Origin of the sequence: Thioalkalivibrio sp. ALMg3, assembly GCF_000381225.1 — a bacterium.
In the GTDB taxonomy this organism is placed as follows: Bacteria; Pseudomonadota; Gammaproteobacteria; order Ectothiorhodospirales; family Ectothiorhodospiraceae; genus Thioalkalivibrio; species Thioalkalivibrio versutus.
This window is the reverse complement of record NZ_KB906219.1, coordinates 397,107-445,912: the sequence shown is the minus strand read 5'-3', so window position 1 is coordinate 445,912 and position 48,806 is coordinate 397,107. Positions and strand designations below refer to the sequence as shown.

The 48,806-nt window shown below is 67.4% G+C and carries 42 protein-coding genes and 1 tRNA gene (1 of these 43 only partly in view); 23 read left to right on the top strand and 20 right to left on the bottom strand.

Annotated elements, in window-relative coordinates:
* Positions 1-406: 406 nt before the first annotated feature.
* Both F622_RS0102140 and F622_RS0102135 read right to left on the bottom strand, forming a co-directional pair.
* A tRNA-Ser gene (locus F622_RS0102140) sits at positions 407-497 on the bottom strand.
* A gap of 96 nt (positions 498-593) precedes the next feature.
* On the bottom strand, positions 594-923 hold the full coding sequence (locus tag F622_RS0102135; RefSeq protein ID WP_018144371.1) for a DUF1820 family protein: 330 nt from the start codon (positions 921-923) through the stop codon (positions 594-596).
* 111 nt (positions 924-1,034) lie between these two features.
* Here F622_RS0102135 and F622_RS0102130 point away from each other — a divergent pair, with 111 nt between their 5' ends.
* The 3 genes from F622_RS0102130 to F622_RS0102120 all read left to right on the top strand — a co-directional run bounded on the left by F622_RS0102130 (position 1,035) and on the right by F622_RS0102120 (position 5,062).
* Entirely contained in the window at positions 1,035-1,895 is an 861-nt protein-coding gene (locus F622_RS0102130) for a diiron oxygenase (RefSeq protein WP_019571235.1), read from the top strand.
* A gap of 70 nt (positions 1,896-1,965) precedes the next feature.
* Entirely contained in the window at positions 1,966-3,519 is a 1,554-nt protein-coding gene (gene mltF, locus F622_RS0102125) for a membrane-bound lytic murein transglycosylase MltF (RefSeq protein WP_019571234.1), read from the top strand.
* A 241-nt stretch (positions 3,520-3,760) separates the two neighbouring features.
* Complete coding sequence (locus F622_RS0102120; RefSeq protein WP_018168575.1) at positions 3,761-5,062, top strand: NRAMP family divalent metal transporter; 1,302 nt, start codon at positions 3,761-3,763, stop codon at positions 5,060-5,062.
* A gap of 17 nt (positions 5,063-5,079) precedes the next feature.
* Here F622_RS0102120 and F622_RS0102115 read toward each other — a convergent pair whose 3' ends face one another.
* Positions 5,080-5,988: an NAD(P)-dependent oxidoreductase gene (locus F622_RS0102115; protein ID WP_019571233.1), complete on the bottom strand. Its 909-nt coding sequence runs from the start codon at positions 5,986-5,988 to the stop codon at positions 5,080-5,082.
* 76 nt (positions 5,989-6,064) lie between these two features.
* On the opposite strand from F622_RS0102115, the gene F622_RS0102110 reads away from it, so the two are divergent.
* From F622_RS0102110 to rlmKL, 6 genes are all read left to right on the top strand, one after another.
* Positions 6,065-6,928, top strand: coding sequence for a DMT family transporter (locus tag F622_RS0102110; protein WP_019571232.1), 864 nt, complete (start codon positions 6,065-6,067; stop codon positions 6,926-6,928).
* A gap of 193 nt (positions 6,929-7,121) precedes the next feature.
* The gene (locus F622_RS0102105) at positions 7,122-7,568 is read left to right on the top strand and encodes a DsrE family protein (RefSeq protein WP_019567945.1); all 447 of its coding nucleotides are present in this window, start codon (positions 7,122-7,124) and stop codon (positions 7,566-7,568) included.
* A gap of 299 nt (positions 7,569-7,867) precedes the next feature.
* The gene (locus F622_RS0102100) at positions 7,868-8,314 is read left to right on the top strand and encodes a DsrE family protein (RefSeq protein ID WP_019567946.1); all 447 of its coding nucleotides are present in this window, start codon (positions 7,868-7,870) and stop codon (positions 8,312-8,314) included.
* 135 nt (positions 8,315-8,449) lie between these two features.
* On the top strand, positions 8,450-9,355 hold the full coding sequence (locus tag F622_RS0102095) for an ABC transporter ATP-binding protein (RefSeq protein WP_019571231.1): 906 nt from the start codon (positions 8,450-8,452) through the stop codon (positions 9,353-9,355).
* A 4-nt stretch (positions 9,356-9,359) separates the two neighbouring features.
* Complete coding sequence (locus tag F622_RS0102090) at positions 9,360-10,145, top strand: ABC transporter permease (protein WP_018168568.1); 786 nt, start codon at positions 9,360-9,362, stop codon at positions 10,143-10,145.
* 82 nt (positions 10,146-10,227) lie between these two features.
* On the top strand, positions 10,228-12,450 hold the full coding sequence (gene rlmKL / locus F622_RS0102085; RefSeq protein WP_019571230.1) for a bifunctional 23S rRNA (guanine(2069)-N(7))-methyltransferase RlmK/23S rRNA (guanine(2445)-N(2))-methyltransferase RlmL: 2,223 nt from the start codon (positions 10,228-10,230) through the stop codon (positions 12,448-12,450).
* A 102-nt stretch (positions 12,451-12,552) separates the two neighbouring features.
* On the opposite strand, the gene F622_RS0102080 is transcribed toward rlmKL, so the two are convergent.
* Positions 12,553-12,879, bottom strand: coding sequence for a hypothetical protein (locus F622_RS0102080; protein WP_018168566.1), 327 nt, complete (start codon positions 12,877-12,879; stop codon positions 12,553-12,555).
* Between the two features lie 9 nt (positions 12,880-12,888).
* The gene (locus tag F622_RS0102075; protein WP_019571229.1) at positions 12,889-14,220 is read right to left on the bottom strand and encodes a sulfite oxidase; all 1,332 of its coding nucleotides are present in this window, start codon (positions 14,218-14,220) and stop codon (positions 12,889-12,891) included.
* A 299-nt stretch (positions 14,221-14,519) separates the two neighbouring features.
* Between F622_RS0102075 and F622_RS0102070 the strand changes: the two genes are divergently transcribed.
* Positions 14,520-15,287: an FKBP-type peptidyl-prolyl cis-trans isomerase gene (locus F622_RS0102070; RefSeq protein ID WP_051080585.1), complete on the top strand. Its 768-nt coding sequence runs from the start codon at positions 14,520-14,522 to the stop codon at positions 15,285-15,287.
* Between the two features lie 2 nt (positions 15,288-15,289).
* Here the strand turns inward: F622_RS0102070 and scpB are convergent, their stop codons facing one another.
* Genes scpB through F622_RS0102045 form a run of 5 tightly spaced genes read right to left on the bottom strand, consistent with a single transcriptional unit; the run spans position 15,290 to position 20,207 of the window.
* Positions 15,290-16,015, bottom strand: coding sequence for an SMC-Scp complex subunit ScpB (gene scpB, locus F622_RS0102065; RefSeq protein WP_019571227.1), 726 nt, complete (start codon positions 16,013-16,015; stop codon positions 15,290-15,292).
* Positions 16,012-16,881, bottom strand: coding sequence for a ScpA family protein (locus F622_RS0102060; RefSeq protein ID WP_019571226.1), 870 nt, complete (start codon positions 16,879-16,881; stop codon positions 16,012-16,014). The genes scpB and F622_RS0102060 overlap by 4 nt, the downstream gene beginning before the upstream one ends.
* A 15-nt stretch (positions 16,882-16,896) precedes the next feature.
* Complete coding sequence (locus F622_RS0102055; protein ID WP_019571225.1) at positions 16,897-18,117, bottom strand: tryptophan--tRNA ligase; 1,221 nt, start codon at positions 18,115-18,117, stop codon at positions 16,897-16,899.
* A 57-nt stretch (positions 18,118-18,174) separates the two neighbouring features.
* Positions 18,175-19,542, bottom strand: a complete 1,368-nt coding sequence (locus F622_RS0102050) for a DUF945 family protein (RefSeq protein ID WP_019571224.1) — start codon at positions 19,540-19,542, stop codon at positions 18,175-18,177.
* 50 nt (positions 19,543-19,592) lie between these two features.
* On the bottom strand, positions 19,593-20,207 hold the full coding sequence (locus F622_RS0102045; protein ID WP_018144389.1) for an L-threonylcarbamoyladenylate synthase: 615 nt from the start codon (positions 20,205-20,207) through the stop codon (positions 19,593-19,595).
* Positions 20,208-20,619: 412 nt separating this feature from the next.
* On the opposite strand from F622_RS0102045, the gene F622_RS0102040 reads away from it, so the two are divergent.
* Together F622_RS0102040 and F622_RS0102035 are read left to right on the top strand one after the other, a co-directional pair.
* Positions 20,620-20,916: a YciI family protein gene (locus F622_RS0102040; protein WP_018144390.1), complete on the top strand. Its 297-nt coding sequence runs from the start codon at positions 20,620-20,622 to the stop codon at positions 20,914-20,916.
* A complete protein-coding gene (locus F622_RS0102035; protein WP_019571223.1) occupies positions 20,916-21,773 on the top strand; it encodes a peptidylprolyl isomerase in 858 nt (285 codons plus the stop codon). Before F622_RS0102040 ends, F622_RS0102035 begins: the two co-directional genes overlap by 1 nt.
* A gap of 41 nt (positions 21,774-21,814) precedes the next feature.
* Here F622_RS0102035 and F622_RS0102030 read toward each other — a convergent pair whose 3' ends face one another.
* Positions 21,815-22,369 carry a copper chaperone PCu(A)C gene (locus tag F622_RS0102030; protein WP_018649821.1) on the bottom strand — a complete coding sequence of 185 codons (555 nt, stop codon included), beginning with the start codon at positions 22,367-22,369 and terminating at the stop codon, positions 21,815-21,817.
* Between the two features lie 184 nt (positions 22,370-22,553).
* Between F622_RS0102030 and F622_RS0102025 the strand changes: the two genes are divergently transcribed.
* From F622_RS0102025 to F622_RS0102010, 4 genes are all read left to right on the top strand, one after another.
* Positions 22,554-23,810, top strand: coding sequence for an efflux RND transporter periplasmic adaptor subunit (locus tag F622_RS0102025; RefSeq protein ID WP_018649820.1), 1,257 nt, complete (start codon positions 22,554-22,556; stop codon positions 23,808-23,810).
* Positions 23,807-26,995 carry an efflux RND transporter permease subunit gene (locus F622_RS0102020; protein ID WP_019571222.1) on the top strand — a complete coding sequence of 1,063 codons (3,189 nt, stop codon included), beginning with the start codon at positions 23,807-23,809 and terminating at the stop codon, positions 26,993-26,995. Before F622_RS0102025 ends, F622_RS0102020 begins: the two co-directional genes overlap by 4 nt.
* A gap of 418 nt (positions 26,996-27,413) precedes the next feature.
* Positions 27,414-27,599, top strand: a complete 186-nt coding sequence (locus tag F622_RS0102015; RefSeq protein ID WP_018168555.1) for an addiction module protein — start codon at positions 27,414-27,416, stop codon at positions 27,597-27,599.
* 9 nt (positions 27,600-27,608) lie between these two features.
* On the top strand, positions 27,609-27,914 hold the full coding sequence (locus F622_RS0102010) for a type II toxin-antitoxin system RelE/ParE family toxin (RefSeq protein WP_019562881.1): 306 nt from the start codon (positions 27,609-27,611) through the stop codon (positions 27,912-27,914).
* Positions 27,915-27,978: 64 nt separating this feature from the next.
* Here F622_RS0102010 and F622_RS0102005 read toward each other — a convergent pair whose 3' ends face one another.
* Both F622_RS0102005 and F622_RS0102000 read right to left on the bottom strand, forming a co-directional pair.
* On the bottom strand, positions 27,979-29,310 hold the full coding sequence (locus F622_RS0102005) for an MFS transporter (RefSeq protein WP_018175995.1): 1,332 nt from the start codon (positions 29,308-29,310) through the stop codon (positions 27,979-27,981).
* A 46-nt stretch (positions 29,311-29,356) separates the two neighbouring features.
* Positions 29,357-29,971, bottom strand: a complete 615-nt coding sequence (locus F622_RS0102000) for a TIGR02281 family clan AA aspartic protease (protein ID WP_019571221.1) — start codon at positions 29,969-29,971, stop codon at positions 29,357-29,359.
* Positions 29,972-30,133: 162 nt separating this feature from the next.
* Here F622_RS0102000 and F622_RS0101995 point away from each other — a divergent pair, with 162 nt between their 5' ends.
* The 3 genes from F622_RS0101995 (at position 30,134) to ispG (ending at position 33,635) form a co-directional block, all read left to right on the top strand.
* On the top strand, positions 30,134-30,988 hold the full coding sequence (locus tag F622_RS0101995; protein ID WP_026331522.1) for a hypothetical protein: 855 nt from the start codon (positions 30,134-30,136) through the stop codon (positions 30,986-30,988).
* A 54-nt stretch (positions 30,989-31,042) separates the two neighbouring features.
* On the top strand, positions 31,043-32,179 hold the full coding sequence (locus F622_RS0101990) for a hypothetical protein (protein WP_019571219.1): 1,137 nt from the start codon (positions 31,043-31,045) through the stop codon (positions 32,177-32,179).
* 229 nt (positions 32,180-32,408) lie between these two features.
* Positions 32,409-33,635: a flavodoxin-dependent (E)-4-hydroxy-3-methylbut-2-enyl-diphosphate synthase gene (ispG, locus tag F622_RS0101985; RefSeq protein WP_019571218.1), complete on the top strand. Its 1,227-nt coding sequence runs from the start codon at positions 32,409-32,411 to the stop codon at positions 33,633-33,635.
* A gap of 192 nt (positions 33,636-33,827) precedes the next feature.
* Here the strand turns inward: ispG and F622_RS0101980 are convergent, their stop codons facing one another.
* Positions 33,828-35,393 (bottom strand): PAS domain-containing methyl-accepting chemotaxis protein, encoded by a 1,566-nt coding sequence (locus F622_RS0101980; RefSeq protein ID WP_019571217.1) that lies wholly within the window; start codon positions 35,391-35,393, stop codon positions 33,828-33,830.
* Between the two features lie 170 nt (positions 35,394-35,563).
* Positions 35,564-36,946: an HDOD domain-containing protein gene (locus tag F622_RS0101975; protein WP_019571216.1), complete on the bottom strand. Its 1,383-nt coding sequence runs from the start codon at positions 36,944-36,946 to the stop codon at positions 35,564-35,566.
* A 113-nt stretch (positions 36,947-37,059) separates the two neighbouring features.
* Between F622_RS0101975 and motA the strand changes: the two genes are divergently transcribed.
* Genes motA through F622_RS0101960 form a run of 3 tightly spaced genes read left to right on the top strand, consistent with a single transcriptional unit; the run spans position 37,060 to position 39,920 of the window.
* Entirely contained in the window at positions 37,060-37,914 is an 855-nt protein-coding gene (motA, locus tag F622_RS0101970) for a flagellar motor stator protein MotA (protein WP_018144402.1), read from the top strand.
* A 19-nt stretch (positions 37,915-37,933) separates the two neighbouring features.
* On the top strand, positions 37,934-38,884 hold the full coding sequence (motB, locus tag F622_RS0101965) for a flagellar motor protein MotB (RefSeq protein ID WP_018168546.1): 951 nt from the start codon (positions 37,934-37,936) through the stop codon (positions 38,882-38,884).
* A 1-nt stretch (position 38,885) separates the two neighbouring features.
* Complete coding sequence (locus tag F622_RS0101960; protein WP_019571215.1) at positions 38,886-39,920, top strand: GTP-binding protein; 1,035 nt, start codon at positions 38,886-38,888, stop codon at positions 39,918-39,920.
* A gap of 126 nt (positions 39,921-40,046) precedes the next feature.
* On the opposite strand, the gene F622_RS0101955 is transcribed toward F622_RS0101960, so the two are convergent.
* The 5 genes from F622_RS0101955 to F622_RS0101935 form a co-directional block, all read right to left on the bottom strand.
* A complete protein-coding gene (locus tag F622_RS0101955; protein WP_018168544.1) occupies positions 40,047-40,835 on the bottom strand; it encodes a sulfite exporter TauE/SafE family protein in 789 nt (262 codons plus the stop codon).
* An 18-nt stretch (positions 40,836-40,853) separates the two neighbouring features.
* Entirely contained in the window at positions 40,854-41,834 is a 981-nt protein-coding gene (locus F622_RS0101950) for a M14 family metallopeptidase (protein ID WP_018144406.1), read from the bottom strand.
* Between the two features lie 97 nt (positions 41,835-41,931).
* A complete protein-coding gene (locus F622_RS0101945) occupies positions 41,932-45,837 on the bottom strand; it encodes an EAL domain-containing protein (RefSeq protein ID WP_018168543.1) in 3,906 nt (1,301 codons plus the stop codon).
* A 30-nt stretch (positions 45,838-45,867) separates the two neighbouring features.
* Positions 45,868-46,302 (bottom strand): response regulator, encoded by a 435-nt coding sequence (locus F622_RS0101940; RefSeq protein ID WP_018168542.1) that lies wholly within the window; start codon positions 46,300-46,302, stop codon positions 45,868-45,870.
* Positions 46,299-48,386 (bottom strand): PAS domain S-box protein, encoded by a 2,088-nt coding sequence (locus F622_RS0101935; protein WP_018649810.1) that lies wholly within the window; start codon positions 48,384-48,386, stop codon positions 46,299-46,301. The genes F622_RS0101940 and F622_RS0101935 overlap by 4 nt, the downstream gene beginning before the upstream one ends.
* Before the next feature lie 241 nt (positions 48,387-48,627).
* Between F622_RS0101935 and hisI the strand changes: the two genes are divergently transcribed.
* On the top strand, positions 48,628-48,806 hold the 5' portion of the coding sequence (gene hisI, locus F622_RS0101930; RefSeq protein ID WP_018649809.1) for a phosphoribosyl-AMP cyclohydrolase. Its footprint extends 262 nt past the window's final position; only the first 179 of its 441 coding nucleotides appear in the window; the start codon lies at positions 48,628-48,630; its stop codon lies off the right edge, out of view.

Below are 48,806 nucleotides of genomic sequence, written 5' to 3'. Positions count from 1 at the left end.
CGCGGGCCGGGGTCGCGGCAGTCGGGCGTGTTTCTTGGGTACTTCTTTGCACGAGCAAAGAAGTACCTCGCGGTGCGCTCGCGAGAGAGCGCCTGGCAGGCGGCGGACCGAAGCCACCGTAAACACCGGATGCCGAACCAGGACCAGCCACTAGCCGGCAAGCAGGATCCCCGAGGCCAAAAATGCAAAAGGGGCCACTCGGGCCCCTTTGCTTGAATCTGGCGGAGAGGGAGGGATTACGGCGACGTGGTCGCCGCCCTCCGGGCCGCCTCCGCGCTGCTTCGGCGTTCCGGTGTCGCTTCGCGCCACCGGTCGAACCATCATCTCGATCGATCGAGGGTTCGAATCCCGATACGCCAGGGGCTGGAAATGCAAAAGGGGCCAACCTGGCCCCTTTGCTTGAATCTGGCGGAGAGGGAGGGATTCGAACCCTCGATACGGGGTTACCGTATACACACTTTCCAGGCGTGCGCCTTCGACCGCTCGGCCACCTCTCCGTTTTCCGCAACCGCTGGACGGTCACGAAGCGCGGAATCCTAAACCAGGCGCGGCAGCGGCGCAATGGAGGGGACGAAAAACAGCAGCTTGCGGGATCAGGAACCGCCCTTGCCCGGCAGACCGGGAAAGGCGTGCACATTGCCCCCGGCAGTTCCCGCATCGTGAATGCGCGGGGTACCCACTGCCGTGACCTCGTCGATCCGGATCAACGCATGCATCGGCACATGGAAGCGCTCCACACCCTCGAACTCGGTGCGCAAGCGCTCCTCCGAGGGGTCCACCACCACCTGTGTGCGTTCGCCGAACAGCAGGCCCTCGATGGTGACGAAACCGTAAAGCTCGTCCTGGTAAACGTCACGGGCGTACAGCTCGTACGTTTTTCCGTTGTTCAGGAAATTGATTCGGTACCGCAGATTCTTGTCCATGGGCTCCATCATGGGGGAGCAACCGCAGATTGCAACGGGTTGGCGTTGGTCCGGAGCGCCAGAGTCGGTATGATTCCGGGCGTTATCCGCATGGGTCCCGGCACGCCAACGATGAATTCCTCCCAGGAGCTGCTCGATCATTTGAGCCGCAACAGCTCGCCGTACCAGGATCCGCTCACGCGGATTCGCTGGGATGCGCTGTCTTCGGAGGACTACTGGATCCCGGAAGAGGCCATCTCGCTGTTCGGCACGCCGGAATATTCCGCGCTGTCGGGCGAGCAGAAGCGGCGCCTATCGCAGTACGAATTTCTCTATTTCATCAGTGGCGCGCTGTGGCTGGAAGGCCTGTTCATGGAGCGCATCTCGCGCATCTCCATGCACTCGACCGGCCGCCTGGACCGGCTGAACTACCGCCTGCATGAGCTGCGTGAAGAGGCCGGTCACAGCCTGATGTTCATCGAGTTCATGCGCCGCAGCGGGCTGGAGCTGCCGGAACGGCGCTTCCCGAAACCCAAGCTCGCCACCCTGGTCGGCCGCTTTGCCCCCTTCGAGTCCTCGATCTTCTGGATCGCGGTGATGATCGGCGAGGAGGTCCCGGACCGGATGAACCGCCTGATCCACCAGCGCCGCGACCAGATCAGCCCCACGGTGCATGACGTCGTCTCCACCCACATGATCGACGAAGCGCGCCACATGGCACATGCCCGCGACACGCTGGAAAGCTACCTGGATACCCTTCCGGCCTGGCAGAAGGCGGCCTATCGCCCGCTGATGCGGCGGGTGTTCCGCCAGTTCGTGCACGCCTTCTACTACCCCACGGCGGATATCTACCAGCTCGCGGGCCTGCCCGCGGGCCCTCACTACCGCCGTCTGGCGCGCGACAACCCACGCCGGGCCGCCTTCATCGATACCTGTGTCGACCCCGCACTGCAGATCCTCCGCGCCCAGGGCCTGGTCCTGAACTGGCGATAGGGTCACCATCTCGCCCTGCGCCGGTCGTCGGCTAGCACTGCCTGCACGGCCGATTGGGTATCATCGGGTCATGTTCCCGCACCTCCACCTTCGCCCCCCGAGTTCGACCTGGCGCCAGATCGAGCTCGGCGTGTTCATCGTATTGCTGGTGATGATCGGCCTGCGGGTCTGGTTCCAGCCGCCCTCGGCCCTGCAGCAATTGACCTTCCGCGAGGAACTGCAGGTAGTGCTGGTCGAAGCGCCTTTGGGGCGCTCGGAGCTGGCGGCCACTAATGGCCACGACCAACTGGAACTGGCCCTGCTGCATGGCTTCGCGAAGGAACTGGGCACGCGCATTCGCGTAACCCGCGTGGAGACCGCCGCCGAGGCCCACCGCCGCCTGCGCGAACACCGGGCGGACCTGGCCGCCGGGCTGCTGGTCGACCCCGATGAACCGACGATCGAACGCGGTCCGGAGATCCTCGCCATCCAGCAGGTTCTCGCCTTCTGGCGCGGCAACGAATCCACCGCTGCACTGCCCGCGCTCGCCAGCCTGCCCGCCGGAACCCGACTCGGACTCACCGCACAGTCGCCGCTGCCGGAACGCCTGCGGGCCCATCTGGCCCACGCCGACGCGGCGAGGCAACAGGTATCGGTCCGAGCAGGGGATCCGGAGTCCGAGACCCCGAATCCGGGCCTGTTCGAGACCCTCGGGTACGAGCCGCGAGACCCGCCGGTCGAGCTGGTACCCATCGGGACCGCCGAAGCGCAACGCCAGGCATTGGCCGCGGGCCAAATCGACTATGCCCTGATGAGCTCCCTGGAGTTCGGCCGGCTGCAACGCTTGCATCCCGATCTGCGTACCGCCTATGAATTCGAGCGCGGGGTGGCCGTCACCTGGCTGTTCCCGGCCGGCTTCGACCGCAGCCTGATCGACGCGGCGGAGGCCTACATTGACCGCCTGCGAGGGAACCGTGACCTGGAACTGATGATCGACCGCTACCTGGGCCATCTGGAGACCCACGACCTGGTGGACGCCCTGACCTTCGCCCGGCGCGTGGATAGCCAGCTGGATCGCTTTCGCGGCCTGTTCGAACGCGCCGGCGCCGAATACGGCCTGGACTGGCGCTTCATCGCCGCCGTGGCCTACCAGGAGTCTCACTGGAACGCGGAGGCCATCTCCCCCACCGGGGTGCGCGGGCTGATGATGCTGACCCAGAACACCGCGTCCGGCCTCGGCGTCGAGGACCGCACCGACCCTGCATCCAGCGTCGACGGCGGCACCCGCTATCTGCTGGACCTGCGTGAGCGTCTACCGGAACGCATCCCGGAACCGGATCGCACCTGGATGACGCTGGCGGCCTACAACGTCGGTCTGGGACACCTGCATGACGCCCGGCGTCTGGCCGACGCCAACGGCGACGATCCGGATCGCTGGCTGGACGTAATGCAGTGGCTGCCACGCCTGGCGGAACGCGAATGGCATGAGCAAACCCGCTATGGCTACGCCCGCGGCTGGGAGCCGGTGCTCTACGTGCAGAACATTCGCAGCTATTACGACAAGTTGATCCAGCGCTTCCCCGCAAGCAGCGACCATATCCCCAACGCACCGCAAGTCTACCGTCGCGTCCCGCTATCGCTCTGAAGCGTGGCGGGCGCGGTCAGGGCACGCCCTCGTCTTCCCTGGGCGACGCTGATGAGTCGCGTTGATCCCCAAGTTTCTCGAGACAAGGCGCGCTGTGCGGGCCTTGGCGTCCTGCGATCCGCTGTCCATCCATCAGAACCGAGGCAGGATCGGGAACATGGGACACCCAAACGCACGTGTACATTGATCAGTGTTTCCCTAGAATCCGTACCCCCACACCCTTACCCCCGGACCCAGGCCCATGACCGCTACCACCCGCGCCTCCCTGCGCGCCGCCATCGGACCGGGCCTGCTGATGGCCGGAGCGGCGGTGGGCGTCTCGCATCTGGTCCAGGCCACCCGGGGCGGGGCCGAATACGGTCTGCTGCTGATCCCGATCGTGCTGCTGGCCTGCCTGTTCAAGTACCCCTTCCTGGAATTCGGCCCGCGCTACGCCGCGGCCACCGGACACAACCTGCTCACCGGCTACCACCGCCTTGGCAACTGGGCCCTGGGACTCTATATCGCCGTCACCCTGGGGACGCTGTTCATCATTCAGGCCGTAGTGACGCTGACCACCGCAGGCCTGTTCGCGCTGGTGTTCGGGCTGGACCTGTCGATGGTCGCACTGTCCGCGCTGATCCTGGCCGCCTGTATCGGGTTCCTGATGATCGAGGCCTACAAGGGCCTGGACCTGGGCATGAAGGTCATCATGGCTGCCCTGAGCATCTCCACCGTCGTCGCCGTCGCGCTCGCCTTTCAGGAAGCGCCGGACTGGCAGGCCCTATCCGGCGCACCGGAATGGTCGAACCTGTGGACCCTGGCCGGATTGGCCTTCGTTCTGGCCTTGCTCGGCTGGATGCCGATCCCGCTGGATGTCGCCGCCTGGCACTCGGTCTGGACCCAGGAACGCGCCCGCATGACCGGGCACCATCCCAGCGTGCGCGAGGCGGTCTTCGACTTCCGCCTGGGCTACCTCGGGGCGACCCTGCTGGCGCTTGCATTCATGCTGCTGGGGGCATTGCTGATGTACGGCACCGGCGTCGGTTTCGCCCCGGGGGCCGCCGCCTTTTCGGCGCAGCTGGTGGATCTCTACGCCCACAGCCTGGGCGAGTGGAGCCGATCCCTGATCGCCATCGCGGCACTGACCACCATGTTCTCCACCACCCTGGCGGTCACCGACGCCTATCCGCGGGTCATCATGGCGATCATCCGCACCCTGCGAGAGAACGGCCACCAGGCGCAGGACATGGAACCCGCCCCCCGGGGCGAGCGCGGGCTGGACTGGTGGGGCTATCGCATCGCCCTGCTGATCGTCGCGGCCGGAGCGCTGGCCCTGATCTGGCTGGCCGGCGAGCAGTTCACGCGCTTCGTCGACATCGCCACCACCCTGTCGTTCCTGTCCGCTCCGATCCTCGCCTGGCTCACCTTCCGCGCGGTGATGTCACCGGACGTGCCGGCCGCCGCGAAACCGGGTCCCGGCCTGCGTGGCCTGGCCTGGGCCGGCCTCGTCTTCCTCGGCGGGTTCTCGCTGGCCTGGCTGGTCTGGCGCTTCGGGCTCTGAAGCGCCGGGGCAGCTCGTCAGGCAGCCGGTTCGCTGGCACGCACACAGAATCGCGCCAGGATGGCCACGTCGTGCCGCGCCTGTCCGGCCTCGAGCGCCGCATCCACGGCCTCGCGCACAGGCGTGAGCCCCTCCGTCGCCAGCCCGAGGTCGCGGCTCAGATCGGCGATGATCCCCAGATCCTTGTGGTACAGGCCGACCTGGAACCCGGGCTCGAAGTCGCCGTCCAGCAGGCGCTGCCCGTGCACTTCCAGGATGCGCGAGGAGGCAAACCCGCCCATCAGCGCCTCGCGCACCCGCGCCGGGTCGACACCGGACTGCTCCGCCAGGGCAAAGGCCTCGCCCACCGCGACCAGGGTCTCGCCCACCACCAGCTGGTTGCAGGCCTTGGCGATCTGCCCCGCGCCGCTGTCGCCCACGTGGGTCAGGGTAGAGCCCACCACCTCGAAGATCGGTCGCAGCCTCTCGACAACATCGACCGGCCCGCCCACCATCAGGCTCAGGGTCCCGGCCCGCGCGCCCGGCTCCCCGCCCGAAACCGGGGCATCCACGAAGGTCACCTCGCGTTCGGCAGCCGCGCGGGCGATGGCGCGGGTACGCATCGGGTCGATGGTGCTGTGATCGATCACGATCAGTCCGGGACGGGCGTGCTCCAGGACCCCGTCCGGCCCCAGCATCAGCGCCTCGACATCCGGCGTATCGGAGACATTCAGCACCAGCACCCGCACGCCGCGAACCAGCTCCGGGAGGCTCGTGCATGGCTGCGCCCCATCCTGCGCGAGTGCTTCCGCCGTCTTCGGCCGGCGCGCCCAAACCTGGACGTCGGCCCCGGCGGCGAGGAGGTTGCGATTCATGGGTGCCCCCATGATGCCGAGGCCAATGGCCCCGATCGGCTGCAGTTCGGGCGGGATCTGGGATGCGGACATACGGCACTCCGAAAACGGTACCCACGCACTGTAACAACCCCGCTGGAAAAGCGGCACATGGAGGGTGAACCGGATCATGCAACGCGAACACCTGCACGGCTCCCTGCTCGCCTTCACCGGCGTGATGGCGCTCAGCTTCGACGGACTGCTGGTGCGCCTGGCCAACACCCAGGGCATGGATATCGTCTTCTGGCGCGGGTTGCTGATGGCCCTCGCCCTGACCCTGCTGCTGCGGATCCTCGACGGGCGCTGGGCCTGGACCCACCTGCGACTGGGCGGGCGCGATGCCGGCTGGGTGGCGGCCGGATTCGCGGCGACCACCATCCTGTTCGTGCTCGCCATCCTGCACACCACGGTCGCCAACGTGGTGGTCATCCTGGCGGCCTCGCCGCTGTTCGCGGCCGTGTTCTCCGGACTGCTGCTGCGCGAATGGGTGCCGCTGCGGACCTGGATCGCCATGCTGATCGCTATCGGCGGGATCGGCGGGGTGTTGGCCGGCTCGCTGGAGGCCGGGGGCTGGCTGGGCGACGCCCTGGCGCTGCTGGCGGCCCTGGTGGTCGGCATCAACCTGACCCTGCTGCGCCGCTCGCCCCGGGTGGACCGTCTGGCCGTGATCGCGGCGGGCGGGATGCTGGCCGCGCTGATCGCATGGCCGCTGGCGACGCCACTCGCGATCGGGCTCGACAGCCTCGCGGTCCTGGCGATCATGGGCCTCCTCCAACTCCCGCTGGCGCTGACCCTGATCGCCCTGTCGACCCGCTTTCTGCCGGCCGGCGAGGTGGCCCTGTTCCTGGTGCTGGAGGCGGTGTTCGGCACCCTCTGGGTCTGGCTGTTCCTGGCCGAGGCCCCCGGCACCCTCACGCTACTGGCCGGCGGCTTGGTCCTGCTCACCCTGGCCGTGCATGCAACCTGGGGCATGCACCAAAAAAGCTCACTCTAATATTCTAATTTTCGACTTTATATCAAATGCTTATCTTGTATTTGATCGGAATAATCGCCAACGGTTCCCGTCTTACCCAATAACCGGACACCAGAGGCATGGACGCCGCCTGGATCCGGTCTCTGATTGCAACGCGACATACGCCCCCGGCGTATCGAAAACAAAACACGGGAACAAACGCAGGAGCCCGATCATGAAAAAACGCTTCATCCTTCCGCTGGCCATGGCCGCCGCCGTATTCGCCCTGCCGGGTGCCGCCCTCGCCGACAACGGCTACTCCGAACAGAAAGTCGTCTATCACGTGAACCACGACAACGAACAGCGGCAGATCGGCGCGATGCGCAACATCCAGAACCACATCAACGCCGTGGGCGCCGACCGCATGAGCATCAAGGTCGTGATGCACGGCAACGGGCTCAGCCTGCTGCAGCACGCCAAGTCGAACGAGGACCTGAAGGCCTTCGTCGATCAGCTGAAGATGCAGGACGTGAACTTCCAGGTGTGCAACAACACCGTCGTTGGCCGGAACATCGATGTTGCCAACGATCTCTACGACGCCTCCGAGGACGACATCATCCCGAGCGGCGTGGCCCACCTGTCGCACCTGCAGCAGCAGGGCTACACCTACGTGCGTCCGTAATACCCCTGCGGCAAGCACCGCGGCGACCGCCATCTCCCGGTCGTCGCTTCGGGCCCGGGTCTCCTGGGCCCTTTTCTTTGTGCAACTAGACTCCACTCGTAAACCCGCCCCACACGGCACATGACCCTTTTTGTGGCGCTGCAGACGGGAATAGGCGCATGGCTGATGCGTCTTATTCATACCTATCGATCACCTTCACCGCGAAGTCCCCGATCGCAGCGCGCCAACCCCGGCGCAAGGCCCCGTGGCGCACCGCAAACCCGCCCGGGTTCGTTGTTGTTTCAGGAGGAACCTGTGCAATGAACGCAATGAAAGTGCTCCTTCCCGCCCTGCTCGCCATGGTGCTCGGCATCCCCGGCCTGGCGGCCGCGAGCGACTTCGACTATGGCACGCACAAAGTGATCTACCACGTGAACTACGACGACGAGCGGCGCTACATGGCCGCGATGGGCAACATCCAGAACCATATCAACGCCGTGGGCGCCGACAACATGGAGATCAAGGTGGTGATGCACGGGGACGGCCTCGGGCTGCTGCAAACTGCCAACACCAACGAGAACCTGCGCGGCCGCATCGAGAACCTGAAGATGCAGAACGTGGAGTTCCAGGTCTGTGCGAACACCCTGCGCGGACGCAATATCGCCCTCGAAGAACTCTTCGACGCCTCCGAGGACGACGTAATCCCGAGCGGCGTGGCGCACATCTCCTGGCTGCAACACCAGGGCTATACCTACAGCAAGCCATAGCCCCGGCTCGCAATCCATCCACGGGAAGGCCCGGATCGAGAGCTCCGGGCCTTTTTCATGGTGCCGCACCGGGGCATTGGGGGCACTGCCGCGAACCGGTATGGTAGGCACTCTCCATTCGTCCCGAGTTTCGCCGTGTCCGCCATTCGCATCCAGCAGCTGTACAAGGCGTACGACGGCGTTGCCGTCGTGGACGGCGTGGATCTGGAGATTGCCCCCGGCGAGTTCTTCGGCCTGCTGGGCCCCAATGGCGCCGGCAAGACCACCACCCTCCGCATGCTGCTGGGCATGACGCCGATCGACGGCGGGCAGGTCGAGGTCCTGGGCCTGCCCATGCCGGAGGGCGAACGCGCCGTGCGCGAACGCCTCGGCATCGTGCCCCAGTTCGACACCCTCGATCCCGACTTCACGGTGATCGAGAACATGCGCACCTACGCCGCCTATTTCGGGATGGCCGGGCCGGAGGTGGAGTCGCGCATCGACCGGCTACTGGGGCAGGTCAACCTGAACGACAAGCGCGGCGCGCGCATCAATGCCCTGTCCGGCGGCATGAAGCGGCGCCTGACCCTGGCCCGTGCGCTGATCAACGAACCCGAGGTGGTGGTGCTGGACGAGCCCACCACCGGTCTCGACCCGCAGGCCCGGCATCATCTGTGGCGCCAGCTTCGGGCGCTGCGCGCCTCGGGCGTCACCCTCGTGCTGACCACCCACTACATGGAAGAGGCCGAGGAGCTGTGCGACCGCATCGCGATCATCGACCACGGCCGCATCATCGCCTGTGATGCCCCGAGCCGGCTGATCGCCGAACACATCGAGCCCTGGGTGCTGACCGTCGGCGGCACGGACGCCGGGGAGGTCCTGCAGCGCGAACTGGGCCCGAAGGACCGGGCCCACCAGGTAGCGGACACCTGGCTGGTCTACACCGCCGAGCCGGACCGCCTGCGCGAGCGCCTGCGCACGCTCGGCCACGAGCCCACCCTGCGCGAGGCGGACCTGGAAGACGTCTTCCTGAAACTCACCGGCCACGAGCTGAGGGACTAAGCCCATGTCCGGCGACCACCCCATCCTGCCCCGCCCCAGCCTGCGCTTCGTCGCCGTCTGGCGGCGCAACCTTCTGGTCTGGCGCAAGCTGATCGTGCCGTCGATGCTGGGCAATTTCGGCGAGCCGATCCTGTATCTGCTGGCCTTTGGCTACGGCTTCGGCAGCCTGGTGGGCGATCTCGACGGCATGCGCTACATGGTCTTCATTGCCTCCGGCATCATCTGCTCGTCCGCGATGTTCACCGCGAGCTTCGAGGGCATGTATTCCGCCTACACCCGCATGGCGGAACAGAACACCTGGCTGGGCATGCTGGCCACCCCGCTCACGCTGGACGACATCGTCTTCGCCGAGGCCGTCTGGGCCGCGACCAAGGGCCTGATCAGCGCCATTACCATCCTGATCGTCGCCAGCGTGCTGGGGCTGGTCGCCGATGCCCGGGCCCTGCTCGCGCTGCCGGTGATCTTCCTCGCCGCGTTCACCTTCGGCGCGCTGGCCCTGGTCATCACGGCCCTGGCGCGCAGCTACGACTTCTTCCTCTACTACTTCACCCTGGCCGTCACGCCGATGTTGCTGCTGTCCGGGGTGTTCTTTCCGCTGACCGAACTGCCCGGCTGGGTGCAGGGCCTGGCCCTGGCCCTGCCACTGGCGCATGTACTGGAGATCGTGCGCCCGCTGATGACCGGCACCTGGCCCGCGGCCTGGCTACCGCACCTGGCCGTGATCACCGCCTACGGCGGGAGCGCCATCATCCTGGCCACCTACCTGATCCGCCGGCGCCTGCTGCGCTGAACGCCGCGAGTCCCCAGTCCCGCTCCGGCACGGCACCCGGTTGTGCCAGAATGTCGGGCTTCCCAGCCAGCCCGAGCCCACGATGACCGAGTCTCCCTCCGGCGAACCGATTGCCCCCTTCGACCCGACGGCCGACCACCGCGAATACCTGGCCACGGCCGCCGGCGGACTCGCCCCGCTGGTCGCGCGCGAGTTGGAGGGTTTCGGTGCCCTGGACCTGCGCGAAGACCGCGCCGGCATCCACTTTCACGCGGATCTCGCCACGCTGTACCGCTGCCTGCTCGGCAGCCGCGTGGCCAGCCGCATCCTGCTGCCGCTGGTACGCTTCGACGAACCCGACGGCGATGCCTGCTACGTCGCCAGCCGGGCCCTGGACTGGCCCGCCCTGTTCGGGCTCGACGCCACCTTTGCGGTGGATGTGACCGGCAAGAGTTCGCACATCGGGCATACCCATTTCGCCGGGGTGCGCGTGAAGGATGGCATCGCCGACGCCTTCCGCGACGCAACCGGCGAACGCCCCGACGTGGACGCCGCCGATCCGGACGTGCGCGTGCTGCTGCAACTGCAGGGCCGACAGGCCCAGATCAGCCTGGACCTCGGCAACGGTGGCCTGCACCGTCGCGGCTATCGCGGCAGCGGCGGCGACGCCCCCCTGCGCGAGAACCTCGCCGCCGCGCTGCTGATGCGTGCCGGCTGGCCGGAACACCTGGAGACCCATCCCGACGCGCAGTTCCTCGACCCCTTCTGCGGCAGCGGCACCCTCGTGATCGAGGCTGCCCTGATGGCCACCCATACCGCCCCCGGCCTGCTGCGCGAGGGTTTCCGCCCCCACGGCTGGTCCGGCCACGACGCCGGGCTCTGGGACCGCTGCGTGGCCGAGGCGCGTGACACGGTGCGCCCCTGGCAGGGCCCGCCGCTGCTGGGCAGCGACCGCGACCGGGGGGCGGTGGCCGCCGCCCGCAAGGCGGCCCAGGCCGCCGGCGTGCGCGACTGCACGCGCTTCGAGCAGGCCGATGCCCTGACCCTGGAGCCCCCGGCCGACCACGGCATGCTGGTCAGCAACCCGCCCTACGGCGAGCGCATCGGCAACACCCCGGAACTGATCAAGCTCTACAGCCTGCTGGGCGAGCGCCTGCGCAGCGCCTTCGGCGGCTGGCATGTCGCCCTGCTGGTGGCGGACACCACCGACTCGCAACGCCTGGGCCTGCGCGCCAGCCACAAGCACCGCTTCTACAACGGCACCCTTGCCTGCCACCTGCTGCAGTTCGAGATCCATCGGCGCGACGAGCCGGCCGCGGCCCCGGCGCCGGATTTCGCCAACCGCCTGCAGAAGAACCTGCGTCACCTGGCTCGCTGGGCGCGGCGCCAGGAGATCACCTGCTATCGCATCTACGACACGGATCTGGCCGAATACCCCCTGCAGATCGACCGCTACGAGGCCGAGGACGGCACGGTTCACCTGCATGTGCAGGAGTTTGCCGCGCCCGCCAGCGTCGATCCCGCACGCGCCGAGGCGCGTCTGCGCGGCGCACTGGCCGCGATGCTGGAGGTTACCGGCATCGAGCCCGCCCACCTGCATTACAAGCAGCGCCGGGCACAGAAGGGACGCTCGCAGTACCAGCGCGCGGAGACCGCCCAGCCCGCGCCGTTTCCGGTGCACGAGCACGGGTGCCGCCTGTGGGTCGACCTGGATGCCTACCTCGACAGCGGGCTGTTCCTGGACCACCGGCCGATGCGACTGCGCCTGCAACAGGAATGCCGTGGCCTGCGCCTGCTGAATCTGTTCTGCTACACCGCCGCGGTCAGCGTGCATGCCGCGGTGGGCGGCGCACGCCAGACCGTATCAGTCGATCTGTCCAACACCTACCTGGAGTGGGCCGAGGACAACTTCCGCGCCAACGGTCTGGAGGCCGAAATCCGCGATGGCCGCAGCCGGCGCCAGCCCGGCACCCACGCCCTGCTGCGCGAGGACGTGATCCACTGGCTGGAAGGGGCCACGGACACCCCCGGCATGGTGTTCGAGCGGATCTTCCTGGACCCGCCCACCTTCTCCAACTCCAAGCGCACCGAGGACGACTTCGAGGTGCAGCGCGACCATGCCCACCTGATCCTCCTGGCCGCGCGCCTGCTCACCCCGGATGGCGTGCTCTACTTCTCCACCAACCGCCGCCGCTTCGAGCTGGACCACGAGGCCCTGACCGGACTCGAGGCCCGCGACATCACGCGCGAGACGCTGGACGAGGACTACCGACGCCCGCCCCCGCCCCATCGTTGCTGGGCCATCACGCACGCAGGCCGCGGCTAGAGGGGCTGGCCGCCGAGGGCAACGGCGCCCAGCCCTGCACAGGGCACACACACAAAAACGCCCCGGGAAACCCCGGGGCGTTTTGTCTTCACCGTGTCACGATCAACGCGGTGGGTAGAAGGTTTCCAGGTAATCCAGGATCTCCTCCTCCACTTCGGGGGAGAACTCCCAGAGCCCCTGGGTGTCCTGCATCCAGCGGATCTGTTCCAGCCAGATCTTGCGCGTGTACCCACGGCTGGTGAACAACCGGGCCGAGTGACATACCGTGCAATTGTTCTTGACCGTATCGAATCCCGGGGCCTTGATCAGCCCGGTTTCCGAGTCGGTCTTGTACTCCTCGGCAGCCTCGACGTGGTCGCCCGACAATGCAGGCGCCCCCCAGAGGAGGCCGAGGATGGCCGGCAACAACAGGACCATCTTCGGCTTCATTGGTGCTCCTTACGCTTTGACGCGGACATCGATGTGGTGGGCCTTGTTGTTGCCGTAGCCCCGCGGGTTCCAGCCCGGCAGCACCATCGGCTGACGATCGCCCTTGCTGTTGGTGGCCACGGCCCACACCTGATGGAAACCGGGTTCGGAGAACTCGATATCCGCTTCCCAGGTCTGCCAGGCGAACTTGTTCACTGGACGCTTCAGGTCGGCCTTCTGCCAGGTCACCCCGAAGTCGGTCGAGACATGAAGCTCCTCGACATCGCCGTGACCATCCCAGGCCTTGCCCGCAACCTTCAGCGTGCTGCCAACGGAGGTCTCGGCACCGGTCTGCGGATAGGTGATCAGGGACTTCACCGGCATTTCCTCGAGGACTACCATGTCCTCGTTCGGCACGTCGGCACCCGGCTCCACCGGATGACGCGGTACGCGATAGCTGTGGCCGGTCATGCCCTGACCGTCATGCTCGCGATCACGGACGAGGATCTCGGTCAGCCACTTGCCGCTGGCGGAACCCGGGAAGCCCGGGGTGATCAGGCGCAGCGGATAGCCGTGCTGTTCCGGGATGTCTTCACCATTCATCGCCCAGACAATGAGGGTCTCGTCTTCCACGGCCTTGCGCATGGGGCAGCCACGCGACAGCGCATCCAGATCATCACGGCCGCTCAGGTGCGCGTCACCGGCCTTGAAGCCAATGTACTCGGCCTTGTCGGCGTCGTAACCGACGTCTTCCAGCACGTCGCGCAGACGCACACCCGTCCAGGTCGGGCAGCCAACCGCACCCAGATCCCACTGGTTACCGCGCGGGGACGGCTCGAACGCGGCACGCCCGTTGCCACCACACTCGATCCAGATTTGCAGGGTGTGGTGCTCGAACTTCTCCTTGAGGTCCGCGATGGTGTAGGACTTCTCCTCGTTCGCCGCTTCGCCGTGGACCGTCAGGGTCCATGCGGATGCGTCGATCCCGGCCTTCTCCGGAGGAACGCCGTTGTTGCGGATGAACATATTGGGGAACGGGGTCACTTCGTCGTGCAGCAGGTGCGGCGGCAGTTCACCGTTGATCGGGCGGTCATTCAGCCAGATGAAGCCGTCCACCTTGCCATCCACGTGGAAGCCCTCGATGCCGGCGGCCACGGCACTGGACAGGGTGCTGCGCTGGAACATGGTCTGCATGGCGGTTTCCGCGCCCAGACCCATCACGGCCAGGGCGGCACCGCCCTTGCCCAGGCGACCCAGGAAACCGCGACGGGCGGCGCCCGTCTCGGTCAGCTGTTCGGTCTCCTTGATTTCTGCTTCGGACTTGCGGTCCATCTCGGAACCATCGTTCTTGTGGTCAGTCATTTGCCTGCCTCCGGCTTGTTCTCGGAACAAAATCTCATGTACTGCCCCTCTCTCCCTGGGACAGCCACTTGGAGTTGTAGCAAACGCCTTCAAAGCCTGCAATAAAAAATGGGGATTTTTTACAAGATCCAGAAACTTCTACATAACGCCTGTATTCGATCATCGATATACGGTGTAGAATAGGACCCCATTGGATCTCGCAACTTGCTGATCACAGGCTTTTATTAACCCTTTTTAATATAAACGGAAGCTACACAATGAAGATCACTTTTTGTCATTCCGCATATTCCGGTTTTATTATGTTTACAGTGGCGCTGATCGGCTCGTTGCTCGCAGGCGGCATTGCCAGCGCGGAGCCCGCAGCATCCATCGAGATCCACGAAATCGAAGCCGGCGAAGGACCCGGGATCGTGCGGCATGACACGGCCATCCTGCATTACACCGGGTCGCTGGAAGAGGACGGGAGCGTGTTCGATTCCAGCCGCGAGTCCGGCGCGCCATTTGCGCTCACGCTGGGCGCGGGCCAGGTGATCCCGGGCTTCGAACAGGGCGTGATGGGCATGCGCGAAGGCGGCAAGCGCGAGATCGTCATCCCGCCGGAACTCGGCTATGGCGAACGCGGGGCCGGCAACATCATCCCGTCCAACGCGACCCTGCGCTTCGAGGTCGAGATCCTCGACGTCGAACGCGCGCCCTTTAGCGGCCTGGACAACGAAGGCCTGGCCGAGAAGATCCGCGAGGGCGCAACCATCGTCGACATCCGCCGTCCGGACGAATGGGCGGAGACCGGCGTGATCGAGGGCAGCTACCGCATTACCGCCTTCGACGAGAATGGCGAGCTCAACCCGACCTTTGGCGAGCAGTTCACCAACCTGGTCAAGCCGGACGAGGAAGTCGTGCTGATCTGCCGCGTAGGCAACCGCACCGGCGCCCTCGCCCGCGCTTTGGCCGACGGCCTTGGCTACGAGAACGTCTACAACGTGACCGACGGCATCATGGAATGGCTGGACGACGACCGCCTGGTGCAGCAGGACTGCCCGGAAACCACCGAAACGGCCCAGTGCTGATCTCAGAGTGAGTGCGTCGGGGGTGCCGGCTCCGGATCCGGATCGGCATCCCCGTCATCGAAATCGAGATGCGGGCTCGTGCCCGGACCGGCGTCTTCTTTCGCGTCTGGTGGCGACAGGCTAAGGCCCGCGTCGGAGGCCACATCCGCGAGGTCGCGGATCTGATCCAGCGGCGGCAGTTCTTCGAGGCGCTGCAGGCCCAGGTCGTCGAGGAAGCTGCGGGTGGTCGCGTACAGCGCGGGGCGGCCCGGCACCTCCTTGTGCCCCACCACCCGTACCCACTCGCGTTCCTGCAGCGTGCGCATGATCCCGGTACTGACTGCCACCCCGCGCACGGCCTCGATCTCGGCGCGGGTGACCGGCTGGCGATAGGCGATGATCGCCAGCGTCTCCAGCAGGGCCCGTGACAGCCGCGCCGGGCGCTCGGGCTGGGCGGCCTGCACGGTCGCGGAGAAGCGCGAACGCACGCGGAACCTATACCCGCCAGCGGAGCGCACCAGCTCGATCGCGCGATCGTTATAGCGTTCCTGCAGACGACCAAGCGCCCGTTCCAGCAAGGCCTGATCGATCTCGCCAAGGTCCTCGCAGGCAGCCTTCAGATCGCGCGGCCCCACCGGTTCCGCGGCCGCGAACAGCACGGCCTCCACCGCCAGCTCGACGGCCCGCAACTGCGCGTCAGCAACAGCGGCGGCAGACACCTGCGCATCCGATACAGTGGTTTCGTTCACGCCGGCTCTCCCCCTTCGTCTCCCACGGGCGCCCCACGCCGGCGCAACCGGATAGGGCTGTAGGGTTCGCTCTGGCCCCACTCGATCAGGCCCGCCTTGGTCAGCTCCAGCACCGCCAGGAACGACACCACGACTCCCTGGCGCCCCTCGGTAGCCAGAAGCAGGGTCGCGAAATCGGTGAAGCGTTCGGGATGCAGGCTGTCGAGGATGTTCGACATGCGTTCGCGCACCGACAGCTGCTCGGTGGAGACATGATGGTGCGCCATCAGACTGGCGCGGTGCATCACCGCCGCCAGCGCCTCCATGAGCTCGTCCAGCGTCGGCCCGGGCGGCGGCGGGCCCTCGAGCGCCTCGACGCTGGCGCCAGCGGCGAACACATCGCGATCCATGCGCGGGAGGGCATCCACTCGTTCGGCGGCGATCTTGAATTGTTCGTATTCCTGCAGCTGCCGGATCAGCGCCATGCGCGGGTCGGCATCCTCGTCTGCCTCGGCCTCCTTCGGCCGCGGCAGGAGCATGCGTGACTTGATCTCGGCCAGCAGGGCGGCCATCACCAGATATTCCCCCGCCAACTCCAGGCGCAGGGCCTGCATTACCTCGATATAGCCCATGTACTGCCGAGTGATCTCGGCGATGGGGATCGACAGGATGTCGAGGTTCTGGCGACGGATCAGGTACAGCAACAGATCCAGCGGCCCCTCGAAGGAGTCGAGAAAGACCTCCAGGGCGTCGGGCGGGATATAGAGATCGGCCGGCAGCTCCGCCACCGGCTCGCCATGCACACGATAAAGCACCTCCCCGTGCGCGCCGGTCTCGACGGTCGCGGGGCGCTCGAGGTCGTCGCTCGAGTCAGCGTACGGGTCCATACCTAAGGCTCTGGCTCATCGCAGGTAGTCCAGGCCCATGGCCCGGCGCACCTCTTCCAGGGTCTCGCGGGCCTCTTCGCGGGCGGCCTCGGAGCCCTCGACGATGATGGAGCGCACCAGCGCCGGATCCTCGGCGTATTCCCTCGCGCGTTGCTGGATGGGTTCCAGCTCGGCCTGCACCGCCTCGATCAGCGGGCGCTTGCAGTCGAGGCAGCCGATGCCCGCCGTGGTGCAGCCGGCGTACAGCTCCTCGCGCTGGCTCGCATCGGTGTAGACCTTGTGCAGGTCCCATACCGGGCACTTTTCCGGATCCCCCGGATCGGTGCGCCGCACCCGCGCGGGGTCCGTCGGCATGGTACGGATCAGGCTCTCCACCTCGGCCGGCTCGGTGCGCAGGCTGATGGTGTTGCCGTAGCTCTTGGACATCTTGCGTCCGTCCAGGCCCGGCATCTTCGAGGCCGGGGTCAGGCGCGGCTGCGGCTCCGGCAGGATGATCTTGCCGCCACCCTCGAGGTAGCCGAACAGGCGCTCGCGATCCCCCAGCGAGATGTTCTGCTGCGAATCGAGCATGGCCCGGGCAACCTCCAGCGACTCTTCCTCGCCCTGCTCCTGGAACCGCTTGCGCAGGTCGCGGTAGCGCTTGGCGGCCTTCTTGCCCATCTTGTCGGCGGCCGCCTCGGCCTTCTCGGCAAAGCCGGGCTCGCGGCCGTAGAGGTGATTGAAGCGCCGCGCGATCTCGCGCGTGACCTCCAGGTGCGATACCTGGTCCTCGCCCACCGGGACCATGCCGGCGCGGTAGGCCAGCACGTCGGCGCTCTGCAGCACCGGATAGCCAAGGAATCCGTAGGTCGCCAGATCCTTCTCGCGCAGCTGCTCCTGCTGATCCTTGTAGGTCGGTACCCGCTCCAGCCAGCCGAGCGGGGTAATCATCGACAACAGCAGATGCAGCTCGGCGTGCTCCGGCACGCGCGACTGCACGAACAGCGTAGCGGAACCCGGGCTCACTCCGGCCGCCAGCCAGTCGATGACCATCTCGGTCACGTGCTGCTGCAGGTCACCCGGATCCTCGTAATGGGTGGTCAGCGCATGCCAGTCGGCGACGAAGAAGAAGCACTCGTAGTTGTGCTGCAACTCGATCCAGTTCTTCAGCACACCGTGGTAGTGGCCCAGATGCAGGCGCCCGGTGGGGCGCATGCCGGAGATCACGCGCTGGTTGGTACCCTGGTTACTGCTCACGGAATCTATCCCTTCCTCTCAGAATAAGACGGGCGCGTCCACGCCCGGTCAGTCGTCTCAGAACATGCCGCCGGAGAAGGCGAACAGCAAGGCCAGAAGCATTGCCGTGCGATCCACGTCGTTGATGCGCACGCGGCCGTCCGCCATCGCCAGCGTGCCGTGCCAGTAGCCGGCCTCGGCATCGCGACGGACCCAGCCATCCGCAGCCAGGGCATGCAACTGCGCGTCCAGGTCGATATCGGGATACGCGGCGTCGAATTCGGCCACCCATTCCAGCCCGAGTCGCAGATCGCTGTCCAGCCGCAGGGTCTCCAGCGGGCGGGTCGTCAGACTTTGCTGCGTGCCATGCAGGCCGAGCTCGGCGTCCAGCGCGACCTGCCGGGGCGGCTCGTCGTTCAGCGACGCCCGCAACTGGATCGCCGGCTGGTGTTCAATCATGCCGCCCAGGGCATCGATCATCGCCGAACCGATCAGGGCATTGCGCTGCTCGCCCTCGATGCCGCGCGCGTCGACCGCTTCCAGCTCGGCCAGAAACTGCAGCATGCTGGGACGGTCCCAGCGCAGGATCGCCGCCTGCAGGTCCAGGGCCGTGAGCGTCAGGGCATCCCCCGCGCCATCATCCACCCGGGCGTGATCGACCTGCAGCCGCAGGCGCGAGTCCATGCGGTCGTTGTTCGTATGCTGGAAGGCGTCGAGGCGGGGGCGCTCCAGGTGAAGGCGGGTCGCCTCGCCCTCACGCAGTTCGATCACGGCCGCCGCCAGGCCGCCTTCGTAGTCCGGCAGCCGCCCGAAGACCCCGTCGGCATCGGCCTCGAAAACCGTGGCATAACGTGCCTCGCGCGCCTCCCACGAGAAGCTGTCATCGGACAATCTCGTTTCCGGCAGGTCCAGGCTCACCAGGATCTGCTCGGACGACCAGGCGAAGCGCCCCTGGCCCGCCGCAAGATCCAGCCACAGCGGACCGCCCACCGTAGCGGCGTGTTCGGCCACCTCGGGCACGCTCATCAGGTCCATGCGCAGATCGTCGAACGCAATGCGGGTGGTCACGCCACCGCCGATCCCCGAGCGCGAATGCACCTGCAGATCCAGCGAGCGCAACAGGTGGGCGAGCAGCGAGTCTTCCGGGGCGGCCAGGGTATCCAGATCCACGAAGGAATCACCGCGCGCCCCCAGCAGGCCATGGCGCACAGCGTGTACCAGGGGGATCTCGAAGCGCCCGTCGGCATCCTCCAGGATCAGCCGACTGCGACCGCTGGCGGCCAGGTAGCCGCGCTCGTATTCGAGCATCTCGTGACGCAGATACACCTCGCCAAGCTGAGCCTCGTGTGTCTCGGCGACGGTACCCTCGACCTGTGTGCCGACCACCACCGGCCAGATGGCCGCCACTGCCAGCACCACCACCGCAAGAACCACCCACTTACGCATTGCGCCTCCCTGCGGCCGTGCCGCGCCGTGATCCCCGCCGTCGGCCGGGGCTATTCATCCAGAAATCCCACGTCGCCCAGGCCATGCCGCATCACCTCGGGCGCGTCGCCGGTCAGATCCACCACGCTGGTGGCCTCCAGGGTCCCGGCGCCGCCGTCAATCACCAGATCCACCACCTTGCCCAGGCGCTCCTCGATCTCCCAGGGCTCGCTCAACGGGACTTCATCCCCGGGGAGTTGCAGGGTCGCGGACATCAGCGGCGACCCCAGCTCTTCCAGCAGCGCCGAGACAATCGGGCTCGCCGGCACGCGCATGCCGATCGTACGGCGCTTCGGGTGCTGCAGCCGCCGCGGGACCTCGCGGGTGGCGGGCAGAATGAACGTGTAGGCCCCCGGGGTCAGGGCCTTCATCAGGCGAAAGGCGGTGTTGTCCACCTTCGCGTACACGCCCAGTTCCGAGAGATCGCGGCACAACAGCGTCAGGTGATGGGTCTCGTCCACCTGACGGATGCGGCGAATGCGATCCGCCCCGGTCTTGTCGCCCGGCAGGCAGGCCAGCGCATAGCAGGCATCCGTCGGCAGGGCGATGACGGCCCCCTCCTGCAGCTGGTCCAGGACCTGCCGTATCAGCCGGGGCTGGGGATTATCGGGGTGGATCGAGATCATGGGACAAGTCGGTGCGGTGATCGGCCGCGCAGTGTAGCGCATCCATCGGCGCGCCCATAAGAACGAGCCCTTAAGGAGACGCTGATTGAATCGCGCGCTCGCGCTCGAGTCGCTTTTGCGTGCGAACAAGGCGCGGTGACTGCCGTGCAGTCACTCTGCACAAGGGAGCCGCAACGCCGTGCGCGCGCAAAAGCGGCCGAGCCCCTGCTTTGAATGGTTTGTGGGGTTGGTGCCCCCTGTTCCCCGATCCTGCGTTGCGCCGCTTGCGGGTAGAACCACTACCCGCTGCTCGACGCGCCTTGTCTCGGAAAACAGGGGGCACCAACGCGAGCGCGCGATTCAATCAGCGTCTCCTTAACGGCATCCGGCCGCCGACATCGTTAGACTGGTGCCCTTACCGAGGAGAATGCCGATGCTGTACATGATCCAGGGCGAGGATGCCCCCGATTCGCTGGATGCGCGCCTGGCCGCGCGCCCGGAACACGTCGCCCGGCTGCAGGCCCTGCGCGACGACGGCCGGCTGATCCTGGCCGGCCCCTGCCCCGCCATCGACAGTAACGACCCGGGCCCGGCCGGCTTCACCGGCAGCCTGATCGTCGCGGAGTTCCCCTCGCTGGAGGCCGCACGCGAATGGGCCGACGCCGACCCCTACGTGGCGGCCGGCGTGTACACCACGGTCGACGTGCGCCCGTTCAAGCAGGTGTTTTGATGAAGCGGCGCATCCTGACCACAGCCCTGAGCGCCCTGGCCCTCGCCGGCCTGCTCGCCGCCTGCGACACGCAGGACCAAGCCACGCCGGAGTTCACCGGTGACGACGTCACCACGGATACCGGGGACGCCGATATCGTCGCTATCGTCAACGGTGAAGCGATCACCCGCGCCGACCTGTTCGCCTACGCCGGCATGGACGAGGATCCCGGCCCGGCCGCGAGCGACGGCACGCTGGAGGAAGTCATCAGCCTTGAGCTACTGCGTCAGGAGGCGGTCGCCCGCGGGCTGGATACCGATGCCGAGACCCGACGCATCCTGCGCATGGTCGAGACCAACCTGCTGGCTTCGCTGCTGATGGAGCGCATCACCGCGGAGCTCGACATCACGCAGGCGGACCTCGAGGCGGAGTACGACCGCCAGATCGAGCAGATCCGCGGTACCGAATATCGCGCTCGGCACATCCTGGTGGAAGAGGCGGAACGCGCCCGCGAACTGCTCGAAGAGCTGGAGGCCGACGCGGACTTTGCCGAACTGGCCGAAGCCCATTCCACCGATCCGGGCTCGGCGGCCCGTGGTGGCGAACTCGGCTGGTTCGCCCCGGAACAGATGGTCCCCGCGTTCAGCGAGGCGGCCATGGCGCTGGAACCGGGCGAGACCACCGCGGAACCGGTCGAGAGCCGCTTCGGCTGGCACATCATCCGCCTGGAGGAAACCCGCGATACCCCGGTCCCGGAACTGGAAGACGTGCGCGCCGAGCTGATCGAGATCCTCGAAAGCCGCGCCATCCAGGAGTATCTGGAGGCGCTGCGCGAAGACGCCGACGTCGAGATCCCGACCCGGCCCGCCAACCAGTAAGGCCGGAACGCTGTGTACCCAACGGGTACGCCGCGTCCGTTTCAGTGCCCGTCGTGCCCGGCCTCGTGGTCCATGCCGCGAGCATCTCCGTCCATCATGTGCCCGCGGGAGTGGCCCTCACCGGCACCCTCGCCCCGCTGCACCCGGGCATGAATCGCCATGGTTTCGCCGTCGGCAAACTCCAGGATCACCGGGATCCAGTCCCCCGCCGTCAGCGGCTCGTGCAGGCCGATGAACATCAGATGCAGTCCGCCCGGCTCCAGCACCAGGGTCTCGCCAGCCGGGAGTTCCAGGCCGTCGACCTGGCGCATGCGCATCACGCCATCCACATGGGCATGCTCGTGTAGCTCCACCACCTTCGCGATGGGCGCCTCCGCCGCAACGATCCGATAATCCTGATCGCCGCTATTGCGGAGCACGAAGTACCCCCCCGTCATGTCGCCCGGCATCAGGCGAATCCACGGCGTCCCCTCCATCTCCAGACCATCGCGACACTCGCAGATCTGCGGCGCCTCGGCCAGGACCGGAGCCGCAACGCCGCCCGCCAGCAAACCCGCCGCCAAAAGCCCGCCAAGAAACTGCTTGGATCCCTTCATCGCCTTTATCCTCATTTAAGCAAAACGTAATATTGGCACAATAGGGACTGACCGCAACCGCGGGGGTTCCCCCACAAACCGCGATGGTATGATGTGACCCGCTGCGGGAACCTCCGGCCCGCGCGCGTCTCCAAGCGACGAGCCATACCCGGCTTGCCAGTACCGCGAACAAATCGAGATACCCATGCCGCGCGCCCTCCGCCGAGCCATCCTCCCTGTCCTGATCCTCGCCGTCGCGGTGGTGGGCTTCATGATTCTGCGCGCGACCGGGCCCTCGGCCCCGCCGCCGGAGGCCAGCGAACGCACCTGGCCGGTGCAGGGTCTGACCGCCGAGCCCGGCACCCACCGCCCGGGCATCATGCTGAACGGACGCAGCCAGTCCGCCCGCGATGCGCTGCTGCGTGCCGCGGTCGAGGGCGAGATCGAAGACGTGCCGGCGCGCGCAGGGCAGCGGGTGGCGTCGGGCGATGCCCTCGTCCGCATCGACCCGCGCGAGGCCCAGCTCCTGCTGGACCAGCGCGAGGCCGAACGCCAGGAACTGGAAGGCGCGGTCGAGAGCGAGGAACTGCGCGCCCGCTTCGACCGCGAGGCCCTGCGCCGCGAACGCGAGCTGCTGGCAATTGCCGAACGCGGCCTGGAACGGGCCCGCGACCTGCGCGGACGCAATCTCGGTTCCGAATCCGACGTCGATGCCGCGCGCGAACGCCTGCAACAGGCCAGCATCACCGTGGACAGCCGCGAGCAGGCCGTGGCCGATGCCCCGATGCGCCGGGCCCAGGCCGAGGCCCGCCTGGCGCGCGCCCGCGCTGCCGAGGCGCAGGCCGCGATCGACCTGGAACGCACCACCATCCGCGCGCCCTTCGATGCCCGCGTCGTCGAGGTCGAGGTCGCCACTGGCGAACGCGCCCGGCCCGGGGACCCGTTGTTGCGGCTGTACGCCGTGGATGACCTGGAGATTCGCGCCAGCCTTCCGGAACACCTGGTCGCCCGGGTCGCGGCCCTGCTGCAGGAGGGCACATCCCTCCCCGCGCACGCGACGGTCGGCGGCCACGAGATCGAGACCGAGCTCGCGCGCCTGGAGGGCGAGACCCGCAGCGGCGACTCCGGGCTGCGCGGGGTGTTCGAGGTTCGCTCGGGCGGCCAGCGCCTACCGCTGAATCGATTCGTCGAGCTGCGCCTGCAGCTGCCCGAGGAGCCCGACAGCCTGGCCGTTCCGTTCGAGTCCCTGTTCGGGCGCGACCGCGTGTTCCGCGTGGTCGACGGCCGCCTGGAGTCGCTGCAGGTGGACCGTCTGGGTGACTTCATCGACGCGGACGGCAACACCCTCGCCCTGATCCGCAGCGACGCGATCGCCGCTGGCGACACCCTGATCGCCACCCGCCTGCCGAATGCCGTGGATGGCCTGCGGGTCGAGGTTGAAGAACAGGATTCCGGCCGATGAGCGAATCGGAGACCGGCAGCGCGCCGGAATCCGGGCAGCCCATGCCTGGTGGCGGCGCGCAGGAACACGACGGGCCTCCACGCGGCCCGATCCAGCTGTTTCTGGAGCATCGCCTCGCCGCCAACCTGCTGATTGCACTGATGCTGCTGGCCGGGGCCTTTGCCCTGACCAAGCTGAATACCCAGTTCTTCCCCAACTTCGAACTCGACTTCGTGACCGTCGAAGTGCCCTGGACGGGGGCCAGCGCGGAGGATGTCGAACGCGCCATCGTCGACCCGCTGGAGCAGGACCTGCGCACCGTCGACGGCCTGCGCAACATGACCTCCACCTCGGCACTGGGCATCGGCGTGGTCACCATGGAGTTCGAGGCCGGGACCGACATGACCCTGGCGCTGGAGCAGGTCAACGACCGTGTGAACCAGCAGCGCAACCTGCCAGAGGCCGCCGAGACCCCGGTGGTCACCCGCATCATCCGCTACGAGCCGGTGGCGCGGTTGCTGCTGACCGGCCCCGAGGACCCGCAGCAACTGCGCATCCTCGCGCGTCAGTTCGAACGCGAACTGCTGGATGCCGGCATCGCGCGCATCGAGTTCACCGGCCTGACCGAGGACGAGATGGCCATCCAGGTGCCATCCGCAACGCTCTACCGCCTGGACATGACGCTCGCGGATATCGGCGAGCAGATCCGCGCCATGGCGCAGGACCTGCCGGCCGGCTCGGTGGGTCGCGACGACACCGCACGCCAGATCCGCAGCCTGGAGCAAGCGCGCGACATCGTCAGCTTCGAGCGCCTGGTACTGCGCGGCGATGGCGAGCTGGGGCGCCTGACCCTGGGCGATATCGCGACCCTGGACCTGCGCCATCGCGACGGGCAGGTACGCGTCCGCGCCAACGGCCAGCGGGCGATCGAGATGCAATTGCTGCGCTCGGAGACCGGCGACTCCCTCGCCGCCGCGCAGGTGCTGGAGGACTGGCTGGCCGAAACCCGCCCCGCCCTGCCGCCCGGGGTTGATCTACAGGTCACCGATGCCTTCTGGGAGCTCCTGTCCGAGCGCATCACGCTGCTGCTGAAAAACGGTCTGGGCGGCCTGTTGCTCGTCCTGGCAATCCTGTTCCTGTTCCTCAACCGCCACATCGCCCTGCGCGTGGCACTGGGCATCCCGATCGCGTTCACCGCCGCCTTCGTTGTGCTGTGGGTGGTCGGCGGCTCGATCAACATGATCTCGCTGTTCGGCTTCATCATGTCGCTGGGGATCATCGTCGACAACGCCATCGTGGTCTCGGAGCACGCCTACAGCCTGCACCAGCGCGGAATGTCGGCCAGCCGTGCCGCGCGCGACGGGGCCCGGCGCATGGTCGGCCCGGTGATCGCCGCCTCGCTGACCACGGTCGCCGCCTTCCTGCCGCTGATGCTGATCGGGGGGATCATCGGCAACATCCTGTTCGACATCCCGCTGGTGGTGATCTGCGTCATTGTCGCCACCTTGCTGATCGCCTTCCTGATCCTGCCTGCACACCTGAAGGGCGTGATGCACCGGCTCAAGCCGCCGCGCCCGGGCAGCCTGCGCGAGCGGTTCGACAACGGCTTCGAGGGCTTCCGCAACGGCGCCTTCCGCCGCGCGGTCACGGTCTCGGTCAATCATTCCGGCACCACTCTTGCCTTGGCCGTCGGCGCTCTGATCCTGGCCATCGGCCTGGCCGCCAGCGGGCGCATCGGCTTCACCTTCTTCCCGTCGCCGGAGGGCACCATCGTCAATGCCGGCGTCAACTTCGTCGCCGGCACCCCGCCGGAGCGGGTGGAGGCCTTCCTGATCCACGTCGAGCAGGCCCTGGCGGAGACCGAACAGGAGCTCGGCGGCGACCTGGTGCGCGCCTCGGTGACTCGGCTTGGGCGCGGGATCGACCCCGGCGACGGCAACGCCCCACGCGGCGACCAGTTCGGCAACATCCAGGTCGAACTGGCATCGCCGGAACAGCGCGAGGTGCGCAACCGCCAATTCATCCAGGCCTGGGAGGAGCGCGTGCGCCAGGCCCCGGGCATCGAGAATTTCAGCATCGACGAGCGCCAGACCGGCCCGCCCGGGCGCGATCTGGAAGTGCGCCTGACCGGCGATGATCCGCATGTGCTGAAGAACGCGGCCCTGGAGCTGGCGGACATCTTCAACGACTTCGCCGGCACCTTCGCGACCAACGACGACACCCCGTTCGGCCGCGAACAGCTGGTGTTCCAGGTCAAGCCGGAGGGCCGCGCCCTGGGCCTGACCACCGAATCGGTCGGTGCCCAGCTGCGCGACGCCTTCGACGGCCACCTCGCCCAGCTCTACCAGGACGGACTGGAGGAGGTCGAGGTGCGCGTGCGCCTGCCGGATCACGAGCGCCATTCCAGCGAGAGCCTGGAGCGGCTGAACCTGCGCCTGCCGAGCGGCGAATTCGCCCCGCTGGGCAGCGTGGTCGATCTGCGCTCGCGCCAGGGCTTCGAGACCCTGCGCCATGCCGACACCCGCCTGGCCATCCAGGTCTCCACCGAGGTCGACCGCAGCGTGAACAACGCCGCGCGCATCCGCGCCGCGCTGGAGGACGGCCCGCTGGACGACCTCGCGGCACGCTACGGCATCGAGTATTCCTTCGAGGGGCGTGCAGCCGACCAGGCCGAGACCTTCGCCGACATGCGCACGGGCCTGATCCTGGCGCTGGGGCTGATGTACATCACCCTGGCCTGGGTCTTCGCCTCCTGGGGCTGGCCACTGATCGTGATGGCGATCATCCCGTTCGGCATCCTCGGCGCCCTGCTCGGACACTGGATCCTGAATGTGGAGCTGACCATCCTGTCGCTGTTCGGCCTGTTCGGCCTGACCGGGATCGTGGTCAACAACTCGATCATCCTGGTGAGCTTCTACCAGGGCCTGCGCGAGGCCGGGCTGGCCCTGCAGGAGGCGATCGTCGAGGCCGCCTGCCAGCGCCTACGCGCGGTGATCCTGACCTCGGTCACCACCATCGCCGGCCTCACCCCGCTGCTGTTCGAACGCTCGGTCCAGGCCCAGTTCCTGATCCCGATGGCGATCTCCATCGTCTTCGGCCTGGCCATCGCCACCGTGCTGGTGCTGTTCGTGATCCCCGCCCTGCTGCGCCTCTACGAAGGCCGCTTCGACCGCGGCGCCACCACCACCCACCACGCCACCGAATAGTCCTCCGGGGCCACCCGTGGCTTTGTAATACCACCACGAAGCGCACGAAGAAGGGCCAGGTCAAGGTCAAGGGCGGGTTGCACCACAGAGGGCACGGAAGGCACGGAGAAATGCGATGGCGGGCCAGGGGGCCGAAAAGCTGGGGCGAGAAGAACGGTGAGTGGTCCAGTCAGACCAGTGGCGGGCATTGATGCGCTTCCTTTGCGCTCCACGGCATCCTGCCCGGTTCGAAACTGTCTTCGATTTTCTCTGTGTACGCCGTGTCCTCTGTGGTGCAATCGCCCTTCGTCGTGCCTTCGTGCGCTTCGTGGTTGATCAAACGAGACCGGCCCGACGGCGTGTACTCAGCCGACGGGCTATACTGGATTCGTATGTTTGAAGGGAGTTACACGTGACTGCATCCCTCGCTCTCGACCAAATGACCACGACCGAAAAGCTCCGCGCCATGGAGGAGCTGTGGGAAGACTTGGCGCGTAATCCGGCGGATGTCCCGGTCCCCAATTGGCATCGCGACGTGCTGGAACAGCGCCAGGCGACCGCTGCCAGCAGTGAGGCCCGATTTCGCCCCTGGGACGACGCCAAGCGACGCCTGCGCAACGGGTAACGGCCTGCCTTGCGCTTGATCGAACTCCTCGACGCGGCGGAAGAGGACCTGGCCCGAGGTGCTGCGTTCTACACCTCCCGGTCACCTGGGCTGGGCGAGTATTTCCTCGATGCCCTCTTTTCCGACATCGACTCCCTGCTCCTGTACGCCGGCGTGCACGAGCAGCATCATGGTTTCCATCGTCTGCTGTCCCGCCGCCTCCCCTTCGCGATCTACTATCGGGTCGATGACGAAATCATCCGCGTCTACGCCATCCTCGATTGCCGCCAGGCCCCGGGTCATCTCGCCACACGCCTGAGCGATCCAGACGAGTAGCTCGAATTTCCACCACGAAGCGCACGAAGATACGAAGAAGGGCCTTCGTGTGCTTCGTGGTGAATCAAACCGCCGCGGCCTGGCGGCGGTCGGCGAGGCGGATGGGAATGGATGCCAGCAGCCCGGCGAGGAACAGGAACAGGCAGAACAGGATGGCGTTCTCGAGGCCCAGCCAGACCTGGAGCAGCCCGATGCCGAGCAGGCCGAAGATCGCCGCGGCCTTGGACGCCAGCCCCCAGAACCCGAACCAGCGCCCGGCCTCGCGCGCCGGGACCATCAGCGCCACCAGGGCACGCCCGGCGGACTGCGCCGAGCCGAGGCAAAGCCCGGCCAGGATGCCGACGCCGAGGAACACCATCTGCGCCTCCACCGGCCGTCCCAGCAGCACGCTCAGCCACTGGGCGATGGTCGGCGTGGCAAAGATCGCCAGCACCGCCAATGCCCAAAGCACCAGCGTGATGCGATAGATGCGCACCGGCCCCGCACGATCCTGCAGGAACCCGAAGCCCACGGCACCGATCACCGCGGTGATCTGGGTCACCACGAACATCATCACGCGCGTCGGCTCGTCCCACTGGATCACCTGCGCGCCATAGATGAAGGTGAAGGCGATGATGATGTAGATCCCGGCCATCACGAAAAAGATGGACACGAACAGGGCGCGCAGGTCGCGGCGCTCGCCCAGCGTGACCAGCGAGGCCTTCACCCGCTTCCAGCCGAGCCCCAGCTGGACGTTGCGGGCCATGCGCCGCCGGGTGCCGCGCTCCTTCAGGAACAGGAAGGTCGGCAGCGCCGAGACCAGGAAGAACGCGGCCGCGAATGGCCCGACCCAGCGGATGCGCTCGAAGTTCTCCGCGCTCACCTCGCCCAGCAGCCCCAGGGCAAAGGCGGTCGCCACCAGCCCGCCGATATACCCGAGCCCCCAGCCCAGCCCCGAGATCCAGCCGAGCTTCTCCGGTGGCCCCAGGTCGGGCAGGAAGCTGGCGATGAAGGACTCGCCGATGGCATAGCCGAAGTTCGAGGCAATGATCAGCGCCATGCCGAAGAACACCAGCCCCGGTTCGACGAAGTACAACAACGCGGTGGTGATGATCGTCAGCACCCACGAGGCGGCGAGGAAACGCTTGCGCGAGGCGGTGGCATCCATGATCGCCCCGGCAAACGGGGCGGCCACGATCACCATCGCGTAGCTAACCGCCAGGGCCACGCTCCACAACAGGTTACCGAGGCGATAGTCCGGGGCGTCGCCGACGATCACGCGCGTAAACAGGTCGCCGAAGATCACCGTGATGATCAACAAGGTGTAGGCCTGATTGGCGAAGTCGAACATCGCCCAGCCGAAAATCTCGCGCCGGGGGGCGGGCGCGTTCTCGGGATGGCGCCGAATCAGCGGCATGCAGGAATCTCGGGGGTCATGACGGGCCACATGCTAACCCACCTCCTCAGCGCTCGCGGATCACGACGGCATCGCCGTCCGTTTCGACCGCGAAGTGCTCGAGGAAACTGCGGCCCAGACGCGAGCGCGGCAGTGCATCGTCGGGCAACACGATCGCACTGACCCCCGAACGGCGTAGCGCGCCCACCTGCAACTGCTCGATCCGGACGCGCTGCCCATGCTGCGTGCCCCGGACGTCGCGGATGCGCACCGAGCGCCCCTGATCGGCGTCAATCCCGGCCTGCTCGGCATCGGTCTCACGCAGCAACACCGAGTCAGCCTGCGCATCGACGACGACGGTAACGGCCGTACCGTTCACCCCGGCGGTCAGCGCATGCTCGCCGCGCGAATCCCGATGCACCCGCACCTCGACACCGCCCTCCGCCGGCCCAATCGGCCGCGCCGGGGCCGCCCGTTGCTGCACCCGCAGCTCATGCTGTCGGCCGCCGTACTCCACCAGGGCCGCGCCCGGGCGCGTGCGCAGGACCCGCACACCGCCCGGGCCGGACTCGCCGGTGGAGACCACGGCGCGCTCGTCCCCCACGGACAGCACCGCGCGATCCCCGAACACCGCATGCAGACGCAGTTCCTCCGCGGCCACAGAGGCCGGCCACCACAGCATTAGCCACACCGCCAGACCGAGCACGGCCGGCGAACAGTATCGAGCGAGACGAGTCCAAGTCATTCCGCTGTTATAGCGCCTCCGGCTGAACGAAACCGGAACACCAGGCGACATCCCCGGCGCCTGCTACCATCAGGGCGTGCATATCCTTCTGGAGCCCCCGTGTCCCGTTCATCCTCGTCCGCCGTGTCCAGCCCACTCCCGACCCGGCATATCGCCCTGCGCCATGCCTTTACCGTGACGTTGCTGGTAATCGGGCTGTGGCTGATGCACATGAACCTGCGGGTCCTGCCCGAGGCCGGGGTGATGGCGCTGTGGATCGGCGTCACCCTGCTGATCGCCCATGGCGGCTTCCGGCGCCACCGGGTACGGCGCGCGGCCTTCCTGCGCGGCTACCTGGAGCCGACCAGCCAATGGCCTCGCCGCCTGCGGGGCGGGCCGCTGATGGCCCTGCGTCACCTGATCATCGGCGCGCTGCTGGGCGGACTGCTGCTGATCACCCTCGCGCGCATCCCGACCCAGGAGGTCTGGGCCGCCCTGCTGGTCGCCGGCTTCGTGCTGGTGATCAGCGAGGCCCTGTTCGCCCGCCTGTTGCGCGGCCATGCCCATCCGCAGTTCGCACCGGAACTGGTCCGCCGCGGGGCCCTGAGGCTCACGGGCCTGCTGCTGATCGTCACCCTGCTGGCGCTGGCCCTGCAGGCCCGGTACCCCGACCTGACCGGCGCCACGCTGGAACAGGCGGTCTGGTTCCTGGTCCATCAGGAGGCCGCGCGCAGCCATCTGCTGGAGGCCGGGTTGCAACTCGCGGCCGCCCAGGATGCCCTGCGCCTGTGGCTGGGCCAGCAGTGGTTCCCGCAGGGTGTGGAATCCCTACCGGCCCTGCTCGGCTGGCTGCTGGTGCTCGCGGAACAGGCCTTCCTGGCGCTCGGCTTCCTGCTGCTGGCCAACGGCCTGCTGCCGCTGCGCCCGACGAACGACACCCTGGGCGACCCGCGCAACGCCCCCGTCATCGAGTAGCCCGGACCCCGCCATGCCGTCGTGCATCCCGCAAGCCCCAACCGGCACCCGGCCATGGCGATGACGGCGGGGTGGCATACGGCCTGGACCTGGCTGGTCCTGACCCTGCTGGCCAGCGCCAGCCTGTTATGGCTGGCCAGCCAGCACGAACCCCGTAACTGGGAAGAGACCGCTCCGCTGACCCTGCAACTCGGCGAGCAGCGCTACCAGGTCGAGCAAGAACGCCTCACCCGTCTCGAACGCTTCACGCTCGAATGGCTGGAAGCCGGCGACGCCGAGGCCCGGGACCACTGGCAAGGCCGCGTGGATGCCGAACTCGATGCCCGCTTCGCGGAACTGCACGACCGCGTCCCCGAGGTCGCGGACTGGTACTACTCGCTGGGCGCCGAATACATGCGCCTGTGGCTGCGCGGGACCCAGTGGCTGGGTGACGCCGAACCGGATGCCCCCGCGCGGATGCTGCGCGAACGCCTGCTGCCCGAGGCGCTGTGGGAGCGCGCCCTGCAGGACCTGGCCACCCGCGTCGAATGGGGTCTGGACGAGCAACAACGCCAGGTCCGCGACGCCTGGCGTCTGGAGCTGGCCGACCGCCTCGCGGACGCGCGCATCCCGAGCCCACCGCCGCGCGCCGGCGGGGGCTCAGCGGCCGAGATCGAACGCGGCCACGCCCTGCACGCGGCGCTGGATATCGACCTGGAGCGCTTCGACCAGCGCACCGGCCTGGCGGCCACGGCCGCCGCCGGCACCGGGCTCGCGACCCCGTTGATCGCGCGCGCCGTGCAGGCCCGGCTGGCCGCCCGCGCCACGCAGGCGGGGCTGGCGCGCAGCCTCGGTCGCGCCGGCCGCGCGGGCGCCCTTGGTGCCGGGGTCTGCGCCTGGAGCGGTCCGTTCTCGCTGGGTTGTGGCATCACCGCTGCCGGGGCCACGATCATCGGCGTGGATTGGCTGCTTCTGCGGATGGACGAGACCCGCCACCGCGAAGACCTGGAGCAGGCCCTGCACGAGGCCCTGGACGCCCTGCACGCCGAGACCCGCCTGGCCTGGCAGCAGGCCATCGCCGAGCGCGTCGAGGCCCGGCACACGGCCAGTCGCGCCGCGGTCGAGAACACCTTCCAGCCCTGGCGCCGACCAGGACCAACGTCGGGGGCTGCGTCCGGAGATGGCCACGGCCCCTCGGGGGCCTCACCATGACGGGAAAACGAGCACCGTCATCGCGAGGAGCGCAGCGACGTGGCGATCTCCGGGGGTGACCCCGGCGTCGGGCCGAGGCGAAGCGTCGGGGCTGCGTCAGGAGATGGCCACGGTCCCTGCGGGGCCTCGCCATGACGGGGACATTACGACTTGGGGCCTGCAGTTTCTCGGCAGTCGAGCAGTGCTGCGTTACACTCCGCACACCGTTACCTCGCGCCCGCGCCTACTGATGAATACGATTCCCAAGCGCCACAAGACCGTCCCCGTCCGCGTCGGCAACGTCACCGTCGGCGGCGACCACCCAGTGATGGTGCAATCGATGACCAATACCGACACTGCGGACGCCCTGCGCACCGCCGTGCAGGTGGCGGAACTCGCGCGCGCCGGCTCCGAGGTCGTGCGCATCACGGTGAACTCCGAGGCCGCGGCGAAGGCCGTACCGGAGATCCGCGAACGCCTGGACGCGATGGGACTGGACGTGCCGCTGGTCGGGGACTTCCACTTCAACGGCCACAAGCTGCTGACTCAATACCCGGAGTGCGCACAGGCGCTGGCCAAGCTGCGCATCAACCCGGGCAACGTCGGGCGCGGCTCGAAGCGCGACAGCCAGTACGCGGCCATGATCGAGACCGCCTGCGAGTACGACAAGCCGGTGCGCATCGGCGTGAACTGGGGCAGCCTCGACCAGGCCCTGCTCGCGCGGATGATGGACGCGAACAACGAGCGCGCCGAACCCCTGTCACCGGAAGCGGTGATGCAGGAGGCCCTGATCACCTCGGCGCTGGAGAGCGCGGCCGAGGCCGAACGTATCGGCCTGCCGCATGACCGCATCATCCTGTCGGCCAAGGTCAGCGGCGTGCAGCCGCTGATCTCGGTCTACCAGGACCTGGCCGCACGCTGCGACTACCCGCTGCATCTGGGGCTTACCGAGGCCGGCATGGGGGCCAAGGGCATCGTCGCCTCGACCGCCGCGCTGTCGGTGTTGCTGCAACAGGGCATCGGCGACACCATCCGTATCTCGCTGACACCGGAGCCCGGCGGCGACCGCACCCGCGAGGTCCTGGTCGCCCAGGAGATCCTGCAGAGTATGGGGCTGCGTAGCTTCCTGCCGTCGGTGGTTGCCTGCCCCGGCTGCGGACGCACGTCCAGCGAATACTTCCAGCACCTGGCGCAGGACATCCAGACCTACATCCGCCACCAGATGCCCACCTGGAAGGAACGCTATCCGGGCGTGGAGGAGATGACCGTCGCGGTGATGGGCTGCGTGGTCAACGGCCCCGGCGAGAGCAAGCACGCCAACATCGGCATCTCCCTGCCTGGCACCGGCGAACAACCGGTCGCCCCGGTCTACGAGGACGGCGAGAAGACCGTTACCCTCAAGGGCGACCACATCGCCGAGGAATTCCAGGCCCGCGTCGAGGCCTACATCGAACGCCGCTACCGCCAGACCGCCTGACGTTCCCGTTCACCACGAGGCACAGAGAACATCAGGGCCTCTGCCGACACATGAACTTGCAGGATGCGTTTCGCTGCGCTCAACGCATCCTTCCACTGCGTGCCAACGCGGTTCCGCGCGCCATCGCCACGCAGGCTCGACACCACCGCTCCAACCCCTACCGAGTCGATAACGGCCCAATCGAGGCGCGGCTTATTTCTGTTCGAAGCGGTGGATCAGCGCCTTCAGTTCGGCCGCCTCGGCCTGCATCCGCGCACTGGCATCGCGGGCATGGGCAGAGACGGAGCCGGTCTCGGTGGCCACATCGCGAATGGACGTCACGTTGCGGTTGATCTCCTCGGAGACTGCACTTTGCTCTTCGACCGCGGTGGCGATCTGGGTGTTCATCTCGGTGATCTGGCCAACGGCCTCGCGGATGCTGGTCAGTGAATCGCCCGCCGCCTGGGCCTTCTCCACCCCGTCGGCGGCCCGCTCCTGACTGGCACGCATCGCGGACATGGCCTCGCGCGCCCCGGACTGCAGGCTCTCGATCATATTGCGAATGGTCACCGTGGATTCATCGGTGCGCTGCGACAGGCTGCGCACCTCGTCGGCCACCACGGCGAACCCGCGGCCGTGCTCCCCGGCGCGGGCGGCCTCGATCGCGGCATTCAGCGCCAGCAGGTTGGTCTGCTCGGCGATCTCGCGAATGACACTCAGAATCTTGTCGATCTCCACGGTGCTCGCCTCCAGCTTGCCGAGCTTCTCGGCCGTGGACTCGACCTCCGCTGCCATGCGGTTGATCACGGAAACGGTGTCGTTCACGACATCCTGACCGGCCCCGGTTTCCTTCTCGGCGTTGTTGGCGGCCTCGGCGGCGCGCGCGGAGTTGCTCGCCATCTCCTGAATGGTCGAGGTCATCTCGTTCATCGCCGTGGCGACCTGGTCGATCTCGTTTTGCTGGCGCTCCACACCGGCGGCGGTCTGGTCCACGCTGCTGGCCATCGAGTGGGCACCGTCACTCACCGCCTCGGCCTTGTCCTCGATGCGTCCCAGCACGGTGCGCAGCCTGGCCTCGCCGAAGCGCTGCACCAGCTCCAGCGAGGCGCTGTCATCGCGGCGCCCCGTGTAGATGGCCTCCATGACCGGGTTGTCGAACTGGGCCTGGGCGCGCTTGACCGCCTGGCGCACCCCGGAGGTAAACACCAGCGACGCCACGCCGCCGACAGCGAAGATCAGCACCAGCAGGGCCGCCTGCACCACAGGCGACGACGCCAAGAACACGACGGCGAGCGCCAGCAGGACACCCACGATCCAGGTACCCGCCAGGCGACAGGTCAGGCCGTGATACCAGCGCCGCGCGAAACTCCGGCCCCGATTGATCGCGGCATACACCTTCTCGGCCCGCACGACATGTTCACGCTCCGGGATCGCCCGCACCGACTCGTAGCCGGTCTTGCGCCCGTTCTCGTAGGCGGGGGTAACAAAGGCGTCCACCCAGTAATGATCGCCGCTCTTGCGCCGATTCTTGACGATGCCCATCCAGGCCCCATCGGCCTTCAGGGTCGACCACATGTTCGCGTAGGCCGCCTCCGGCATGTCCGGGTGGCGAACGATGTTATGCGCAGACCCAGACAGTTCCTCCCAGTCGAAGCCGCTGACGTCGATAAAATCGCGATTGGCGTCACCTATGCGGCCCTTCTCGTCGGTAGACGAGATCAGATCCCCATGCCGATCCAGCGAATACTCCGCCTGGGTGACGGGAAGATTCTTGCGCATGCCGTACTTCCTTATTCTTGTGTGCCGAACAGGACGTGTCCGGCAATCAAAATTCGCGCGGGCTGTTCGCTGCGACCCACGCCCTCGAGGATGATCCCCGGCGAATATATTCGGTCTTACGGATGTATCGACCCGGATGCCCCGAACTTGAATCGCAGCCCGGCGGCGGCCTACCGGGGCTCGACGGGCCGCGCTGCCGCGGCCAGCACACGCCGAAAGCCCTCGAAGGCAAACGGGGTCAGCTCCAGGTCACGCGAACGCCGGTCGGCGTAGACCAGGCCCAGCACGCGCTCGCCATCGCACAGGCGCGCAACGAGGCAGTCGACCCCGCCGGTCAGCTTGCGCACCGCCGAGGGCATCTGCTCATGGATGCGCTTGCGGTCCCACCACTGCGGCGTGTCCATATCCAGGACCTGCGCCAACGGTCCGAGCGCCGCACGGTTGATCACAAAGTGACTGAACTCCGGTTCGTGCAGCGTGCCGACCAGGTGCTCGGCGCGCAGCGTCTCGCCATCCCGGGACAGACGGGCAAAAACCACCCGGTTCAGGCCCACTCCGAACTGCATCACCCGCAGCATCCGCCGCACGCGCAGCTCGCGGTTTTCCTCTTTCTCGAGCGCGCCAATTCCCTCTGCCAGCAGGTCGGCCCGCGGCATCAGGGCCAGGCGCGGCCGATGGGGCTCGCGCAGCCAGACCCGCCCGGGTATCTGCGGATCCAGCGGTTCACGATGGTAGACCGCGACGTCCGCGTTGAAACGCTCGATCACCGCACTGATCCGGTCCGCGGCCTCCTTGTCGGTCAAACCCATCAACCCGGCCAGCAGCGCGAGGTCGCGGTCACCGCGCGCGGTATCCATGCCGCGAAAGACCTGCCAGGCCACGGCACTCGCAACCATCACCTCAAAGGCCCGGTGATGTGCCGCATTTACGGCCCGCAGCGTCCCCTGCACCAGTTCCGGCAGCTCCATTTGTTCCGCCATCGCACGCGAGAGATCGTCCGTTGCGTACCCCAGTGCGGTGTAACTGGCCTCGTCCGGAAGCGCATTCAGCTCGAGGATCTCCATCAACCGGGCCAGGCGCGGCTCGCCCTCCACCAGCAGGGCGAGCAGGCCGAGCTGATTCAGCAGGGCGGCCAGGGCCAGTTCGCCCGGCTCGGTATCGTGGCGCTCGCCTGCGATTTCGGTCGCAATCATTGCCGCCAGCCGCGATTGCGCCGCCATCTCGCGATAAGCCTGCGGCTGGGTAACGACATCCTCGACGCGCGGCGCCGCACCCGCCTCCTGATGGACGTTCTGCAACCCCAGCATGGCGATGGCGTCCCCCACCGCGTGCACTTCCTGGCGCAGGCCGCGGCGCGAACGGTTTGCACGCAGGACCAGACGCAGGCTCAGACCGGGGTCGCGTTCGGCGTAACGCGCCAGTTCGCGCAGCGAGCGCTCAACCAGGGCGTCGGGGTCGGCAAACACCGCATCGCTCGCCTCGAGGATCGGCCATTCCACGGCCGTCAGGCGGGCGGCTTCGTCCATGTAGGGCGCGTCCTTGTCCAGGGACATGCTGTACCTCGCGCAGGGGAGTCGTTATGGTTATGCCCGTCACTATAGCAACTGCGGCACTGTGAACTGGCCCGCAGAACCCCTACTCGAGCCCACATCCCGGAACCCCATCAGTGAAGTACATTCTCGGCTTTATCATCGTGCTCGGCGGCGTGTTCGGCGGCTTCATGCTGCACGGTGGCAATATCATGGTCATCTGGCAGCCGTACGAATACATGATCATCGGCGGCGCGGCCCTGGGCGCCTTCCTGATCGCCAACCCGTTGCGGGTTGTGATCACCGTCATGAAGTCCCTCCCCCAACTCCTGAAGGGGGGTGCCAAGTACTCGCGCGACGACTATCTCGACCTGCTCGCGCTGATGTACAAGCTGTTCACCAAGGCCCGCAAGGAAGGCCTGATGGGCATCGAAGGCGACGTCGAGGAGCCCGAGGAGAGTGCCCTGTTCCAGGCGCATCCCCGGGTACTCAAGGACCATCACGCGGTCGAGTTCATCACCGACTACATGCGCCTGATCATCTCCGGCTCGATGAACCCGCACGAGCTGGACGCCCTGATGGACGTGGACCTGGAGACCCACCACGAGGAATCCGAGCGCCCCAGCCATGCGGTCAACCGCGTGGCGGATGCCCTGCCCGGCTTCGGTATCGTGGCCGCTGTTCTGGGGATCGTGAACACCATGGGCGCAATCGGCGGTTCGATCGAGGAAATCGGGATGAGCGTGGCAGCGGCCCTGGTCGGCTCCTTCCTCGGCATCCTCCTGGCCTATGGCTTTGTCGGTCCAACCGCGGCCGCCCTGGAGTCGCGGTCCCAAGAAGAAGCCAAGTTCCTCCAGTGCATCAAGGCCTGCATCCTCGCCAACGTTCAGGGGTACAGCCCGCAGGTGGCAGTGGAATTCGGGCGCAAGACCATGGAAAGCGAGATGCGTCCCGGCTTCGCCGAACTCGAGGAGCACGTGAAGGCGGCCTGAGGCCGTCCGGACCGAATCCATGGGCGTCGAAGACAAGACCCAGCCGATCATCGTCAAGAAGAAGGTGGTCAAGGCGGCCCACCACGGGGGCTCGTGGAAGGTCGCCTTCGCCGACTTCGCCACCGCGATGATGGCCTTCTTCCTGCTCCTGTGGCTGCTCGCGGCGATGGAGGTAGAAGAACGCGCCGGGCTGTCGGAATACTTCAAGAATCCGTCGGCCTTCGACGGCGAGGCGGCCCTGCCCGGGCAGGCCCCGGGCGACGGCACCGGCGTGGACCCGTCGATCATCGACTTCGAGGGCCTGCCCGAGATCCTCGATGACCCCGAGCGCATGGACGCCCCCGTGGGCATCGACGAGCAGACCTTCGACGACCTGGCCGAGGCGCGCGACCGTGAGGCCCTCGAGACACTGCAAAGGGCCCTGGAGGAAGCGGTCGAACAAAGCCAGGCGCTGGAGCCCTTCAAGGACCAGTTGCTCCTGGACATCACGCCCGAGGGCCTGCGCATCCAGATCATCGATCGCGAGAACCGCCCGATGTTCGACAGCGCCAGCGCGCGGCCCCTCGAGCACGCCGACGCGATCCTGCGTGAACTGGCCAGCCTGATCAACAAGGTCCCCAACCGCGTCTCGATCACCGGACACACCGACGCGCGCCCGCTGCTGCGCCCGGACTACACCAACTGGGAACTCTCGGCCGACCGTGCCAACGCGGCCCGCCGCGCGCTGATCGCCGGCGGCACCCAATCCGACCAGATTGCCCAGGTGGTGGGTCTGGCGGCCAGCGTGCCCTTCAACCGCGAAAATCCGGAAGCGGCCATCAATCGCCGCATCTCCATCATCGTCATGTCCCAGCAGGCCGACGATGCCATGCGCCAGAGCCTGGAGAGCGAGGGCGTGCGCCCCGACACCCTGGGGCCGGCAGACAACGGCACCGCCCCACCGCCCGCGCAACTGGACGACCCCAGCTAAAATGGCCCAACATCGCGACATCCCGCTGAACCTGATCACCGGCTTTCTTGGCGTCGGCAAGACCACCGCCATCCGTCACCTGCTCGCACAGCGCCCGGAAGGCGAGCACTGGGCTGTGCTGGTCAACGAGTTCGGCGAGATCGGCGTGGATGGCGGGCTGCTGGCGGATACCGGCGTGGCCCTAGAAGAGGTTCCCGGCGGGTGCCTGTGCTGCGTCTCGGCGCAGATGTTTACCGTCGGCCTGAACCGGCTGATCCGCAGCCAGAAACCCGACCGCATCCTGATCGAACCGACCGGTCTCGGGCACCCGGCGCAGATCATCCGCACCCTGACCGAACCGCCCTACGCCGGCGTCCTCGATCTGCGCGCCACCGTGACCCTGATGGATGCACGCCACCTGGCCTCGCCCCGCCATCGCGAGCACCCGACCTGGCAGGACCAGATCGCCCTGGCCGACGTGCTCCTGGCCAACAAGGCCGATCTCTACAGCGAGGATGACCGCGAGACGCTGCATGCCTACGTCGCCGCGATGCCCTCGCCGCGCCCCCTGGTGGTCGAGACGACTCAGGCCCGCATCGAGCGCGAATGGCTGGACCGGCCCCGGCTGGAGCGCGGCGGTGCCCTGTTCCCCGAGGCCCGCGCCTTCCTCGACGCCGCGACCGAATCCACGGACCATGACCATGACCATGACCATGACCACGCTGCTCCGGCGGCAGATGAATGGGTCACCATTGACACCCGTGGCGATGGCTACATCGGTCGCAGCTGGCTGATGCCCGAGGGGCAGGTCGTCGACCACGCAACGCTCGCAGGCCTGGTCGACGGCTTTACCGGCGACCGCTTGAAAGGACTGGTGGCAACCGACCAAGGCTGGCACCGCATCAACCGCGTGGACGGCCACGGTGGGCTGGAGCCAATGGCCGCCCCCAACACGCCGCTGCGCCCCCGCATCGAGGCCATCCTGCCGGAATCCGATACCGCCGCCCTGGACGCCCTCGCCCGGACACTCGACGCCGCACGCACCCCGAACCCCTGACCGGGCCCTCAACGCCAATGGCAGACGCTTCGCAGGCTACGTTGAGCCCCGCGAAACGCATCAGGACGCACGGGTACACGGAAAGACGTCACGCCGACCGATGCGTTTCGCTGCGCTCGACGCAGCCTACACGTCAGGCGATGCGAGCCAGGCCGGATCGAGGAAAAACAAGAGGGTAATCACCGCCCCGATCAGGGTGACGGCATGCCGATAGCCGGCCTCCGGCACGCGGCGCACCAGGGCGATACCGAGCCGCGCGCCCAGGATCGCACCGGCCCCGACAGCCAGCAGCCCGGTCGCGACCACCTGCCCGCCCGCGATGTAGACCCCCACCGCCATCAGGGTCAGCACCGAGGAGAGCAGGTTCTTCACCGCATTCGCCCGCGCGAGATCCGTGATCCCCTGGCCACGCAGGATGGCCAGCAGCAGGATGCCGACGCCACCGTTGAAATAGCCGCCGTAAGCGCAGCCCAGCCCAGCCCCCAATACCCGTAGCGGCCCCGAATGCGTCCGCGCGGCCTGATGCTGTAGCCAAGGGCCGAGGGCAAACAGCACCGTGGCCAGCAGCAACAGCCAGGGGATCAGCGCGCGGAACCGGGCATCCCCGGTCAGCAGCAGCACGGAGGCCCCCAGGGCCCCGCCCAGCACCCCCGCCAGCAGCAGGCCCCAGGCCAACCCCCGGCCCAGCTCCTGCCCCGCCCCGCGTAACTGCCGCCGATCCGCCAGCACGCTGGCCAGATAACCGGGCAGCAGGGCCGCGGTCCCCGTGGCATTCGCGGCCACCGGCGGCACGCCAACGCTCATCAGGGCCGGCAGGGTCAGGAAACTGCCGCCACCGGCCACCGCATTCAGCAGGCCGGCGAAGAACCCGGCGGCGAGGAGCAGCAACGCAACGCCGGAGGGCGCAAAGTCCATGCCGCGCGGTATCCCGGCTCAGACGACCTTGCGGTCACTGAACTCGGCGCGATAGAACCACTCGTTGCCCGGCAAGGAATTGGGGTTGGGAAACACGATGAAGCCCGGCTCCGGGGCACGCACCTCGGTGCCGTCGGCACGCGTACCGATCAGCTCGCCGGCCGCCAGCGGATCGAAGCTCTTCCACTCCCGCGCAAAGCGGTCATCCGGGTGGTCGCGGTCGATCACCTCGACCAGACGCAGCACCTCCGGACTGGCCTGGCCCGCGGTGGCCGGGGCCTCCAGCATGTCCAGATGTGCGAGGGTGTTGCGGATCGCGTTGTACGCCACCTCCGGCGCCTGCGGGTCGTCATGCTGGCCGCATTCCAGGGTCACGCCGTAGCCGCCCTGCGAGCGCATGTACTCGGTGGTGCCGATGCCGTAGCTCGGGTCGGTACTGAGCATCTGCGCGCGCTGGCTGGCGTTCGGGTTCTTCATCCGGCGCGCGACCCCGCGGGCGTAGGTATCCAGCCAGCCCTCGACCATGCGCTGCGGCCCCAGGCAGGCCGCCAGCGCCTGTTCCTCGGCCGCGTGCGTGAAGCCTTCCAGCTCGCCGTCATTATCGCGCGGGCCGAGCATGATGAACGGCTGCCCACCGGTGTGGAACGAGTGCAGATCCAGCAGCACATCATGCGCCGCCAGCAGCGGGCACAGCACGTTGGCGATGCGGTCCTCGAAGTCCTGTGGGTCGTCGGTCACGCGCAGATTGCGGTTCAGGTTGCGCTCGCCCATGCGGCTTTCCAGCTGATAGGCCAGCGGGTTGGTGCGCGGCACCAGCGTCAGTTGTCCGCGCAGCAAACGCCGCTGCCCCGACTCCAGCTCCGCGTGCAGGCGTTCGGTGGCCTGGGTGCCACAGGTCTCGTTGCCGTGCACCGCCCCCAGCACGATCAGACGCGGCCCCGGCTCCAGGCCGTGAAAGGTGATCGAACGCAAGGCAGTGGGACGGGACGGATCGGACATCGGGGCAGCTCCGGGCAAGAGACGGGCCTAAAGGCTACCGGAGCGGCCCAGGGGATGCCATGCGGGCATGCCTGACGACACTGACCAGCGGGCCCCCTCAGGGTGTCGGCAGGCCGGCATGCTTCGTCATCCAGGCATCCAGCGCCTCGATCTCCAGCGGCCGACTGTAGAGATACCCCTGACCCAGGGCACAGCCGCGCTCCTGCAGGAAGGCCGCCTGCTCCGCCGTCTCCACGCCTTCGGCGATCACCTGCATGTTCAGGTTGCGGCCCATCGCGATGATGGTGGCGGCGATCTCGCGGTCGGCGCTCTCGCTGGCAACACCATCCACGAAACTGCGGTCGATCTTCAGGACATCCAGCGGATAGGTCCTCAAGGCCGCCAGCGAGGAATACCCGGTCCCGAAGTCGTCGATGGCCAGCTTCACCCCCAGCGCCTTCAGCGCCACCAACCGTGCAATCGCCTGATCGCCCTGCTGCATGATCGCGGTCTCGGTGATCTCCAGCTCCAGCTGGGCGGCCGGGAAGCCGGTCAGCGCCAGGATCTCCGCCACGCGATTGACGAAGTCGCTGCGCTGCAGCTGCACCGGGGACAGATTGACCGCCAGACCGAAATCTCCGGCGCCGCGGTCCAGCAATCGGCGCCCGGCGTCGCAGGCCTCGCGCAATACCCACTCGCCCAGCGCAACGATCAACCCGGTGTCCTCGGCGATCGGGATAAAGCGATCCGGCGGGATCATCTCCCCCTGTGCCGGCTGCCAGCGCAGCAGCGCCTCCATGCCGAAGGGTTGCCCGTCCTCCAGCCGCACCTGTGGCTGGAAATGCAGCCGCAACTCGCCGTTGTCGTCCTGCAGGGCCTGGCGCAGTCGGTTCTCCAGCTCCAGGCGCTCGTCGGCCGCGCGTGTCAGGGCCTGGGTATAGACACTCCAGGTCTGGCGCCCGGATGCCTTGGCCTGGTACATCGCCGCATCCGCGTGCTGGATCAGCGCGGTCACGGTGTCGCCATGATCGGGGTAGAGACTGATACCGATGCTGCCATTCAGATAGACCGAACGCCCGTCCTCCAGCGTAAAGGGGCGCTCGAAGCTTGCCAGCAAACTGCGGGCGCAGCGCGCGATCTCGTCGTCGCTGTCCGGGTTCTCCGCCACAATCAGGAATTCATCGCCGCCCAGCCGACCCAGCACATGGGTTGGCCCCAGCACCCCGCGCAGACGCCGCGCGACCTCCACCAGCACCTGATCGCCCGCCGGGTGCCCCATGGAATCGTTCACGTTCTTGAACCGGTCCAGATCGAGATTCAGCACCGCAATCCGGTGCCCATGCATGCGGGCACGCTCCAGCGCCTGCCCCAGCATCACCTGCAGCTGGCTGCGATTGGGCAGGTCGGTCAGGGCGTCGTTCTGAGCCAGGTACTGCAACTCTTCCTCCGAGCGGCGCAACTCGGACATATCGGTCAGCACCCCGGAGTAGTGCAGGGCCTGACCCTGTTCGTCGTAAACGGTGTTCAGGCTCAGCCACTGCGGGGCCACCTCACCATTGTGCCGGCGGTTCCAGATCTCGCCCTGCCAGTGACCCTCGCGCTGCAGGCTGTCCCACATGTGCTTGAAGAACTCTCCGTCATGGCGCCCGGACTGCAGAAAGCTCGGGTTGCGCCCCAGGGCCTCGCCCTCGGAAAAACCGGTGATGTCGACGAAGGCCGGATTCACCGCGACGATCCGCGGGGTCAGGTCGGTGATGATGATGCCGTCACGGGTACTCTCGAATACCGCCGCCATGCGCCGCAGGCCCAGCAAGGCCTGGCGCCGTTCCAGCGCCGCCCCCAGACTGGAGGCGACGATGCGCGCCAGGCTCTGGTCCGCATCGGTCCAGCGCTGCGCGCGCCGCACCCGGTCGAGCGCGAGGAACCCGCGGTACTCGCCCTCCACGTACAGGGGTACCAGCAGCACAGCCTGGCTTTGCGAGGCCTCCAGGATCGCGCGTTCCTCATCCGGCAGCTCGCGGGTCAGCACATCGATCGCACCGCCGCCCTGCAGGATCTCGTGCCAGCGCGGCAGGACCGATTCCAGGCTCAGGTTGCGCAGCGGCGGCGGGCGGATCATCTCCTCGGCATCCGAACGCACCCAGTAGTAGCGGTGGATATCCAGGGCCTCGCGCACCGCGTGGTCCAGTTCGGCCACCAGCACATAGGCCCGGTCGGCGCCAGCCTCCTGCCCCAGTTCGGCCAGCAGCCGGTGGATCACGCTGGCGGGGTTGTCCTCGCGCAACAGTTCCACGGTCAGCTCGGCGGCAGTGCGCAGCGCGCGCTCGCGCTCGCCGAGTGCCTGCGAGACGCGCAGCTTCTGCGCCGCCAGCCCCGCGATCTGGGTGAACTCGTCGATCAGCACCCGTTCGCCAGGGTAGGGTCCGCGTGACGCGCCGAGATAAATACCCAGGGTGCCCAGCACGCCACCGTCGGCATCCCGGAAGGGGAACGACCAGCAAGCGCCAAAGCCCGCCCCACGCACGAGATCGCAGAACCCGGCCCAGTTCGGGTGCGTCCCGCAGTCCTCGATGATCATCGGCTCGCCACTCCAGGCGGCCTCGCCGCAGGAGGCCACCCCCTGGGCAGCGCGGATCCGGCGGGTCGCACTGCGCAGCGGGTCCGGCAGCCGCGGAGCCGCCACGCCGTAGAGTTCCTGACTGTCGGCATCCAGCAGCATGATGCAGCCGTGCAGGTCAGGCGCCAGCGATTCCAGGCCCTTGACCACATCCTCCAGCAGGCGTGGATCGCGCTCCCCCGTGGCCAGGCGTGCCAGTACGTTCCCGCGTACCTCCTGAACGCGCTGGTCCAGCACCCGCCGGGTCACGTCCACCAGACTCCCGGACAGGCCCGTGGCCCGGCCCGCGGCATCCAGATTGACCTGGCCGCGCAGCTCCAGCCAGCACAGCGAGCCGTCGGCCGCGCGCAGACGAATCTCGGCCTCCAGCCGGCCGTCGTCGGCCTCCACGGCGCGCGTCAGCAGTCGCGCGGCCAAACCGCGATCCTCCAGCGGCATGAACGACAACATCTCCTCGCCAATCGACAATTCCACCGAATGGCCGGTGATGGCCGTCCAGGCCGGATTGAGGAAACGCCAGCAACCGGCGGCATCGGTCTCGAAGACGATATCGCCGGCGCGTTCGATCACCTCGCGGTAGCGCCGTTCGGAGGCCGCCAGCGCCGCACGTTCCCGGCGCAGCCGCACGCGGGCATACACCTGGTCCAGCAGCATCGGCAGGGTCTTCAGATAGCCCTCGTGCTTGACCGTGTAATCCTCCACGCCCATACGCAGGGCACGCGCGGCGAGGTCCTCGGTGCCTTGCCCGGTCACCAGGATGGTCGGCAGGTCCAGTCCGCGGTCCTCGCGCACCAGGCGCGCCAGCTCGAGGCCGTCGATCCCGGGCAACCGGTAGTCCACCAACAACAAGTCAAAGCCCAGCTCCCCGGCGGCACTTTCCGGTAGCGCCGCCAGGGCCTCCTCGGCGGTGTGCATCGTCGCCAGCTGCACATGTGGGGCCGTGCGCGCCAGTTCGCGACAGGTCAGGCCGACATCGAATTCGCTGTGCTCGACATACAGTACCCGCAGCGGCTCACGCGCCTCGATCACCCGCAGCTCGCGCCGGGCGCAAGCATCCACCACCCGCCCCGGAAGGCGCTCCAGGTAGCCATCGGCCTTGGTCAGATAGTCATCGGCACCCGCGCGAAACGCCGCCACCACGGTTTCCTGTTCGCCGTGCCCGGTGAGCACCAGCACGGCCTCGCCGCGTCCCGCGGCGTGCAGCTCGCTGATCAAGTCGAGACCGCTGCCATCCGGCAGGCGCAGATCCACCACCACACAGTCGAAGCCATCCGCCCCGGTCAGCGCCGCGCGCGCCTCGGCCAGAGACCCCGCCGGGGACACGTCGGCGCCCGGCACCTGACGTTCCAGGACGCGGCGCTGCAGATCGGCATCTGCCGAGTTATCTTCTACGAGCAGGATTCGCATGGGGTCTCGGGTTGCAAGGGGGCCGCGGCTTCAGACCGGCGGGTGGTTAAGCAGGCACCAGTAGAGCTCGACCTGCTCGGCGACCTGCACGAACTGGGCGAAATCCACTGGTTTGACGATGTAGGAGTTGGCGCCGCAGTCATAGGCAGTGGCGATGTCACGGTCCTCATTGGAGGAGGTCAGCATCACCACCGGAATGCGCCGGAAGCGTTCGTGCGCACGGATACGCCGAAGCACCTCCAGTCCGTCCACCTTGGGCAGCTTGATATCCAGCAGGATCACCGCCGGCGGCGCGAGTTCGCCGCGCTCCCAGCGATCGAGAAACTCCAGCGCCTCCACCCCATCGCGCGCGGTCTCCAGCGGGTTGGAGAGGTTTCTCCGCTTGAAGGCGCGCTGCATCAGATCGATATCCACCGGGTTGTCCTCCACCACCAGGATGGAGGGCTGACGTCCGGCGTGGCTCATCGCGGGAACTCCACGTGGAAGGCGGCCCCCTCGCCCGGCGTGCCCTCGGCGCGGATCTCGCCGCGCAGCCGGTGGACTGCACGGCGCACCAGGGCCAGGCCGACGCCGGTCCCCGGATAAGCCTCGGCTCGGTTCAGGCGCTGGAAGATATCGAAGATACGATCCCGAAACGCCATGTCAAAACCGATCCCGTTATCCCGCACCGTGATCCCGAGTGTAGCGCTGCGGGATTCGGCCTGCACCGTTACCTGCGGGGCCTCGCGCTCGGCACTGAACTTGAACGCGTTCTCCAGCAGGTTGCGCAGGATCAGGGCGACGCCATCCGGGTCGCTTACAAAGCAGAGATCAGGGTCGATCTCGATACTCACCTCGGCGCGCTCACGGAGTCCCGGATCCACCGACTCCAGCACCTCCTCCACCAGCGCGCGCACGCGGACGGTGCGCTCCTCCAGCGGCCGACGCTCCATGCGCGAGTAGGCCAGAAGATCCGAAATCAGTTCGTTCATCTGCGCCACGCCATTGCGGATATTGCTGAGGAAGACGCGACCCTCACCCTCCAGCTGCTCGCCGTAGTCCGCCTCCAGCAACTGGCTGTAGCCCTCGATTCCGCGCAGGGGTGCCTTCAGGTCGTGGGAGACGGCATAGGAAAACGATTCCAGTTCCTGGTTGAGCGCCTGCAGGGCCGCCGTGCGTTCCGCCACCCGCTGTTCGAGCGTGGCGTTCAGATTGCGCAGTTCCAGTTCGTTGCGCTTGAGCTCGGTCACCTCCAGCACCGTGCCCTGTACGTAATGCAGGCCGTCGGCGCGCTCGATCGGCGCCTCCATGGTGAGACTGAACCAGGCCTCCTCGCGCGCCTCGGGCCGGGCCTTCAGGAGCAACCGCTGGGGCCCGGGCCGGCCGCCGGCGATCAGGGTCTCCATCGCCGCGGAGAAGCTCGCCCCGTCCGCGGACTCGAGGTCGAAGAAATTGCGGGCAAACGACTCCAGCGTCGGCTTGCCGTAGTGGGCATCACAGCCCAGCAGCGCATACAACCGATCGGACCACCACAGCTCGCGGCTCTCCAGCAGGTACTCCCAGCTGCCCAGGCCGGCGTGGCGCTCGGCCTGGCTCAAGCGATCCACCTGGCGTGCCAGGGCGGCCTCCGCCTGCTTGCGCGCCTCGATATTGCGCAGCGTCACCAGCAGCAGCTTCTCTCCGGCGATCTCGGTGACCTGCAGGTTGGCCTCCACCCAGAACCCGTGGCCGTCACGGTGCCGGGCGCGCCACTCGAACACCAACTGTTCGCCACGCCGGGCGCGCTCCATCAGGGCCTTCTGGCGCTGAACGTCGAATCCGGTCTCGTCCGCGCTAAGGTCGTCCACGTTGCAGGCCAGCAGCTCGGCACGGCTGTAGCCGTACATCTTCTCGGCCGCAGCGTTAATCCCGATCAGGGCCTCGGTATCCAGGTCTTGCAGCAGGATCGCCTCCTGCACGTTGTCGAAGATCGCGCGGAAGCGGGTCTCGGAATCACGCAGGTCCTGCTCGGCGCGCCGGCGTTCGGTCACGTCCACCAGCAGACCATTGATACGGATGACCTGCCCGGACTCGTCACGGGTCAGCCAGGTCCGGTCTTCCAGCCAGACCCAGCCGCCCGGTCCGTCCCGCAGACGATACAACTGGGTGTAACGGTCCGGGCCGCGCTCGATGTGCGCGGCGACCTCGGCCACGATGCGGTCGATATCGTCGGGATGAATCAGGTCGGCATAGTGCACCTCGCCGCGCAGCAGGGCATCGCGGGCAATGCCCCAGCGCTCGATATTCGGGGAGACAAAGGTGACCGGCCAGCCGGGGGTGGTAGCCCACTCAATGGCAACCACTGGGGAACGTTCAACAATCCCGGTGAGCCGGCGCGCCTCGCGCGAGGCGCGGTCACGATCCTTCAGGGGGAAATACACCAGCAGGAACAGGAGGATGGCTGTGACCACCACGTAGCCCCAGCCCTTGAGGGTCTGCAACTGCCCCAGCAGCTCCAGATCGTCGACCATCAGCAGCAGGGCCCGGTCGGACAGGGCGATCCAGAGCAGCCCGACGATCAGATACAGCACGGCGACGAGTAACGCGGTGCGCCCCGCGCTGGGTCTCCAGCTTCCCTTGTTGCCTCCCGCCATGCCATTCCTCCGACCGCCACGGAGACGCGGCCGGCATTCCCTGCCCGCCAGCTGTCCTGTCTCGAGCATCGACCACCCGTGGCCCAAGCGCAACCCAGGGCAGGCGGGGCCAGTTCGCGGGCTTCGGAGCGCGGTTCGAAAATGGTATTCTTCGCCGCTCCCGCAAGCGGACGCAGCGATGTTCAAGCAACTCGAAGGCGAGTCCCGTGGCGAGCGCCACCCGACCCCAGCGGTCCTGGATCGCCTGAAGCTCAATGCCGGCGGTTTGATCCCCGCCATTGCCCAGCAGCACGACACCGGCGAGGTCCTGATGCTGGCGTGGATGAACCGCGAGGCCCTGGACGAGACCCTGGCGAC

Bases quoted from the DNA above. Each gene is read 5' to 3' on its own strand.
- F622_RS0101955 (WP_018168544.1), bottom strand. From the start codon at position 40,835: ATGGACTTTGCGCCCTCCGGCGTTGCGTTGCTGCTCCTCGCCGCCGGG.
- F622_RS0102015 (WP_018168555.1), top strand. From the start codon at position 27,414: ATGACCACGACCGAAAAGCTCCGCGCCATGGAGGAGCTGTGGGAAGAC.
- F622_RS0102100 (WP_019567946.1), top strand. From the start codon at position 7,868: ATGAACGCAATGAAAGTGCTCCTTCCCGCCCTGCTCGCCATGGTGCTC.
- F622_RS0102040 (WP_018144390.1), top strand. From the start codon at position 20,620: ATGCTGTACATGATCCAGGGCGAGGATGCCCCCGATTCGCTGGATGCG.
- F622_RS0102130 (WP_019571235.1), top strand. From the start codon at position 1,035: ATGAATTCCTCCCAGGAGCTGCTCGATCATTTGAGCCGCAACAGCTCG.
- F622_RS0102115 (WP_019571233.1), bottom strand. From the start codon at position 5,988: ATGTCCGCATCCCAGATCCCGCCCGAACTGCAGCCGATCGGGGCCATT.
- rlmKL (WP_019571230.1), top strand. From the start codon at position 10,228: ATGACCGAGTCTCCCTCCGGCGAACCGATTGCCCCCTTCGACCCGACG.
- F622_RS0102080 (WP_018168566.1), bottom strand. From the start codon at position 12,879: ATGAAGCCGAAGATGGTCCTGTTGTTGCCGGCCATCCTCGGCCTCCTC.
- mltF (WP_019571234.1), top strand. From the start codon at position 1,966: ATGTTCCCGCACCTCCACCTTCGCCCCCCGAGTTCGACCTGGCGCCAG.
- F622_RS0102060 (WP_019571226.1), bottom strand. From the start codon at position 16,881: ATGGACCCGTACGCTGACTCGAGCGACGACCTCGAGCGCCCCGCGACC.
- F622_RS0102120 (WP_018168575.1), top strand. From the start codon at position 3,761: ATGACCGCTACCACCCGCGCCTCCCTGCGCGCCGCCATCGGACCGGGC.
- F622_RS0102005 (WP_018175995.1), bottom strand. From the start codon at position 29,310: ATGCCGCTGATTCGGCGCCATCCCGAGAACGCGCCCGCCCCCCGGCGC.
- F622_RS0101960 (WP_019571215.1), top strand. From the start codon at position 38,886: ATGGCCCAACATCGCGACATCCCGCTGAACCTGATCACCGGCTTTCTT.
- F622_RS0102020 (WP_019571222.1), top strand. From the start codon at position 23,807: ATGAGCGAATCGGAGACCGGCAGCGCGCCGGAATCCGGGCAGCCCATG.
- F622_RS0102105 (WP_019567945.1), top strand. From the start codon at position 7,122: ATGAAAAAACGCTTCATCCTTCCGCTGGCCATGGCCGCCGCCGTATTC.
- F622_RS0101940 (WP_018168542.1), bottom strand. From the start codon at position 46,302: ATGAGCCACGCCGGACGTCAGCCCTCCATCCTGGTGGTGGAGGACAAC.
- F622_RS0102075 (WP_019571229.1), bottom strand. From the start codon at position 14,220: ATGACTGACCACAAGAACGATGGTTCCGAGATGGACCGCAAGTCCGAA.
- F622_RS0102110 (WP_019571232.1), top strand. From the start codon at position 6,065: ATGCAACGCGAACACCTGCACGGCTCCCTGCTCGCCTTCACCGGCGTG.
- F622_RS0101990 (WP_019571219.1), top strand. From the start codon at position 31,043: ATGGCGATGACGGCGGGGTGGCATACGGCCTGGACCTGGCTGGTCCTG.
- F622_RS0102030 (WP_018649821.1), bottom strand. From the start codon at position 22,369: ATGAAGGGATCCAAGCAGTTTCTTGGCGGGCTTTTGGCGGCGGGTTTG.
- F622_RS0101980 (WP_019571217.1), bottom strand. From the start codon at position 35,393: ATGCGCAAGAATCTTCCCGTCACCCAGGCGGAGTATTCGCTGGATCGG.
- F622_RS0101945 (WP_018168543.1), bottom strand. From the start codon at position 45,837: ATGCGAATCCTGCTCGTAGAAGATAACTCGGCAGATGCCGATCTGCAG.
- F622_RS0102000 (WP_019571221.1), bottom strand. From the start codon at position 29,971: ATGCTGTGGTGGCCGGCCTCTGTGGCCGCGGAGGAACTGCGTCTGCAT.
- F622_RS0102070 (WP_051080585.1), top strand. From the start codon at position 14,520: ATGTTTACAGTGGCGCTGATCGGCTCGTTGCTCGCAGGCGGCATTGCC.
- F622_RS0102045 (WP_018144389.1), bottom strand. From the start codon at position 20,207: ATGATCTCGATCCACCCCGATAATCCCCAGCCCCGGCTGATACGGCAG.
- ispG (WP_019571218.1), top strand. From the start codon at position 32,409: ATGAATACGATTCCCAAGCGCCACAAGACCGTCCCCGTCCGCGTCGGC.
- F622_RS0101975 (WP_019571216.1), bottom strand. From the start codon at position 36,946: ATGTCCCTGGACAAGGACGCGCCCTACATGGACGAAGCCGCCCGCCTG.
- motB (WP_018168546.1), top strand. From the start codon at position 37,934: ATGGGCGTCGAAGACAAGACCCAGCCGATCATCGTCAAGAAGAAGGTG.
- F622_RS0102035 (WP_019571223.1), top strand. From the start codon at position 20,916: ATGAAGCGGCGCATCCTGACCACAGCCCTGAGCGCCCTGGCCCTCGCC.
- F622_RS0101950 (WP_018144406.1), bottom strand. From the start codon at position 41,834: ATGTCCGATCCGTCCCGTCCCACTGCCTTGCGTTCGATCACCTTTCAC.
- F622_RS0102050 (WP_019571224.1), bottom strand. From the start codon at position 19,542: ATGCGTAAGTGGGTGGTTCTTGCGGTGGTGGTGCTGGCAGTGGCGGCC.
- F622_RS0102090 (WP_018168568.1), top strand. From the start codon at position 9,360: ATGTCCGGCGACCACCCCATCCTGCCCCGCCCCAGCCTGCGCTTCGTC.
- F622_RS0102135 (WP_018144371.1), bottom strand. From the start codon at position 923: ATGGACAAGAATCTGCGGTACCGAATCAATTTCCTGAACAACGGAAAA.
- F622_RS0102025 (WP_018649820.1), top strand. From the start codon at position 22,554: ATGCCGCGCGCCCTCCGCCGAGCCATCCTCCCTGTCCTGATCCTCGCC.